This window comes from Bradyrhizobium viridifuturi, from assembly GCF_001238275.1.
GTDB lineage: Bacteria > Pseudomonadota > Alphaproteobacteria > Rhizobiales > Xanthobacteraceae > Bradyrhizobium > Bradyrhizobium viridifuturi.
In genome coordinates this window covers 1-57671 of the sequence record NZ_LGTB01000018.1, presented here as the reverse complement: position 1 = coordinate 57671, position 57671 = coordinate 1, and the positions used below count along the sequence as shown (strand labels likewise).

General features: G+C 65.9%; 45 protein-coding genes, 1 other RNA gene and 7 pseudogenes (1 of these 53 running past the window's edge). 14 read left to right on the top strand and 39 right to left on the bottom strand.

All coding sequences use genetic code 11. The annotated features are described in order from the left end of the window. Window positions 1–111: the beginning of a hypothetical protein gene (locus tag ALC15_RS17840; protein WP_050628371.1), read on the bottom strand. It extends 603 nt beyond the left edge of the window; only the first 111 of its 714 coding nucleotides appear in the window; the start codon lies at window positions 109–111; its stop codon lies off the left edge, out of view. A gap of 169 nt (window positions 112–280) precedes the next feature. On the opposite strand from ALC15_RS17840, the gene ALC15_RS17835 reads away from it, so the two are divergent. Then, complete coding sequence (locus tag ALC15_RS17835) at window positions 281–1888, top strand: phytoene desaturase family protein (RefSeq protein ID WP_050628370.1); 1608 nt, start codon at window positions 281–283, stop codon at window positions 1886–1888. A 278-nt stretch (window positions 1889–2166) separates the two neighbouring features. Here ALC15_RS17835 and ALC15_RS17830 read toward each other — a convergent pair whose 3' ends face one another. Beyond that, the gene (locus ALC15_RS17830) at window positions 2167–2331 is read right to left on the bottom strand and encodes a Flp family type IVb pilin (protein ID WP_050628369.1); all 165 of its coding nucleotides are present in this window, start codon (window positions 2329–2331) and stop codon (window positions 2167–2169) included. 171 nt (window positions 2332–2502) lie between these two features. On the opposite strand from ALC15_RS17830, the gene ALC15_RS17825 reads away from it, so the two are divergent. Continuing rightward, window positions 2503–3387 carry a 50S ribosomal protein L11 methyltransferase gene (locus tag ALC15_RS17825; protein ID WP_050628368.1) on the top strand — a complete coding sequence of 295 codons (885 nt, stop codon included), beginning with the start codon at window positions 2503–2505 and terminating at the stop codon, window positions 3385–3387. After that, window positions 3384–3890 carry a hypothetical protein gene (locus tag ALC15_RS17820; protein ID WP_050628367.1) on the top strand — a complete coding sequence of 169 codons (507 nt, stop codon included), beginning with the start codon at window positions 3384–3386 and terminating at the stop codon, window positions 3888–3890. The genes ALC15_RS17825 and ALC15_RS17820 overlap by 4 nt, the downstream gene beginning before the upstream one ends. A gap of 18 nt (window positions 3891–3908) precedes the next feature. On the opposite strand, the gene ALC15_RS17815 is transcribed toward ALC15_RS17820, so the two are convergent. Continuing rightward, complete coding sequence (locus ALC15_RS17815) at window positions 3909–4094, bottom strand: hypothetical protein (protein WP_050628366.1); 186 nt, start codon at window positions 4092–4094, stop codon at window positions 3909–3911. A gap of 190 nt (window positions 4095–4284) precedes the next feature. Between ALC15_RS17815 and ALC15_RS17810 the strand changes: the two are divergent. Further along, window positions 4285–6113, top strand: a pseudogene (locus tag ALC15_RS17810) (aminopeptidase P family protein). 276 nt (window positions 6114–6389) lie between these two features. Then, the gene (locus tag ALC15_RS17805; protein ID WP_050628365.1) at window positions 6390–7682 is read left to right on the top strand and encodes a multidrug effflux MFS transporter; all 1293 of its coding nucleotides are present in this window, start codon (window positions 6390–6392) and stop codon (window positions 7680–7682) included. Window positions 7683–7698: 16 nt separating this feature from the next. Here ALC15_RS17805 and ligA read toward each other — a convergent pair whose 3' ends face one another. The 21 genes and pseudogenes from ligA to rsmH form a co-directional block, all read right to left on the bottom strand. Then, a complete protein-coding gene (gene ligA / locus ALC15_RS17800) occupies window positions 7699–9846 on the bottom strand; it encodes an NAD-dependent DNA ligase LigA (protein ID WP_050628364.1) in 2148 nt (715 codons plus the stop codon). A gap of 7 nt (window positions 9847–9853) precedes the next feature. Beyond that, complete coding sequence (recN, locus tag ALC15_RS17795) at window positions 9854–11524, bottom strand: DNA repair protein RecN (protein WP_050628363.1); 1671 nt, start codon at window positions 11522–11524, stop codon at window positions 9854–9856. Between the two features lie 13 nt (window positions 11525–11537). Further along, on the bottom strand, window positions 11538–12446 hold the full coding sequence (locus ALC15_RS17790) for an outer membrane protein assembly factor BamD (protein ID WP_050628362.1): 909 nt from the start codon (window positions 12444–12446) through the stop codon (window positions 11538–11540). 245 nt (window positions 12447–12691) lie between these two features. Further along, on the bottom strand, window positions 12692–13654 hold the full coding sequence (gene lpxC / locus ALC15_RS17785; protein ID WP_050628361.1) for a UDP-3-O-acyl-N-acetylglucosamine deacetylase: 963 nt from the start codon (window positions 13652–13654) through the stop codon (window positions 12692–12694). A gap of 349 nt (window positions 13655–14003) precedes the next feature. Beyond that, window positions 14004–15794, bottom strand: a complete 1791-nt coding sequence (gene ftsZ / locus ALC15_RS17780) for a cell division protein FtsZ (protein WP_050628360.1) — start codon at window positions 15792–15794, stop codon at window positions 14004–14006. Window positions 15795–15882: 88 nt separating this feature from the next. After that, window positions 15883–17198 (bottom strand): annotated as a pseudogene (gene ftsA / locus ALC15_RS17775) (cell division protein FtsA). Next, window positions 17195–18202, bottom strand: a complete 1008-nt coding sequence (locus tag ALC15_RS17770; protein ID WP_050628359.1) for a cell division protein FtsQ/DivIB — start codon at window positions 18200–18202, stop codon at window positions 17195–17197. The pseudogene ftsA and the gene ALC15_RS17770 overlap by 4 nt, the downstream one beginning before the upstream one ends. Then, window positions 18142–18463: pseudogene (locus ALC15_RS46275) on the bottom strand (D-alanine--D-alanine ligase); the annotation flags it as partial. The gene ALC15_RS17770 and the pseudogene ALC15_RS46275, both read right to left, overlap by 61 nt. A gap of 71 nt (window positions 18464–18534) precedes the next feature. After that, window positions 18535–19521 (bottom strand): D-alanine--D-alanine ligase family protein, encoded by a 987-nt coding sequence (locus tag ALC15_RS17765; protein ID WP_050628358.1) that lies wholly within the window; start codon window positions 19519–19521, stop codon window positions 18535–18537. Next, a complete protein-coding gene (gene murB / locus ALC15_RS17760; protein ID WP_050628453.1) occupies window positions 19521–20438 on the bottom strand; it encodes a UDP-N-acetylmuramate dehydrogenase in 918 nt (305 codons plus the stop codon). The genes ALC15_RS17765 and murB overlap by 1 nt, the downstream gene beginning before the upstream one ends. Window positions 20439–20440: 2 nt before the next feature. Next, a complete protein-coding gene (gene murC / locus ALC15_RS17755; protein WP_050628357.1) occupies window positions 20441–21844 on the bottom strand; it encodes a UDP-N-acetylmuramate--L-alanine ligase in 1404 nt (467 codons plus the stop codon). A gap of 229 nt (window positions 21845–22073) precedes the next feature. Further along, the gene (locus ALC15_RS17750) at window positions 22074–22913 is read right to left on the bottom strand and encodes a class I SAM-dependent methyltransferase (protein ID WP_050628452.1); all 840 of its coding nucleotides are present in this window, start codon (window positions 22911–22913) and stop codon (window positions 22074–22076) included. Between the two features lie 37 nt (window positions 22914–22950). Continuing rightward, entirely contained in the window at window positions 22951–24051 is a 1101-nt protein-coding gene (gene murG / locus ALC15_RS17745; RefSeq protein ID WP_050628356.1) for an undecaprenyldiphospho-muramoylpentapeptide beta-N-acetylglucosaminyltransferase, read from the bottom strand. A gap of 35 nt (window positions 24052–24086) precedes the next feature. Further along, window positions 24087–25238, bottom strand: a complete 1152-nt coding sequence (ftsW, locus tag ALC15_RS17740) for a putative lipid II flippase FtsW (protein WP_050628355.1) — start codon at window positions 25236–25238, stop codon at window positions 24087–24089. A gap of 466 nt (window positions 25239–25704) precedes the next feature. Beyond that, window positions 25705–27105, bottom strand: a complete 1401-nt coding sequence (gene murD / locus ALC15_RS17735; RefSeq protein WP_050628354.1) for a UDP-N-acetylmuramoyl-L-alanine--D-glutamate ligase — start codon at window positions 27103–27105, stop codon at window positions 25705–25707. 8 nt (window positions 27106–27113) lie between these two features. Further along, entirely contained in the window at window positions 27114–28220 is a 1107-nt protein-coding gene (mraY, locus tag ALC15_RS17730; protein ID WP_021077241.1) for a phospho-N-acetylmuramoyl-pentapeptide-transferase, read from the bottom strand. Between the two features lie 10 nt (window positions 28221–28230). Then, window positions 28231–29663 (bottom strand): annotated as a pseudogene (locus ALC15_RS17725) (UDP-N-acetylmuramoylalanyl-D-glutamyl-2,6-diaminopimelate--D-alanyl-D-alanine ligase). Beyond that, window positions 29660–31129: a UDP-N-acetylmuramoyl-L-alanyl-D-glutamate--2,6-diaminopimelate ligase gene (locus ALC15_RS17720; protein ID WP_050628353.1), complete on the bottom strand. Its 1470-nt coding sequence runs from the start codon at window positions 31127–31129 to the stop codon at window positions 29660–29662. Before ALC15_RS17720 ends, ALC15_RS17725 begins: the two are co-directional and overlap by 4 nt. 102 nt (window positions 31130–31231) lie before the next feature. Next, window positions 31232–32987, bottom strand: a pseudogene (locus ALC15_RS17715) (peptidoglycan D,D-transpeptidase FtsI family protein). Between the two features lie 11 nt (window positions 32988–32998). Beyond that, window positions 32999–33448: a cell division protein FtsL gene (gene ftsL / locus ALC15_RS17710; protein ID WP_050628352.1), complete on the bottom strand. Its 450-nt coding sequence runs from the start codon at window positions 33446–33448 to the stop codon at window positions 32999–33001. A 2-nt stretch (window positions 33449–33450) separates the two neighbouring features. Beyond that, on the bottom strand, window positions 33451–34446 hold the full coding sequence (gene rsmH / locus ALC15_RS17705) for a 16S rRNA (cytosine(1402)-N(4))-methyltransferase RsmH (protein WP_050628351.1): 996 nt from the start codon (window positions 34444–34446) through the stop codon (window positions 33451–33453). Between the two features lie 495 nt (window positions 34447–34941). Between rsmH and ALC15_RS17700 the strand changes: the two genes are divergently transcribed. Then, window positions 34942–35814: an N-acetylmuramoyl-L-alanine amidase gene (locus tag ALC15_RS17700; protein ID WP_050628350.1), complete on the top strand. Its 873-nt coding sequence runs from the start codon at window positions 34942–34944 to the stop codon at window positions 35812–35814. A 91-nt stretch (window positions 35815–35905) separates the two neighbouring features. Continuing rightward, window positions 35906–36124 carry a hypothetical protein gene (locus ALC15_RS17695; protein ID WP_050628349.1) on the top strand — a complete coding sequence of 73 codons (219 nt, stop codon included), beginning with the start codon at window positions 35906–35908 and terminating at the stop codon, window positions 36122–36124. Window positions 36125–36163: 39 nt separating this feature from the next. On the opposite strand, the gene ALC15_RS17690 is transcribed toward ALC15_RS17695, so the two are convergent. Next, window positions 36164–37399, bottom strand: a complete 1236-nt coding sequence (locus tag ALC15_RS17690; protein WP_050628348.1) for an RNA polymerase sigma factor — start codon at window positions 37397–37399, stop codon at window positions 36164–36166. Window positions 37400–37468: 69 nt separating this feature from the next. Continuing rightward, on the bottom strand, window positions 37469–37828 hold the full coding sequence (locus ALC15_RS17685) for a YciI family protein (protein ID WP_050628347.1): 360 nt from the start codon (window positions 37826–37828) through the stop codon (window positions 37469–37471). Window positions 37829–37978: 150 nt separating this feature from the next. Here ALC15_RS17685 and rnpB point away from each other — a divergent pair. From rnpB to ALC15_RS17675, 3 genes are all read left to right on the top strand, one after another. Beyond that, window positions 37979–38390, top strand: an RNA gene (rnpB, locus tag ALC15_RS18305) — RNase P RNA component class A. A 103-nt stretch (window positions 38391–38493) separates the two neighbouring features. Continuing rightward, window positions 38494–38673, top strand: coding sequence for a hypothetical protein (locus tag ALC15_RS17680; protein WP_095735866.1), 180 nt, complete (start codon window positions 38494–38496; stop codon window positions 38671–38673). A 67-nt stretch (window positions 38674–38740) separates the two neighbouring features. Then, the gene (locus ALC15_RS17675) at window positions 38741–39286 is read left to right on the top strand and encodes a hypothetical protein (protein WP_347336294.1); all 546 of its coding nucleotides are present in this window, start codon (window positions 38741–38743) and stop codon (window positions 39284–39286) included. Window positions 39287–39330: 44 nt separating this feature from the next. On the opposite strand, the gene ALC15_RS17670 is transcribed toward ALC15_RS17675, so the two are convergent. Beyond that, window positions 39331–40047 (bottom strand): alpha/beta fold hydrolase, encoded by a 717-nt coding sequence (locus ALC15_RS17670; RefSeq protein ID WP_050628345.1) that lies wholly within the window; start codon window positions 40045–40047, stop codon window positions 39331–39333. 106 nt (window positions 40048–40153) lie between these two features. Here ALC15_RS17670 and ALC15_RS17665 point away from each other — a divergent pair, with 106 nt between their 5' ends. Then, on the top strand, window positions 40154–40897 hold the full coding sequence (locus tag ALC15_RS17665) for a sulfite exporter TauE/SafE family protein (RefSeq protein WP_050628344.1): 744 nt from the start codon (window positions 40154–40156) through the stop codon (window positions 40895–40897). A gap of 24 nt (window positions 40898–40921) precedes the next feature. Here ALC15_RS17665 and ALC15_RS17660 read toward each other — a convergent pair whose 3' ends face one another. The 4 genes from ALC15_RS17660 to ALC15_RS17645 all read right to left on the bottom strand — a co-directional run bounded on the left by ALC15_RS17660 (window position 40922) and on the right by ALC15_RS17645 (window position 47495). Further along, complete coding sequence (locus ALC15_RS17660; RefSeq protein ID WP_050628343.1) at window positions 40922–42307, bottom strand: MATE family efflux transporter; 1386 nt, start codon at window positions 42305–42307, stop codon at window positions 40922–40924. An 83-nt stretch (window positions 42308–42390) separates the two neighbouring features. Then, complete coding sequence (locus ALC15_RS17655; RefSeq protein ID WP_050628451.1) at window positions 42391–44193, bottom strand: ABC transporter ATP-binding protein; 1803 nt, start codon at window positions 44191–44193, stop codon at window positions 42391–42393. A 350-nt stretch (window positions 44194–44543) separates the two neighbouring features. Continuing rightward, window positions 44544–46133 carry a DHA2 family efflux MFS transporter permease subunit gene (locus ALC15_RS17650; RefSeq protein ID WP_050628342.1) on the bottom strand — a complete coding sequence of 530 codons (1590 nt, stop codon included), beginning with the start codon at window positions 46131–46133 and terminating at the stop codon, window positions 44544–44546. Between the two features lie 48 nt (window positions 46134–46181). Then, on the bottom strand, window positions 46182–47495 hold the full coding sequence (locus ALC15_RS17645; protein WP_050628341.1) for an HlyD family secretion protein: 1314 nt from the start codon (window positions 47493–47495) through the stop codon (window positions 46182–46184). A gap of 191 nt (window positions 47496–47686) precedes the next feature. Here ALC15_RS17645 and ALC15_RS17640 point away from each other — a divergent pair, with 191 nt between their 5' ends. Together ALC15_RS17640 and ALC15_RS17635 are read left to right on the top strand one after the other, a co-directional pair. After that, window positions 47687–48331, top strand: a complete 645-nt coding sequence (locus ALC15_RS17640) for a TetR/AcrR family transcriptional regulator (protein WP_050628340.1) — start codon at window positions 47687–47689, stop codon at window positions 48329–48331. 197 nt (window positions 48332–48528) lie between these two features. Then, window positions 48529–49354, top strand: a pseudogene (locus ALC15_RS17635) (GNAT family N-acetyltransferase). Between the two features lie 36 nt (window positions 49355–49390). On the opposite strand, the gene ALC15_RS17630 reads toward ALC15_RS17635, so the two are convergent. The 8 genes from ALC15_RS17630 to ALC15_RS47210 form a co-directional block, all read right to left on the bottom strand. Then, a complete protein-coding gene (locus tag ALC15_RS17630; RefSeq protein ID WP_050628339.1) occupies window positions 49391–52063 on the bottom strand; it encodes a flavin-containing monooxygenase in 2673 nt (890 codons plus the stop codon). Window positions 52064–52422: 359 nt separating this feature from the next. Next, complete coding sequence (locus ALC15_RS17625; RefSeq protein ID WP_050628338.1) at window positions 52423–53127, bottom strand: SDR family oxidoreductase; 705 nt, start codon at window positions 53125–53127, stop codon at window positions 52423–52425. Between the two features lie 91 nt (window positions 53128–53218). Further along, window positions 53219–53413: a hypothetical protein gene (locus ALC15_RS17620; RefSeq protein WP_050628337.1), complete on the bottom strand. Its 195-nt coding sequence runs from the start codon at window positions 53411–53413 to the stop codon at window positions 53219–53221. Between the two features lie 140 nt (window positions 53414–53553). Further along, the gene (locus ALC15_RS17615; protein WP_050628336.1) at window positions 53554–53937 is read right to left on the bottom strand and encodes a response regulator; all 384 of its coding nucleotides are present in this window, start codon (window positions 53935–53937) and stop codon (window positions 53554–53556) included. A 115-nt stretch (window positions 53938–54052) separates the two neighbouring features. Then, on the bottom strand, window positions 54053–55264 hold the full coding sequence (locus tag ALC15_RS17610; RefSeq protein WP_050628335.1) for an extensin-like domain-containing protein: 1212 nt from the start codon (window positions 55262–55264) through the stop codon (window positions 54053–54055). A 718-nt stretch (window positions 55265–55982) separates the two neighbouring features. Further along, complete coding sequence (locus tag ALC15_RS17605) at window positions 55983–56324, bottom strand: hypothetical protein (protein ID WP_128089532.1); 342 nt, start codon at window positions 56322–56324, stop codon at window positions 55983–55985. A 101-nt stretch (window positions 56325–56425) separates the two neighbouring features. After that, a complete protein-coding gene (locus ALC15_RS17600) occupies window positions 56426–57262 on the bottom strand; it encodes a DUF2147 domain-containing protein (RefSeq protein ID WP_050628333.1) in 837 nt (278 codons plus the stop codon). Between the two features lie 42 nt (window positions 57263–57304). Continuing rightward, a complete protein-coding gene (locus ALC15_RS47210; RefSeq protein WP_283806276.1) occupies window positions 57305–57430 on the bottom strand; it encodes a hypothetical protein in 126 nt (41 codons plus the stop codon). A gap of 28 nt (window positions 57431–57458) precedes the next feature. Between ALC15_RS47210 and ALC15_RS17595 the strand changes: the two are divergent. Then, window positions 57459–57671: pseudogene (locus tag ALC15_RS17595) on the top strand (DUF2147 domain-containing protein); the annotation flags it as partial.

Genomic DNA, 57671 nt, shown 5'->3' with positions numbered 1-57671 from the left:
TCCGCCATATTCCGGCGCCGGCAGGTAGACGAACTGGTCGGCGCGCGGCGGCGGCGGATCGGATTCGTCGTCGGGCCACTCAATTTCAGCTTGATCAAAGACAAACGGCATTGGCACTCCACTGCTCGGCGCACTCAGTGAACGAGACGCTGTGCTCGTCCTGCTGGCGGCCCACGGCCGGCACAATCGCAGCCGGACTATCGTATCCGGATCGGTACGGTTTTGTGACCCGCGGCGGCCGGCAGTGGTGAGATGCGGGCATTCGGCCTATAGAGGCGCCATGTCCAATCATGAAGTTGATGCCGTCATCATCGGTGCGGGGCACAACGGCCTCACTTGCGCGGCCTATCTCGCGATGGCCGGGCTCAATGTCAGGGTCGTCGAGCGCCGCAAGGTGGTCGGCGGCGCCGCCGTCACCGAGGAGTTTTGTCCGGGCTTCCGCAATTCGGTCGCCGCCTACACGGTGAGCCTGCTCAACCCGCAGATCATCGCGGACCTGAAGCTTGCCGATCACGGCCTCAGGATCGTCGAGCGCCGCGCGCAGAACTTCCTTCCCGCGCCCGACCGCAGCTACCTGTTGACCGGCGAAGGCCGCACCCGGCAGTCGGTCGAAAAGCTCAGCCCGCAGGACGCGGCCACCATCGGCGCGTTCTCGGGGGAACTCGAAGCGATCGCCGACGTGCTGCGGCAATTCGTGCTGCGCGCGCCGCCGAACCTCGTCGAGGGCTTTGGCATCGGCGCAATGAGCGAGGCCTTCAACGCGCTCGGCACCGCCAACATCCTGCGGCGGCTGTCGCTCGAGCAACAGCGCAATCTGCTCGATCTGTTCACGCGCTCGGCCGGCGAGATGCTCGACGAGCGCTTCGAGAACGACCTCGTCAAGGCGCTGTTCGGCTTCGATGCCATCGTCGGCAATTATGCGAGCCCCTACGCGGCCGGCTCGGCCTATGTGATGCTGCATCATGCGTTCGGCGAGGTGAACGGCAAGAAGGGTGTCTGGGGCCACGCGATCGGCGGCATGGGCGCGATCACCCAGGCGATGGCGCGTGCCGCGCGCAGCCATGGCGTCGAGATCGAGACCGATGCGTCCGTCCGCGAGGTGATCGTCGAGAAGGATCGCGCCACGGGCGTCATCCTCGACAATGGCGAGACGGTCCGCGGCAAATACGTCGTCTCCAACGTCAACCCGAAGCTACTCTACACGCGCCTGGTGCCGGAGGGCGCATTGGCAGGCGAATTCCGCACGCGCATCTCGCGATGGCAGAACGGGTCCGGCACATTCAGGATGAACGTGGCACTGAGCGCCCTGCCCTCGTTCACCGCGCTCCCCGGCCCCGGCGATCACCTCACCGCGGGCATCATCATCGCGCCCAGCCTCGGTTACATGGATCGCGCCTGGCACGATGCGCGCGAGTTCGGCTGGAGCCGCGTGCCGGTCGTCGAGCTGCTGATCCCCTCGACACTCGACGACAGCCTGAGCCCACCGGGACAGCATGTCGCGAGCCTGTTCTGCCAGCACGTCGCGCCGGAACTGCCCGGCGGCAAATCGTGGGACGACCATCGCGACGAGGTCGCCGACCTGATGATCGCAACCGTCGACCGGTACGCGCCCGGCTTTGCCGGCTCCGTGATCGGCCGCCAGATCCTGTCGCCGCTCGATCTCGAACGGCAGTTCGGCCTTCTCGGCGGCGACATCTTCCACGGCGCGCTGACGCTGAACCAGTTGTTCTCGGCGCGCCCCATGCTCGGCCATGCCGACTACCGCGGACCGCTCCGCGGTCTCTACCATTGCGGTTCCGGGGCCCATCCCGGCGGCGGCGTCACCGGCGCGCCCGGCCACAACGCCGCGCGGGCCATCCTCGCCGACCATCGCGCGTTGTTCGCCTGACGCGGAGCGCGCATCAGACGTCACGGCCAGAGCGCGGCAAGCTGTGGAAAGGTCTGTTGAGAAACTGTGGGTCGACCGTGGTCAGACCTGGTGTCCCGTCACGGGAAAAGCCGGTGAACATCCCGGTGGACTGCCTGTGGAACCGAGGCCGACAACCGAGGGGACAACGCGCTTGATCGCTGGTGGACAAGGTGCGCGGAACTCTGTGGACATCCGGTCAAAAAGAAAAACACCGGGCGTCGTTGCCCGGTGCTTGCCTGAGAACACAGTCGGCGAAATTACTTGAGGGAGCCGGCGATCGTGCTGAACGTCCCGCTCAGGTTGGTGCCGACGCCGTTCACCGCAGCGATGATGGCGATGGCGATGCCGGTCGCGATCAGTCCGTATTCGATGGCGGTTGCGCCGGATTCATTGCGCAAGAACCTAACAAAAATAGCCTTCATTGCAGCCCTGCCCTTGGTTGTGATGCCTTGGAACGAGGGGAGTTCCCGAGTTCCGCCACCGTAATAGTACGGCGACATCTAAGGTTGTCTGAATCGGGAACCTCTCAATTCTCGCGATATTCGATTGAATCTGGGTTGGAATTTTAACAAAAACCGCGCTAACGGCCTCCGATGACCCCGTCCACGCACCGCGCCAGCGTCACCCTCCCAGACGAAACGACCGCAAAGCGCGTGGTCGACGCGCTTTCCGAGCTGTTCTTCGAGGATCAGGCGGCTTTTGCGGCCTTTGAGCGGCCGGACGGCCGCTGGGACGTCACCGTCCATTTTGCCGAGCCGCCCGACCAGGCCTTGCTGCGCGAGCTGGTCGGACAGGTGGTGCGGCAGGATGTCGCATCGACTTTGGTATTTGACACCATCGAGGCCAAGGACTGGGTCAAGGCCAGCCTGGAGGACCTGGTCCCGGTGGCGGCCGGCCGCTTTGTCGTCCACGGCCAGCATGACCGGCACAAGATACCGCCCAACAAGCTCGGCATCGAGATCGAGGCGGCGCTCGCCTTCGGCACCGGCCATCACGGCACCACGCGCGGCTGCCTCTTGCTCCTCGACCACGTCCTGAAGGCGTATCAGCCCCGCCGGGTGCTCGATCTCGGCACCGGGACCGGCGTGCTCGGGATTGCCGCCGCCAAGGCACTGCATGGCAAGGTGCTGGCGAGCGACATCGACCTCCCCTCGGTGCGGGTCGCTGAGGAGAACGCCTGGCTGAACGGCGCAGGACATCTGGTGGACGTGATCCGTGCCACGGGCTTTGCCGCGCCGCGCTTTGCCGCGGACGGGCCGTTCGATCTGGTGCTCGCCAACATCCTCGCCAATCCGCTGCGCCAGCTGGCGGGCCCGATGGCACGGCACCTGGCATCATCCGCGCAGGTCATTCTTTCGGGCCTGCTGACCCACCAGGCGCCAGCGGTGATCGCTGCCTATCGCGCCCGCGGGCTGGTGCCGCTGCGGCATCTGAAGATCGAGGGCTGGAGCAGCCTGCTGCTGCGCTCCGTGAAGTGACCGCGACCGGCAGACAGTGCGGCGACTGCTCGCTCTGCTGCAAGGTGATGGCGATCGAGGAACTGGCAAAGCCCGCCAACGCATGGTGTCCGCACTGCGCGCCCCGGCGCGGCTGCCGGATCTATCCGGGCCGGCCGGCGGAATGCAGCGCGTTCAGCTGCGTCTGGCTGGTCAACGAGCTGCTGGAGGAGCACTGGAAGCCCTCGCGATCGAAGCTTGTGCTCACGACATCCGAGGACGGCCTCGAGGTCCGCTGCGATCCGGGCTTCCCCGATGCCTGGCGCAAGGAGCCGTTTCGCAGCGAGCTCCGGAAATGGGCGATATCCGGCGAGACCCTCGACATGTCCGTCGTCGTCATCGTCGGCCAGCGCATGACGCTGCTGACGCCGGAGTGCGAATTCGATCTCGGTGTTGTCGAGCCCGACGAGCGGATCGTGCGCGAACTCGACGGCACGAGGGTCGTCAACGCGACCGTGGTCAAGGCGTCCGATCTCGAACAGTAAACGCGATCTGCGGGTTGGTTATTTCGGCGCTGTGGAATCGCGGCCGTCGGTCTCGACCTTGTCCTGACCGGCTGCGCGCCGCGCACGTGCCTCGACAAAGCGGTCGAGCATCTGGACGATGACGCCACGTTGCTTCTGCTCGATCGGCGCGATCGGGCCACGGCGGACCGGCGGCGAGATCTTCTCAAACGTGAATGCAGGCATCGTGCATCTCCTCACCGTTGAGTTGAGACACTCCTGGACACCCCCCGTACGCTTGACCATCGACGTGCAGTGGACATCGTCCGGTCAGTTCTACTATGCCATGATTCAAGCATAAGTTATGCCAAAATATGGTCAGCTTGACTGCGCTTGCGCGAAGCTCATGCTGCATCCGACAGAGAGTGCGACAGCGATGCTCGAAGCCCATTTCCAGACGTTCGAAGAACCCGAAGGCGGCGTGGCGCTGACTGCACGGCTGAGCGCGCTGCGCGAGGAACTGGCGCGGCGCAAGCTGACCGGGTTTGTGGTCCCGCGCGCCGACCAGCAGCAGAATGAATATGTTGCGGCGTCCGAGGAGCGGCTTGCCTGGCTGACCGGCTTCACCGGATCGGCCGGGCTGGCGATCGTGCTCGCCAAGGAAGCCGCCCTGTTCGTCGACGGGCGCTACACGTTGCAGGCCGGCAAGCAGGTCGACGCCAAGGCCTGGCAGGTCGAGCCGCTGGTCGAGCCGCCGCCGGAGCACTGGCTGACCCGGCACCTGGCAGCCGGCGACCGCCTAGGATTTGACCCATGGCTGCACACTTTTGCGGCAGCCGAACGGCTGGCCGCGGCCTGCACCAAGGCCGGCGCCGAACTGGTCGCAGTCGACGGCAACCCGATCGATACGATCTGGCACGAGCGGCCGACACCGCCGCTCGGTCCGGTCGCCATCCATGGCACGCAATTCTCCGGCGAGATCGAGGCCGAGAAGCTGAAGCGCGTCCGGCTCGAGATCAACAAGCTCGGCGTCGATGCGCTGGTGCTCTCCGACAGCCACGCGGTGGCCTGGACCTTCAACATCCGCGGCGCCGACGTCTCGCATACGCCGCTGCCGCTGTCCTACGCGCTGGTGCCGAAGGAAGGCCGGCCGCTGGTGTTCATCGATCACCGCAAGCTGTCCAACTCTGCGCGCGACCATCTCGAGCAATCCGCCGATGTCGAGGAACCGGCGGCGCTGACCGCCAAGCTCACCGAGCTCGCCAAGCGCGGCGCCTCGATTGCGCTGGATAGTGCGACCGCGGCGGACGCCCTCAGCCGCCTGATCGCCGGCGCCGGCGGCAAGCCGGTGCGCGGCAACGATCCGGTCAGCCTGCTCAAGGCGGTCAAGAACCTCACCGAGATCGAGGGCACCCGCACCGCGCATCAGCGCGACGCGGTGGCGCTGACGCGCTTCCTCGCCTGGATCGACCGCGAGGCGCCCTCCGGCCACCTCACCGAGATCGACACCGTCGAAGCGCTGGAGACGTTCCGCCGCCAGACCGGCGCGCTGAAGGACGTTTCGTTCCCGACCATCGCCGGCACCGGGCCGAACGGCGCCATCGTGCATTACCGCGTGACACGCAAGAGCAACCGCCGGATCGCGCCCGGCGACCTCCTGTTGATCGATTCCGGCGCGCAATATGAAGACGGCACCACCGACGTCACCCGCACCATCGCGATCGGCAAGCCGACCGACGAGATGCGCGACCGCTTCACCCGCGTACTGCGCGGCCATATCGCGATCGCCCGCGCGATCTTCCCCGACGGCACCACCGGCGCGCAGCTCGACAGCTTCGCGCGGCAATATCTCTGGCAGGCCGGGATCGATTTCGAGCACGGCACCGGCCACGGCGTCGGCAGCTATCTCAGCGTCCATGAAGGGCCGGCGCGCATTTCCAAGCTCGGCACCACACCACTGAAGCGCGGCATGATCCTGTCCAACGAGCCCGGCTACTACAAGACCGACGCTACGGCATCCGGATCGAGAACCTCGAGCTCGTGATCGGCACCGACATTGCCGGCGCCGAGAAGCCGGTCAACGCGTTCGAGACGCTGACCCTGGCGCCGATCGATCGCCGCCTGATCGACGTGAGCATGCTGAGCGAGGCCGAACTGACCTGGCTCAACGACTACCATGCCCGCGTCGCGCGCACGGTGCGCCCGCACCTCGACGACAATGCCACCAAGCTGTGGCTCGACGAGGCCACGGCGGCGCTGAAGTAGCGGCACGCTGTATCCACACACTCGACGTCGTCCCGGCGAAGGCCGGGACCCATGGCCACCACGGTCTGCTGTTGCATGACGCTGGGCCACAGCGCGCTTCAACGATGCGCGCCTGTGGTTATGGTCCCGGCTTTCGCCGGGACGACGGTGAGGTTATTGCGCGAGGCGAAACATAACCGCCGCCTCTTCCCGAACCGCATGGGCGTATGCCGAAACTCCCGTATTCCACGCGAGGGAGCGCGCTACAGTCTTTACACAATGCTGGATCGGACCTGAATGCACGGCGTGATGGGCAAGCCGCCCGGCGCGGCCCAAGACAACACCAAAGACAACAACATCGCGACATCGAGGATCATGCTGCTGATGCTCGTCGTGATGACGGGCGTTGCGCCGATCTCGCTCTACATGCTGGTCCCGGCGCTGCCGGTGCTGGCGACCGATTTCGGCCGCGACATCTCGATCGCGCAGATGACCGTGTCGCTCTACATGGTCGGCATCGCGCTGTCGCAGCTCATCATGGGACCGCTGTCCGACAAGTTCGGCCGCCGCCCGGTGCTGCTCGCGGGCCTCGGCCTGATGGTCGTTGCAGGCATCGGCTCTGACTTCGCCGAGACCCTGCCGCAGCTGATCGCCGCGCGCTTCTTCCAGGCGCTCGGCGGCGCCAGCGGCATGGTGATCAGCCGCGCCATCATCCGCGACCTCTATCCGCGCGAGCGGGTCGGCGCCATGATCAGCCTGGTCGTGGCCGCGCTGATGATCGCGCAGATGGTGAGCCCGCTGACCGGCGGCCTGCTGGAGACCACGTTCGGCTGGCGCGCGATCCTCTATTTCATCACCGCGGCGTCGCTGATCACCACGATCTTCATCGCGCTGGCGCTGCCCGAAACCCGCCGCGACCGCACCGACAGCTCCAGCTTCCGCGGCGACCTCGGCAAGTTGATGCGAAGCCGCGCCTTCGTCGGCTATCTCTTGTGCCAGGTGCTGGCCTCCCAGATCATCTTCGCCTTCGCCGGCGGCGGCCCCTATATCGTGGTGACCCAGATGGGCCGCAGCAGCGCCGAGTATGGCGCGTGGTTCGCGATGACGGGGTTCGGCTACTTCATCGGCAATCTGCTGTGCGTGCGCTTCGCGCCGCGGCATTCCCTCGAAAAGCTGATCTGGTTCGGCCTCGCGCTGCAGCTCGGCGGCAGCCTGCTCAACCTGATCTGGAGTTTCGCCGGGCTGAACCAGGCCCCGCTCTGGCTGTTCGGCACCCAGATGATCGTGATGGTCGCCAATGCCTTTGTCATGGCGAACTCCGCCGCCGGCGCCATCAGCATTCGCCCCGAGGCCGCCGGCACTGCTTCAGGCGCGATGGGCTTCCTGCAACAGGGTATCGGCTCACTGATCTCGCAATTCGGCGCCTATCTCGGCGGCCACTCCACCACCACGCTGCCGCTGACCTCGGCAATCTTCGCAATCTCGATCGCCTGCGCCTGCACCATGATCTTCATCGTGCCGAGGCGGAATGTGGTCGTGAGCGAACAGTTGATCGCGCAGGCGGAGGAGGATGAGCAGGGCATGATGTGAGGCGCGGCGCCGCGCCTTACTCTCCGATCAGCTTCAGCCACTCGTCTTCGGTCAGCACGGTGACGCCGTGCTTCTGGGCTTCGGCAAGCTTCGAGCCGGCGCCCGGTCCCGCGACGACATAGTCGGTCTTCTTCGACACCGAACCGGTCGCCTTCGCGCCAAGCCGCTCGGCCGTCGCCTTGGCCTCATCGCGCGTCATCTTTTCCAGCGAGCCGGTGAACACCACGGTCTTGCCCGCCACCGCCGAATTGCTCTTCGGCTTCTCGGCGTCGATGATCTCGTCGAGTTCCCCGGTCAGCCGTTCGACGATGCCGCGATTGTGGCTCTCACCGAAATAATCCGCGATGCTCTTGATCACGGTGTCGCCGATCTGGTCGAGCGCGTCCATCTCGGCGATCGCTTCCTCGTCGCCCTTGGCGACCTTCAGGCAGGCCTCGTGGAATGCGTCCCACGAGCCGTAGCCGCGCGCCAGCGCCAGCGCGGTGGTCTCGCCGACATGACGCATGCCGAGCGCATAGACGAAGCGCTCCAGCCCGATTCGGCGGCGGCTGTCGATCGCGGCGAACAGATTGCGCACCGAGGTCTCGCCATAGCCTTCGATGTCCTCGAGCTTCAGCTTGGCGTTGCGCTTCGGCAGCGTGAAGATGTCGGCGGGCTCCTTGACCCAGCCTTCGTCGAAGAAATATTGCAGCTGCTTCACTCCCAGGCCGTCGATGTCGAAGGCGCGGCGCGACACGAACAGAATGAGGTGCTCGACCTTCTGGAACGGACAGGCGAACTCGCCGCTGCAGCGCAGCCGCGAGCCCTCCTCGCCGGTCGCGGTCTCCTCGCGCACCACGTCGGTGTGCAGCGGGCACGGGCACTTCTTCGGGAAGTGGAATTCCTTGGCGCTCTTCGGCCGCTTGTCGATCACGACGTCAACGACCTGCGGGATCACGTCGCCGGCCCGCTGGATCACCACGGTATCGCCGATCCGGATGTCGCGCCCCTCGCGCAGCACCTCGCCCTTGTTGCCGATGCCCTTGATGTAATCCTCGTTGTGCAGCGTTACGTTCTGCACGATCACGCCGCCGACCCCGACCGGCTCGAGCTTGCCGACCGGCGTGAACGAGCCGGTGCGCCCGACCTGAATCTCGATATCGCGCAAGACGGTCATGGCGCGCTCGGCCGGGAATTTGTGCGCGATCGCCCAGCGCGGCGTGCGTGACACGAAGCCGAGCCGCTCCTGCCAGTCGATGCGATCGACCTTGTAGACGACGCCGTCGATGTCGTAGTCGAGCTCGGCGCGCTGCTCCTCGATCTTGCGATGGAATGCGATCAGTTGCTCGACCGAGTGGCACAGTTTGGTCAGCGGATTCGTCTTGAAGCCACACCGCTCGAACCACTGGATCATGCCGGTCTGGGTATCCTCCGGCATCGCGCTCATCTCGCCCCAGGCATAGGCGAAGAACCCGAGCGGACGCGAGGCGGTGATGGTTGGATCCTTCTGTCGCAACGAGCCGGCCGCCGAATTGCGCGGATTGGCGAAGATAGTGTCGCCGGCGGCTTTCTGCCGCTCGTTGAGCGCCAGGAACGCCTTCTTGGTCATGTAGACTTCGCCACGCACCTCGCAGATCTCGGGCACATTGCGGCCCTTGAGCTTCTGCGGCACGTCCTCGAGCGTACGAATGTTGGCGGTAACGTCCTCGCCCTCGGCGCCGTCGCCGCGGGTGGCCGCGGTGATGAGCTCGCCGCCCTCGTAGCGCAGCGACATCGAGAGGCCGTCGATCTTCGGCTCGGCGGAGAAATCGATCTTGTCGTCCGGCAGCTTCAGGAAACGCGTAATGCGTCCAACGAAGTCGACCACGTCGGCTTCCGCAAACGCGTTGTCGAGCGACAGCATCGGGACGGAATGGCGGACCTTTTTGAAGCGCCCCGATGGCGCGGCGCCGACCTTCTGCGACGGCGATTCCGCGGTGACGAATTCAGGAAAGCGCTTCTCGATCGCGTTGTAACGCTGCCGCAGCGCGTCGTACTCGGCATCGGTGACGCTGGGCGCGTCGTCCTGGTAATAGCGCTTGTCGTGGCCTTCGAGCTCGAGCGCAAGCCGCATCAACTCGACCTTGGCCTGGGCCTTGGTGAGCTTCTCGACGTTGACCGGCGCCTTCTTCGCTTTGGTGGCCATCGGCGAACTAACTCGCCGCCCGGAGCAGCCGTTCCGCGGCGGCCCTTGCCTCGGCGGTGATCTCGGCGCCGGCCAGCATGCGCGCGATCTCCTCGCGGCGATGGTCGGCGGCGAGCGCGTTGACGCGGGTGGCGACCCGCTTGCCCTTGTCGAGCGCGTCCTTGGAGATCAACAGATGCTGGCTGGCGCGGGCCGCGACCTGCGGCGCATGGGTCACCGCCATCACCTGCACCTTGCCGGCGAGGCGCGCCAGCCGCGAGCCGATCGCGTCCGCGACCGCGCCGCCGACGCCGGTGTCGATTTCGTCGAACACCAGGGTCGGGGCCGAGCCGCGATCGGCCAGCACGACCTTCAGCGCCAGCAGGAAGCGCGACAACTCGCCGCCGGAGGCGACCTTCATCATCGGCCCCGGCTTGGTGCCCGGATTGGTCTGGACCCAGAACTCGACGCGGTCGATACCCTCGGGCCCAGGCGCGGCGGCATTGGCCTCGACCTGGGTCATGAATTTCGCGCGCTCAAGCTTGAGCGGCGCGAGCTCGGCATTGACCGCCTTGTTGAGCTTCTCGGCGGCCTTGCTGCGCGCCGCCGACAGTTTTGCGGCCGCAGCAGCATAGCGCTTGTCGGCTTCGGCGGCGGCCGCCTCCAGCTTCTTCAGCTGGTCGGCGCCGGCATCGATCAGCGCAACGTCGCCGGCGTATTGCGCCGCCAACGCGGCCAGCAAATCCACCGGCGTCGAGTATTTGCGCGAAGCGGCGCGCAGCGCGAACAGCCGCTCCTCGATCCGCTCGAGCTCGGCGGGATCGAAATCGGTCGCCGCCAGTGCTGCATGCAGATGCTGATCGGCTTCCTCCAGCGCATTGATCGCGATGTCGATTGCTTTCACGGCCGGCTCGATCAGTCCGGGCGCATTGGCGGCGCGCCGCTCCAGCCGGCGCACCGCGGCCGACAGCGCCGACACCGGCGAATGCGGGCCGCCGATCGCCTCCTGCGCCTCGCGCAGATCGGTCGCGACCTTCTCGCCCTGCATCATGGTGGTGCGGCGGTTGGCGAGCTCGGTCTCCTCGCCCTCCTTCGGCGCCAACGCCTTCAGTTCCTGGGAGGCGTGACGCAGATAATCGGCCTCGCGCGCGGCGCGCTCCATGCCGGCGCGGTGCTCGTCGAGCGCGGTGCCGGCGGTCCGCCTGATTTCCCACAGCGCTCCCAGCGCCACGACGTCCTTCTCGTGGCCGGCGAAGGCGTCGAGCAGCTGGCGATGGGTGGAGGCATCGACCAGCGCGCGCTCGTCGTGCTGGCCATGGATCTCGACCAGGACCGCGCCGACCGCCTTCAGGGTCTGCACGCTGATCGCCTGATCGTTGATGAAGGCGCGGGTTCGCCCGTCGGCGAGTTGCACCCGGCGCAGGATCATCTCTCCGGTGTCGTCGAGGCCGTTCTCGGCGAGGATCCTCGCCGCCGGATGCCCCTTCGGGACATCGAACATCGCGGTGACCTGCCCCTGCTCGGCGCCATGGCGCACGAGGCCAGCATCGCCGCGGCCGCCGAGCGCCAGCGCAAAGGCATCGAGCAGGATCGATTTGCCGGCGCCGGTTTCGCCGGTCAGCACCGCAAGGCCACGGGAAAATTCGATATCAAGCCGTTCGATCAGGACGATGTCACGGATCGACAGACGGGCCAGCATGCGAGGACAATTCCTAGCCGAGACCTATCTTCTTGAAGGTCCTGCTGATCCAGGATCCCTGATTCTCGCTCGGCTCGAGACCGCCGGACTTTACTAGATTATACGCGTCCTTGTACCAGCGGCTGTCCGGAAAATTGTGGCCGAGCACCGCGGCTGCGGTCTGCGCCTCGCCGACGATGCCGATCGCCATATAGGCCTCGGTGAGCCGGTAGAGCGCCTCTTCGACGTGGCGGGTGGTCTGGTACTGCGTGACCACGGTCTTGAAGCGATTGATCGCGGCGGTGAAGTCGCGCTTCTCGATGTAGTAGCGACCGACCGCCATTTCCTTGCCGGCGAGCTGGTCGCGCGCCGCCTGGATCTTGTTCTTGGCCTGAGTGGCGTATTCCGAGGTCGGATATTTCCGCACCACCTCTTCGAGCGCCGCGATCGCCTTCTCGGTCCGACCCTGGTCGCGCGAGATGTCCGGGATCTGGTCGAAATGCGATGCCGCGATCAGGTACTGGGCGTAGGCAGCGTCCGGGCTGCCGGGATGCAGCGTGACGTAGCGGGTGGCGGAGCCGATGCAGCTGTCGTAGTCGCCGGCTTGATAATACGAATAGGCCGACATCAGCAGCGACTTGCGCGCCCAGTCCGAATAGGGGTGCTGACGGTCGACTTCCTCGAACTTCTTCGAGGCGGCCTTCAGGTCCTTCTTCTCGTTCATCATATACAAGCCCTCATTGTAGAGCTTGTCCGCGGGCTCATCGACGAACGTATCGTCCTTGGACATGAACTTGTCCCACAGCGCGCCGGTGCCGCAGCCTGAGAGCGGCAGTGCGAGCACGATCAGGCCCGCCGCAAAACGCAGCGTGCGCGCGGCCTTGGTCAGGCCGGAGACGTCAGAAGAGGAGCGTGGTTCGAGCGCCATACGCATTGCCGACATGAATTGTAAAACCTGACGCCTTTGATGCGGTTAACGGAGACCCCACTCCACCCATGAACCGCGATCATGGATGCAATATCTCTCGTGCCGTTGGCGCCGGATCAAGGCAACCGCGGGCCTGTTTAACCGAAAAATGACCGTGGACCAACCGAATACGGAGCCAATCCGCCGGGAATAAGGCGACCCGGCGAAGCGCACAGCCTGCTGTGGTTATTACGGAAATTGGGGCTGACCGCCTGCGGCGATCAGGACACGTCCGGACCGTAGGCCGGGGCGACGAGGCCACCCACGGTGCCCGCACCGGCTTCGACATGACCGCGGACCGGCCGCCGGGCCGTCTCCGATTCGACCACGCGCCAGGCGCTACGGTCGGCGAGCAGCGCCTTCAGCACCGCGTTGTTGAGCTTGTGGCCGCCGCGCACCGAGCGGTAGCTACCGAGCAGCGGCAGGCCGGCCAGCGCGAGATCACCGATCACGTCGAGCACCTTGTGGCGGGCGCACTCGTTGGCGTAGCGCAGGCCTTCGACGTTGAGCAGGCGGGCTTCGTCGAACACCACGGTGTTGTCGAAGCTGGCGCCGAGCGCGAAGCCAGCGCCCCACAGCCGCGCCACGTCATTCATGCAGCCGAAGGTCCGGGCGCGCGCGACGTCGCGGCGGAAGCCTTCCGGCGAAAGGTCGAAGGAGAAGGTCTGGTGGCCGATCACCTGGTTGGCGAAGTCGATCTCGACCTCGGCGCGGAACCCGCCGGCGAACGGACGAAGCTCGCCCATCGCATCGCCGATCTTGACCTGCACCGGCTTCAGCACCTGGATGAAACGGCGGACGGCGGGCTGGGTCACAATGCCGGCCTGGTCGATGGCTGCGACGAACGCCGCAGCGCTGCCGTCCATGATCGGCACTTCCGATCCGTCAATTTCGATCGTGGCGTTGTCGACGCCCATCCCGCGCAGCGCGGCGAGAACATGTTCCGCGGTCGAAACCAGCGGCCCTTCGCGGTCACCGAGCACCGTCGCGAATTCGGTTGCGATCACGGCATCAGCGGTGGCGGTGACTTCGCGGTCAGCACCATCGAGACCGGTGCGGACAAAAATAAAACCCGCATCAACAGGTGCAGGTCCCAGCGTGAGACTAACAGGAAGACCGGAATGAACGCCTACGCCAGTCACGGTGGCTTGCGACCGAAGCGTTGTTTGACGGCTGAACTTCATTCGATAATGCCCACTACCCGACTTCGCTCAATTCAAGTGGCCAAACTTCCCCAAGGCCGACTCGCTTGAGCTCCCCAAGTCACGGCAGACCATAGTGATTTCCTAATCCGCGCCAACTCACGCTTCTTTACCGATTGTTACCCCATCTCTGCCGCATTCACGCCCAAGGTTAACCAAATTGCGGCAGCGAAAACGGCCAACGGCGAGTGGCCATCTGACCACCGAAAGAATAATTAATCATTTAAAATCAGTTGCTTGTTCACCGAGCAGAATTCCATGCCCGTCTAAGGCAGAAGGCCCCGGCGGTTCCCCGCCGAGGCCTTCTTCATCGCCAAGGTTGTAACAAACTTCAGTTTGCCTGCCGGCGCAGGAAGGCCGGGATATCAAGATGGTCGTCGCCCTGTGGCGCCGGGGCAACAGGCGCCTGACGGCCATGGGCGTCCAAGCCCTGCGGCGCCGGGCGCTTCGCATATTCCGATACCGGCTGCTCATTCGCCGAGATCTGCTGGGCGACGCTACGGGCCGGCTTGCGCTCGGGCAGCGGGGGCATCGTCGGCATCGCCGGACCGGAGGCACGGGCCGCGATCGGCGGCTCGGTCTCTTCGTCGCGGCGTCCGAGGCCGACATTGGCAAGCCGCTGCAGCAGCGACAGCCGGGTCTTCTGCGGATGTTCCGCCTCACCGTCGCCGCTGGCCTGGCGAATCTCGGCCTGCGCCGGCATCGGCAGATCCTCGAACTTCGGCATCCGCGGGGCACGGACCGGCGACCGCTCCGCCGCCTGCGGGATGAAGGTCTCGGGCGGCATCGGCTCGTGCTGCTCGGCCCGGGCCGCTTCGTGGTCCGGGAACAATGTCGGCTTCTGGGCGATCGGCCGCACGGTGACGTCACCGTAGGAAGCCGGCTGCATCGGCGCCTGAGCGGCCGGCATGCTGTCCGGGGCAACCGCGGCGGCAATCGCCGCGAGTGCGGCGCGCTCGACCGCCGGACGCTGCTGCGGCGCCGCGGCCTGCGGCGCAATCGGCGCAACCGTCACGCCGGTCGACGGCTCCAGCTTCTGGGCACGCTCGGCCATGCGCTGATTGTCGGCACGCAGGCGGGCGGTCAGGTCGGCCAGCCGGCTCTCCGGCGAACCACCCTGCTGCTGCGCGGGCGCCTGGGCACGCGAAGCGATCGCGGCCTGCTCGATCCCGGTCGCGACCACCGAGACGCGGATGATGCCGTCGAGCGATTCGTCGAAGGTGGCGCCGACGATGATGTTGGCGTCGGCGTCGACCTCTTCGCGGATGCGGGTTGCGGCTTCGTCGACCTCAAACAGGGTCAGGTCCTTACCGCCCGTGATCGAGATCAGCAGGCCGCGGGCGCCCTTCATCGACGAGTCGTCGATCAGCGGGTTGGCGATCGCAGCTTCGGCGGCGGTCAGCGCGCGCTTCTCGCCGGTCGCCTCGCCGGTGCCCATCATCGCCTTGCCCATCTCGCGCATCACGGCGCGGACGTCGGCGAAGTCGAGGTTGATCAGGCCTTCCTTGACCATCAGGTCGGTGATGCAGGCGACGCCCGAGTACAGCACCTGGTCGGCCATCGCGAACGCGTCGGCGAAGGTGGTCTTCTCGTTGGCGACCCGGAACAGGTTCTGGTTCGGGATGATCAGCAGCGTATCGACCACCTTGTGGAGCTCGGAGATGCCGTGCTCGGCGGTGCGCATGCGGCGCTGACCTTCGAAGTGGAACGGCTTCGTCACCACGCCGACGGTGAGGATTCCCATTTCACGCGCGGCCTTGGCGATCACGGGCGCAGCGCCCGTGCCGGTGCCGCCGCCCATGCCTGCGGTGACGAACACCATGTTGGCACCGGTGAGATGGTCGCGAAGCTCGTCCATGACTTCCTGCGCGGCCGCAGCACCGACATCGGGCTGCGAACCGGCGCCGAGGCCCTGGGTGACCTGGGTGCCCATCTGGATGATGCGCTGCGCCTTCGACATCGTCAGCGCCTGTGCGTCGGTGTTGGCGACGACGAAGTCGACGCCCTGCAACCCGGCGGTGATCATGTTGTTGACGGCATTACCACCCGCGCCGCCGACGCCAAAGACGGTGATCCGCGGTTTCAGCTCGCTGATGTCAGGGGGTGTCAGATTGAGTGCCATGGTTGCCTCTCTCGATTATGCGCGCGTTGGTTCGTCCCGGCGCTGGCCGCGGGAGCTGGTGAAAATGCAATGAGCCGGGGTGCGGTCATCAGAAGCCCTCGCGAAGCCATCGTCCGACCTTTCCGAAGTAACCGTCTGTCCCTGTCCTGAGCTGCCGCGTGCGCCGCGGTTCGACATGTTCAAGGTGAGCGTATTGCGGATAGACGAGCAGGCCCGTCGGCACCGAGAACGAGGCGCCCTTCGCCTCGTTCGGCAGCCGGCCGAAGCCGAGCGGTCGGCCGATGCGGACCTGGCGGTTCAGGATGCGGGTGGCAAGCTCGACGGTCCCAGTCAGCTGCGACGCGCCGCCGCTGAGCACGACGCGCGCCCTCGGCTCTGCCGCAAAGGGGGAATCCGCGAGCCGGTCACGGACCATTTCGAAAATCTCCTCGGCGCGATGCCGGACAATGTTCGCAATCGTGGCGCGAGATACGATTTGCGGGGTCTCCCGATCATCGCCTGCAGTGGGAACGGACATCAGCTCGCGCGAGTCCGAACCGCCGGTCAGCACCGTGCCGTATAAAGTCTTGATTCGCTCGGCATCCGCAATGCACGCGCCGATGCCGCGCGCAAGATCCATCGTGATGTGTTGCCCGCCGAGCGCAAATCCGGATGCGTGCACGAGGCGGCCGCCGGAATAGGTCGCGATCGTGGTCGAGCCCGCGCCCATCTCGACGACGGCAGCGCCGAGGTCGGCTTCGTCATCGGTCAGCACCGACAGGCCCGCGACATAGGGGCTCGACGCCATGGCTTCGACGTTGAGATGGCAGCGCTCGACCACCAACATCAGGTTCTTGGCGACGGTCGCGTCCGACGTCACCACGTTCATGTCGACGCCGAACTGGCGCGCCACCATGCCCTTGGGATCGCGGATACCCTTGACGCCGTCGAGCGCGTAACCGACCGGGAGCGCGTGCAGCACGGTGCGGCCGGCGCCGGCGGCATGACGCATGCCGGCGGAGGTGACGCGGCTGATGTCGTCCGCGGTCACCGAGCCGCCGCGGATATCCGCCGCGGCCTCGACCAGCTGGCCATGCTGCCTGCCGCCGGAGACCGACAGCAGGACGGATTCGACACGGACCTTGGCCATGCGCTCGGCCAGCGCCACGGCATGGCGCACCGCCTTCTCGCATTCGGCGAGATCGACGACGGAGCCGGCCTTGACGCCGCGCGACTGGATCTGGCTGTAGCCGATCAGTTCGACCGCATGGGTGCGGCCGCGCAGCGCCTCGTTCGGCGGCGACGGCTTAAGCCGCGCGATCATGCAGGCGATCTTGCTGGAGCCCACGTCGAGCGAAGCCACCATGCGGTGCGCTTCTGCATCGGGCGGGTCTTCGGGGTCAAATTGCGATCGAGGCCGGTCATGCGGAGTCACCGGCCTTCTTCTTGGACTTCTTGTCCTTGAACAGCTCGTCGCGCGCCTTGCCGGCTTCCTCCGACAATTGCACGATCAGCCGATCGGGCAGCCGCATGTCGACGGCAACGATGTCGCGCGAGAACAGCTTCTCGTCCTTGTCGAGCTTGGAGAGCGCGGCCAGCGCATTGCCGACATCGTTCTCCGGCAGGCGGACATCGAGGCCGTCCTTGAGCCGCAGGTTCCAGCGCCGCTCACCGACGAAGATCGCAGCCTTGGTCACCGAGCGCACTTGCGGATAACGGTCGAGCAGCGCCAGGAAGTCCTGAGCGCGTGTGTCGGCCCCCTTGCCCACCACCAGCGGCAGATTGAGGAAGCGGCGCGTGACGTAAGGCTCGAGCACCGCGCCGTCGGAGGCGATCACCGACAGGCGGCCGTTCTGTTGCCACAGCGCGAAGGCGGTGCGCTCGACGATGTCGATCTGCAGCCGGCCCGGATAGAGTTTCAGGATCGTGGCATCCGCGATCCAGGGATTGGCCTTCAACTTGGCGCGCACGGTATCGGCATCGAGGAACAGCAGCGAGGAGCGGCCATTGACGCCGCCGATCGCGAGCACCTCGTCCTGGCTCAGCTGCTTGCGGCCGTTGATGCCGACGGTGGTGATGCGGAAGCCTGCGGAATTGGCGAGCGCGTTGCGGGTGTCGCTGAGCGCGGTGGTGAACTCCTCGACATGGCCGCCCCGGACGATGCCGAAGCCGAGGCTGCCGAACAGGATCGCGAGCGTCGCGACCAGCCCGATGCGGCGCGGCAGATAGCGCTCGACCATCTGGATGTAGCGGTTCGGCGGCTCGCGATCGATCACCTGCGGCCGCTTCGCGGGACGCTGCCGGCGGCGAGCGAGATGGGTGGCGACATACTCGCGCAGCAGCACCGCCGCTCCAATAGCGGCTGCTCTCAGGTCAGCTTGAGGCCCCAGCGATCGCACCGATCGAGTGAGGCGTCCTGCACCATCCATTGCACGAGCTCGTCACATGTTGTGCCCGCAAACCCCGCGGGTCCCGGCACAAATCACGTCTCGGCTAGACCGGTGGGATTAGAGTGGCCCCCTGTTCCCTGGTTGCGATCCTCGAAGCGGTAATCCGCGACAGCTCACGCCCCGGCAGCCAAGCGCTACATGCGCCGCCAGCGTTAACCTTCGGGCTTCCTGGTAAACAAACGGTAAATGAGTTCGGCCTGGAGTGTATTTTGATCAACGCTTTGAGTACTTTGCCGCGAACCCATTAGCATTTTAGCAACAGCGCCGGGTTCCATCCGGTCGAGTCGTGCGGGTTCCCTACCTGGACGGCCTTAACGCTTGGCGCGGCGGCGGCCCAGCTCGATCTGGTCCTGCAGGAAGTCGGCAAAGGCGATGCCCTGTGCTTTCAAGGCCTTAGGGTAAAGTGATGCCGCGGTCAGCCCGGGCAACGTGTTGGTTTCGAGGTAGACCGGGCCATTGGCCGACACGATGAAATCGCTGCGCGAGTAGCCGGTGCAGGACAATGCGCGGTGCGCCCGCAATGCATGATCCATGATCGCGGCGCTGATTTCGGGCGCGAAACGGCCGGGGCAAATCTCCTGGGTCGATTTCAGGAGGTATTTGGCTGTGTAGTCGAAGCCGCCCTCCGCCGGCACGATCTCGATCGGCGGCAGCGCGAACACTGAGCCGTCGGATTGCTCCAGCACGCCGCAGGTCGCCTCGACACCCGAGACGAACGGCTCGATCAGATAGTCTTCATGCTTGGCCGCATTGCGGACCGCGTCGAGATCCTGCCTGGCGTTGACGAAGATCAGCCCGTAACTCGATCCGTCCTTGGCGGGCTTTGCGATCAGCTTGCCGTATTTCGCGAATGCCTCGTCGATCTGTTCGACGGCGATCCCCTGCGGCGCGTTGATGCCTGCGATCGCAGCAAAGCGCTTCGCCGACGGCTTGTCGAACGCCAGGTGCGACGATGCCGAGCCGGAGCCGGTGAACGCGACGCCGCGCATCTCGCACATCGCCTGCAATTCGCCATTCTCGGCGCGGCCGCCGTGCAGGCCGAGCACCAGCACGCGCTGCTCGGCGCTTGCTTTGTCGAGCGCCTGGTCGAGCGCGATGCCATGACCGGGCGGCTTGAAATCAACCTCGAACGGCCGCGCGTGGCCGAGCAACTGTTCGGATGTCACCGCATGCACGGTGTCGTCGACGTCCCAGAACCAGAGCTCCGCGCCCGGCAGCGCACGGTGCAGCGCCTGCGCGCTCGCCACCGAAACCAGCCGCTCCTTGTTGGTGCCGCCGAACAGAATGGTCACCTGCATCAGCTGTTTCCGATCCGCTTGATTTCCCAGTGCAGCTCGATTCCGCTGCTCTGCTTGACCCGTTCACGCACCGTCTCGCCGAGCGTCTCGATATCGTGCCCGGTGGCGTTGCCGGTGTTGATCAGGAAATTGCAGTGCATCTCCGACACCTGCGCGCCACCGACCTTGAGGCCGCGGCAGCCCGCGGCATCGATCAGCTTCCAGGCGCTGTTGCCGGGCGGATTCTTGAAGGTCGAGCCGCCGGTCTTTTCGCGGATCGGCTGCGCGGTCTCGCGATGGGTCTGCACCTCGTTCATGCGAGCGCGGATCGCATCCGCATCGGTGATCCGGCCGCGGAAGCGCGCCGAGGTGAAGATAACGGACGGATCGACGCCGCTGTTGCGATAGACGAACTTCATGTCGGCATTGCCGAACGTGTGCTTGGTGCCGTCGCGACTGACGCCGGTCGCCTCCACCAGCACATCCTTGGTCTCGCCGCCATTAGCGCCGGCATTCATACGCAGCGCGCCGCCGACCGTACCGGGGATGCCGAAGAAGAATTCCATGCCGCCGATACCGGCCGCAGCCGCCGTCTCCGCGACGCGCTTGTCGAGTGCGGCGGCGCCGGCGGTGACGACATCACCGTCAGCACTGGTCTCGCCGAACGCACGCGGCGCCAGCCGGATCACCACACCCGGCATGCCGCCGTCGCGCACGATCAGATTGGAGCCGACGCCGACGACATAGACCGGCAGCTCCTGCGGCAGGCGTTTCAGGAAGTAAGCGAGATCGTCTTCATCGGCCGGCGTGAACAGCACCTGCGCCGGGCCGCCGACACGAAACCAGGTCAGCTCGGCCAGCGACTGGTTGGCGAGGAGGCGCCCGCGCAGCTCCGGCATCGCGGCTTTCAGGTCGGGCGTGATGTCAGGGAAGCTCACGATCACCCCAACGCCTTCAATTCGCCGGGCAGCGCGTAGGCCCATTGCGTGATGTTGCCGGCACCGAGGCAGACCACGAGGTCGCCGGACTTGGCAAGGCCGTGAACGATCTTGGCGAGCTCATCCGCGTTCGGCAGCGGGACCACGTTGCGATGGCCATGCGCGCGCAGGCCGGCGGCAAAATGATCGCGGTCGATGCCGGCAATCGGCGCCTCGCCGGCCGGATAGACCTCGGCGACCACCACCGCATCGGCGTCGTTGAAGCAGGTGCAGAATTCCTCGAACAGCGATTGCAGGCGGGTGTAGCGATGCGGCTGCACCACCGCGACGATCTTGCCGTTGGTGGACTCGCGCGCCGCCTTCAGCACGGCTGCGATTTCGACCGGATGATGACCGTAGTCGTCGATCACGGTGATGCCATTGGTCTCGCCGGTCTTGGTGAAGCGCCGCTTGACGCCACCGAAGCCGGCCATCGCCTGGCGGATCACGTCGTCGGACACGCCGAGCTGATGCGCGACCGCGATCGCCGCCGTCGCGTTGGACGCGTTGTGGCGTCCCGGCATCGGCAGCATGATGTCCTTGATCTCATGCGTCGCGCCGGTCTTGCGATCGCGGATCGCCACCTTGAATTTCGAGCCGCCGCCCGTCGGCGTCAGGTCCAGCAGCTGCGCATCGGCCTGCGGGTTCTGCCCATAAGTGATGATGCGGCGATCCTCGATCTTGCCGACCAGGCTCTGCACCACCGGATGATCGGTGCACATCACGGCAAAGCCGTAGAACGGAACGTTCTCGACGAAATTGCGGAACGCATCCTGGATCGCCTCGAAGGTCTTGAAGTGATCGAGATGCTCGGGGTCGATGTTGGTGATGATGACGACGTCGGACGGCAGCTTCAGGAAGGTGCCGTCGCTCTCGTCGGCCTCGACCACCATCCAGTCGCCGGCCCCGAGCCGCGCGTTGGAGCCGTAGGCATTGATGATGCCGCCATTGATCACGGTCGGATCGAGCCCGCCGGCATCGAGCAATGTCGCCACCATCGTGGTCGTGGTGGTCTTGCCATGGGTGCCGGCGATCGCGACGCAGCTCTTCAGCCGCATCAATTCCGCCAGCATCTCGGCGCGCCGCACCACCGGAATGCGCCGCTCACGCGCCGCCATCAGCTCGGGATTGTCGCGCTTGATCGCAGTCGAAACCACGACGACGTCGGCGCCGTCGACATTCTCGGCGGCGTGGCCGACCGAGATCTTTGCGCCCTTCTTGCGCAGGCGATCGAGGTTGTAATTATCCGAGGCGTCGGAGCCCTGCACGGTGTAACCGAGATTGATCAGCACCTCGGCGATGCCGCTCATGCCGATGCCGCCGATCCCGACGAAGTGAATGGGTCCGATCTCGCGCGGCAGTCTCATGATCCGGTTCCTGATATCGTCATCCGCCCTGTGCGAACTGCGCTGCAGGGCGGCTGATTTAGCTTCGCTGTACGCCTCGCATGGCCGGCGCAGACCACTGGATGCCCCGCTTTTCCCCCGCGTGACAAGGGCTTTTTCCGCCCCGCGGCCGTGGAAATGTCGCTGTTGTCAGCTACCGGCCGGTGCTGGTGCCCTGAGGTCGCGGATCTCTCCATGTCGGCCCCGGCGGCTACGCCGCTCCCGATCGCGCAGCGCGCGCGGCAATTTCATCCTGGATGTCGATCACGCGAAGATAATTGCGCAGGCGGTTGGTCTCGAGCGCGCGCAGCAGCTTGTTCTGGTGATAGGGCAGTACGAGCTCGGCGAGCCGGGCGCTCCAGGCGGCGTTCATGTCGAACAGCACGCCAAGGCCGAACACGGCCGGGATCTCGGCGAAGCCGAACTCCCTGCCCTGCGCCAGCTCCTCCGCCAGGAAGTCGTCAATCGCGGTCATGACGCCGTTGCGCGCGCCGCCGGCCTGAGTTGCAAACGCGAACTGCCCCATGCCGCGAAATCCTCGACCCTGCACCAGACTTTCGCGATCCAGCGTGGCGCCCGCGTCGTAACTGTGCGGATGGCGATGCTCGGCGGGAATTTGCTCGGGCGCGTAGTATGCGTCGCGTCGCCCGCAGGGCCAGCCGACATCGTGGAGGAAGACGAGCACGGGCTTGCCGGCGCGGCGGCTGATGGCCTCGATCTGCCGGAGCTCGTGATAGACCGTGTACCAATTGTGGTCGCCGTCGACGATCCAGGCATCGGCGGCATCGAGTTCGCCGAACGCATCGAGGCTCGGCTTTGCCACATGGCGCACGTCCTGATTGCCAGCCACCCAATCAAGGAATTCGCGCTTCGGCGCGGGATCGACGCTGGTGAGCTGGCCGCCGCGGGCCCGGCAGTGATCGGCAAGCAGCGCCGACATGCCGCCATACTCCGCGCCGACCTCGACGATATTTTGCGCATCCGCCAGGCGCAGTGCTTCGAGGATCAGGTCCGAGAATTCCGAGACGGAGTGAATCAAAAGACCCGTCATGCTCAAGTCTCCCCCGGCCTGCTGCCGGATTGGCACATCAAATCCCTGCCACCTTGGCAACCAGATCGGCCAGCCGTTCGGCGGCATCGAGCCGCCCGACGCTGCGCGCGGCGTCCGCCATCGCGGTCAATTTTTGGGGTTCGGCGGCGAAGGCCGAGATTTCGGCCGCGAGCCGCTCCGGCGTGAAGTCGCTTTGCGTAATGCGCAGCGCGCCGCCCGCCTGCGACAGCACGCCGGCATTGGCGAACTGGTCCTGATCGATCGCGCCTGGCAACGGCACCAGGATCGAGGGCCGGCCGATCGCGGCGAGCTCGGCCACGGTGCCGGCGCCGGAACGCGAGATCACGAGCTGGCTCGAGGCCAGGCGCGCCGGCAGGTCGGCGAAGAACGGCGCCAGCTCGGCATTGATCTTGAGCCGATCGTACACCGCGCGCACCCGCGCCATGTCCTCTTCACGCACCTGCTGGGTGATGATCAGACGGCTCCACAGCGCAGGCGCAAGCTTCTCGATCGCCGGCGGCACGATGTCGCTCATCACCCGCGCGCCCTGGCTGCCGCCGACGACCAGCAGGCGCAGCGGCCCGTTCACCTCGGGCGGCGTGTATTTCACCGCGGCTGCTGCAAGGATGGCTGGGCGCATCGGCGTGCCGACGGTGGTGGCCTTGCCGGCGAGCGCGGGATCGCGATCGAGCACGCCGGGCAGCGAGGTCGCGATCGCGTTGACGCGGTTGGAGAGGAAACGGTTGGCGCGGCCAAGCACCGCATTGGCATCGTGAATGATGCCGGGAACGCCGAGCATCCGCGCCGCCACCAGCGGCGGCAAGGTCGGGTAACCGCCGAAGCCGACCACGGCCGCAGGCTTCAGCCGGCGCACCACATTGGCGGCGACCAGCGTGCCGTAGCCGAGCATCAGCACGGTCCGCGCCAGCGAGATCGGGTTGCGGCTGCGCACGGTCGCGCTCGGCACCAGCTCGATGCTCTCTTTGCCGAACAGGCCGGAGTAGCGCAGCGCGCGGCCGTCGGTTGCAAGCCGCACCCGCAGGCCACGCCTGATCAATTCCACGGCGAGCGCTTCGGCCGGGAACAGATGGCCGCCGGTGCCGCCGGCCGCCAGCAGAATCAGGGGCGGGTTGTCCATGGTTTCCAGATAACCGACGCCGCAGTCACAGTCACCTACGCGTAGGCGCGCTGCGCGCTGGCGCCCTCCATCGATTCGATCTCGGTCCGCGGCCGCTGCCGGGTCAGCGCCAGCATCATGCCGACGCCATAGGCGAGCGAGACGAACGAGGAACCGCCATAGGAGATGAACGGCAGCGTCATGCCCTTGGCCGGGATCAGTTGCAGATTGACCGCCATGTTGATCGTCGCCTGCACGCCGAACAGGATCGCGAGCCCGGAGGCCGCAAAGCGCGAGAACATGTCCTCGGTGGCATAGGCGCGGGTCAGCGTGCGGATCACGATGAAGCCGAACAGTGCGACCAGCATCAAACAGAGGATGATGCCGAACTCCTCCGCCGCCACCGCGAACACGAAGTCGGTGTGGCTGTCCGGCAGGCTGCGCTTGGCGATGCCCTCGCCCGGACCGAGCCCGAACCAGCCGCCGTTCCAGAACGCCTCCATCGCGGTGTCGACCTGGAAGGTGTCGCCGGAGGCCGGATTCATGAAGCGCTTGATGCGCCCGGCGACGTGCGGCACCAGCAGATAGGCGCCGAACAGGCCCGCTCCGGCCGCGCCGGCCAGTCCGAACACCCAGATCATCCGCATGCCCGCGATGAAGAACAGCGCGCCCCACACGGTGAGGATCAGCATGGTCTGGCCGAAGTCGGGCTCCATCACCAAGAGCGTAACCAGCATCAGCAGTAGCACCAGCGCCATCGAGGTCGCCGGCATCTCCGGCCGCTTGGTGGATTCCGCAAACAGCCAGGCTGCGACGATCACGAAGGCGGGCTTGGCGGCCTCTGAGGCCTGGATGTTGACGCCGAGCAGCGTGATCCAGCGCCGCGAGCCCTTGACCTCCGGTCCGACCAAGAGCGTCAGCACGATCAGCGCGATCGAGACCACGAACACGATCAGCGCGGTGCGCCGGATCTGGCGCGGCGTCATGAACGACACCCCGATCAGCACGATCAGCGACGGCGCCAGGAACATGACGTGGCGGTTGAAGAAATGGAACGGATCGAGCCCGATCCGGGTCGCGACCGGCGGGCTCGCCGCCAGCGACAGGATGACGCCGGCCAGCATCAACGCGGCGATCGCGACAAGCAGCAACTTGTCGACGGTCCACCACCAGTCCGAGAACGGGGTGCGTTGGTCACGGGCGAGCATGGGCGTCCCCAGATGGCAGAGATAACGTCCATTCGTGGCGCAGGATGGTTTCCAAGGGGTTAACAGGTCGGGTAACTTTTGAGGGAGGTGGATTTGTCGTCCCAAGCACACTGTCGTCCCTGCGAAAGCCGGGACCCATAACCACCGAATTTGGTTGTGAACGAGATCCTGCCCCAGCGTCGCGCAACAATTCTCATTCGGGGTAACGGGTCCCGGCTTTCGCCGGGACGACGGTGGGGATGGTTCGCGATTCAAGACGTCAAGCGACCGGTGCCATCACCCGCGAAAGCGGGTGGTCCAGTATTCCAGAGACGGTCGTGCTTGAGCCGAAGGCCCGCGGCGTACTGGATCGCCCGGTCGAGCCGGGCGATGACAGATTGGGATGCGGCCCAATGGATTCCGGGCTCGCGCTTCGCGCGACCTCAGATGCGCATTTGCGCGTCGGGGAATGACGGCGAAATAGTGCTCACACCACCGGCTTGACGCCGGGCAGCGCCTGGACGATGTCGCGGAAGGCGGTGCCGCGGATTTCGAAATTGCGGTACTGGTCGAACGAGGCGCAGGCCGGCGACAGCAGCACGACGGCTTCACTCAACCCAGACGCCTCGGCATCGCGCGCGGCGCTCGATACCGCGACGTCGAGCGTGCCGGACATCTCGTGCGGGACGCGCTCGCCGAGCGTGCCGGAGAATTCGGCCGCCGCCTCGCCGATCAGATAGGCCTTGCGGATGCGCGGGAAATACTCGGTCAGGCCCGTGATGCCGCCGGCCTTCGGCTTGCCGCCGGCGATCCAGTAGATGTCGGCGAAGGACGATAGCGCATGCGCCGCCGCATCCGCGTTGGTGCCCTTGGAGTCGTTGACGAACAGCACGTTGCCGCGGCGGCCGACCTGCTCCATGCGGTGCGCCAAGCCCGGGAAGCTGCGCAGGCCGTCCTGCAAGACGTCGGTGGCGACGCCGATCGCCAGCGCGCAGGCCGAGGCGCAGGCGGCGTTCTGCGCATTGTGCAGGCCGCGCAGCGAGCCGATGCCCCCGAGCCGCGCGATCTCGCTGCGTGCGGCACCCGACGCACGCACGATGGTCTCGTGCTCGACATAGAGGCCGTCGGGCAGCGGGTTCTTGACCGAGATGCGCACCACCTGCTTGCCGGCGCGATCGAGCCGGTCGGCGATGTTGCGGCACCAGATGTCGTCGACGCCGGTGATCGCGGTGCCGCCCTGCTGCACGCCGGCAACCAGCCGCTCCTTGACCGCGGCGTAGTGCTCCAGCGTGCCGTGGCGATCGATGTGGTCCTCGCTGATGTTGATCAGGATGCCGACCGAGGGATCGAGCGACGGTGCGAGATCGATCTGGTAGGACGACATCTCGATGACATGGACACGGCCCATCCGCGGCGGCTCCAGCGACAGGATCGCGGTGCCGATATTGCCACCCATCTGGGTGTCGTAGCCGGCGACCTTCATCAGATGCGCGATCAGCGCCGTCGTGGTCGATTTGCCGTTGGTGCCGGTGATGGCGACGAACGGCGCGTTCGGCGCGTGACGGCGCCGCTCGCGGCAGAACAATTCGACGTCGCCGATCACCTCGACACCCGCCTCGCGCGCCTTCAGCACGCTCCAGTGCGGCGCCGGATGGGTCAGCGGCGCGCCGGGGGTCAGGATCAGCGCGGCGAAATTCGCCCACGACACCGCGCGCAGGTCAGCGGTGGTGAAGCCGGCCTGCGCCGCCCTCGCGACATTGTCGGCATTGTCGTCGGCCGCGATCACCTCCGCACCACCGGCCTTCAGCGCGTGGCAGCTCGCAAGGCCCGAGCCGCCGAGCCCGAACACCGCGACCGTCTTGCCTGCGAAGGAGGTGACCGGGATCATGGCGGGGCTCAGCGCAGCTTGAGGGTGGAGAGGCCGGCCAGCGCCAGCATCACCGAGATGATCCAGAACCGGATCACGATCTGCGGCTCGGTCCAGCCCTTCTGCTCGAAATGATGGTGCAGCGGCGCCATCCGGAACACGCGCTTGCCGGTCAGCTTGAACGAGGTGACCTGGACGATGACCGAAACCGCCTCCAGCACGAACAGGCCACCGATCACCGCAAGCACGATCTCGTGCTTCACCGCAACCGCGGTGGCCCCCAGCATGCCGCCGAGCGCGAGCGAGCCGGTGTCACCCATGAAGATCGAGGCCGGCGGCGCGTTGAACCAGAGGAAGCCCAGGCCCGCGCCGAGCACCGCGCCGCATAACACCGCCAGTTCGCCGGTGCCGGCGACATAATTGATCTGCAGATACTCCGAGAACACCGCGTTGCCGGTAAGATACGAGATCATGCCGAAGCTCGCCGCCGCGATCATGACCGGCACGATGGCGAGACCGTCGAGGCCGTCGGTCAGGTTCACCGCATTGCCGGCGCCGACCATGACGAAGGCGCCGAAGATGACGAAGAACCAGCCGAAGTTGATCACGAGATCCTTGAAGAACGGAATCACGAGCGAGGTCGACGACACGTCGCGGCCGAGCCGGACCAGCGCATAGGTGGCGGCGAGCCCGATCACCGCCTCGATCAGCAGGCGGAGCTTGCCGGCGAAGCCGCTGTGTGACTGCTTTGTGACCTTCAGATAATCGTCATAGAAACCGACGAAGCCGAAGCCGAGCGTCACCGCCAGCACGATCCAGACATACGGGTTGAGCGGGTTGGCCCAGAGCAGCGTCGACACCACGAGCCCGGACAGGATCATCAGCCCGCCCATCGTGGGCGTGCCCTTCTTGGAGATCAGATGCGACTGCGGACCGTCGGTGCGGATCGGCTGGCCCTTGCCCTGCCGCAGCCTCAAATGATCGATGATCCAGGGCCCGAACAGGAACACGAACAGCGCGCCGGTCACCATCGCACCGCCGGTGCGGAAAGTGATGTAGCGGAACACGTTCAGGGCGCTACGGAATGCGCCAAACCCCGGAACGGTGTTGGACAGCTCGATCAACCAGTAGAACATTCAAAGGGTCCTATACCGCTTCTTCGTGCGCGGCCTTGTCGGGGAAGCGCTTTTCCAGCGCGCTGACAATGCGCTTCATCTTCGATCCCAGCGAGCCCTTCACCATGATCACGTCACCGGCACGGACCGCGGCGACAGCCTGCGCCTCGAGCGCCGCCGAACTCTCGGCATAGCCTCCCCGCTTGCCGGTGGAAAGGGCATCCCACAAATTCCGCATCAGCGGACCACAACAATATACGAGGTCGATGCGGTTGGCGGTCACGGCCTCGTTGAGGCCGCGGTGCAGTTCGGGCCCGGTCGGCCCGAGTTCGAGCATGTCGCCGAGCACGGCGATGCGCCGGCCATGCGCCCCTGTCGGAGCCTGGCCGAGCACGTTGAGCGCGGCGCCCATCGAAGCCGGATTGGCGTTGTAGCTCTCGTCGATCAGCGTCGCCTCGCCATGGCCGACCTCGAGCGTGCGGCGAAGGCCGCGGCCGGTCGGCGCCTCGAGCTGCGACAGCGACAGCGCCGCGCGCGCGATATCGGCGCCGAGCAGCGAGGCCCCCGCGAGCACCGCGAGCGAGTTCATCGCCATGTGGCGTCCGGGCATGCCGATCTTGTAGGTGATGTCGTGATCCAGAATATCGGCGTGCACCGCCGAGCAGGTCGCATGCAGCGAGAGGTCGATCAGCCGCGCCTCGGCGCGCTTGTCGGCGCCGAACGAGACGATGCGCGAGATGCCGGCCTTCTTCGCCTGCTTCTGCAGCCGCGCGAATTGTCCATTGTCGCGGTTGAGCACGACGGCGCCATCCGGCTCGAGTCCGGAAAAGATCTCCGCCTTGGCGTCGGCGATCGCCTCGATACCGGAGAAGAATTCCAGATGTACCGGCTCGATCGTGGTGATGATGGCGACGTGCGGCCGCACCATCTTCACCAGCGGCGTGATCTCGCCGGCATGGTTCATGCCGATCTCGAACACCGCAAAGCGCGTGCTCGCCGGGCAGCGCGCCAGCGACAGCGGCACGCCCCAGTGATTGTTGAAGGAGGCGACCGAGGCATGGGTCTCGCCCTGCACCGACAGCACGCGGCGCAGCGCCTCCTTGGTCGAGGTCTTGCCGACCGAACCGGTCACCGCGATGATCTTCGCATTGAGCCGCGCACGCGAGGCGTGCGCGAGCTCGACGAGGCCGGCGAGCACGTCGTCGACCACCAGCAGCGGCGCATCGGTGGGAAACTTGTCGCGTTGCGCGGCCTCGACCACGGCGAGTCCGGCGCCGGCCTTCAGCGCAGCTCGACAAAGGCATGGCCGTCATGGACGTCGCCCTTGATCGCGAAATACGCCTCGCCCGGCGCGACGGTGCGGCTGTCGATCGAGAGGCCGGTGACGCCGTCCGGCAGCGCGCCCTGCGTGGCGGCGCGCATCGCCGACGCCATCGCATCCGAGGTCCACAACATCGTGCTCATTTGCCCTCCGCTGCTAACGCGGCAGCGACCGCTTCATGATCGCTGAACGGCAGCGTCGTGCCGCCGACGATCTGCCCGACCTCGTGGCCCTTGCCGGCCACGACCAGCGCATCGCCCGGCTCGAGGCCGGCGATCCCGGCTCGGATCGCTTCGGCGCGGTCGCCGATCTCGCGCGCGCCTTTTGCGGTCGCCATGATCGCGGCACGGATCGCCTCGGGCTTCTCGCTGCGTGGATTGTCGTCGGTGACGATGATTTGATCGGCATTCTCGGCCGCGATCGCGCCCATGATCGGACGCTTGCCGGCGTCGCGGTCGCCGCCGGCGCCGAAGATCACGACCAGCCTGCGCTTCGCATAGGGCCGCAGCGCCTGCAGTGCCTTGGCGAGCGCATCCGGCTTGTGGGCGTAGTCGACGAAGATCGGCGCCCCATTGCGCTCGCCGACGAACTCCAGCCGGCCCTTGGCGCCTTCGAGATGTTCGAGGGAGCCGAACACATCATCGGCAGCGCTGCCGGTGCCGATCGCGAGACCCGCCGCGACCAGCGCATTTTCGATCTGGAATTCGCCGACCAGCGGCAGCCGGATCGCGTAGTTGCGCCCGCGATGCGCGATGACGAGCTTCTGGGCGAAGCCTTCGATCGCAGCATCGGTGAGCTTGATGCCCTCGTCCGCGTCGCCCTTGCGGCCGACCGTGATGATGCGCAGGCCGCGCACGCGCGCGGCATCGATCACTTCGGCCGAGCAGTCGTGATCGACGGAGATCACCGCAGCACCGCTATCGGCGACGAGATCGCGGAACAGTCGGAGTTTTGCGTTCAGGTAATGCGCGACGTCGGGATGATAATCCATGTGGTCGCGCGACAGGTTGGTGAAGCCGCCGGCCGCGATGCGCACGCCATCGAGACGATACTGGTCGAGCCCATGCGAGGAAGCTTCGAACGCCAGATGCGTGACGCCGTCTCGTGTGATCTCGTCGAGCTGGCGATGCAGCGCGATCGGATCGGGTGTCGTCAGCGAGCCGTAGACGGTGCGCTTATCGGAGACGAGACCGATGGTGCCGATGCTCGCGGAGGAGTGATCGAGCCGCTGCCAGATCTGACGCGTGAAGGCGGCGACCGAGGTCTTGCCGCTGGTGCCGGTCACCGCCGCGATCGTCGCCGGCTGGCGTGGGTAGAATCTGGCGGCGGCAAGCGCCAGCGCACGGCGCGGATTGGGCGTTGCGACAAACGGAACACCAAGCGGCACCTGCGGCGGATGGTCGCCGGCAATCGCGACCGCGCCTGCGGCGATCGCAGCATCGATGAAGCGCGCGCCGTCGGTCTTGCTGCCGGCCAACGCGAAGAACAGGTCGCCCGGCTTCACCGCGCGGCTGTCGACCGCAAGCCCGCCGACGACTGTGGCATCGACACTTGGATCGATTTCTGGATCGATCGTCGCATCGGCGCTGAAGAGGTCGCGAAGTCTCATGATCTTCCAGTCTGGCCAGCGCCGTTCTGGCGCCGCTATTTGAGCATGATCTGCCCGGAGAACCGCTGCGCACTTCTCCGGATCATGCTGTGAATATACGCCTTACTGGGTTGCTCTCGATGCCGCAAGAATAAGGCGGTCGGACGGCGGCAGGTCGAAGCGCGGCTCGACGCCCAAAAGCGGCGCAATTCGGGCGATCACATTGCCACCGGTCGGCACCGCGTTCCAGCCCGACGTGATGAAACCATAGGTCTCCTTCAGCGGCTGCGGCTCGTCGAGCATGATCAGCAGCTGGTATTTCGGATTGTCGGCGGGCAGGATCGCGGTGAAGGCGTTGAGCACACGCTTCTTGGCATAGCGGCCGTTGATCACCTTTTCCGCGGTGCCGGTCTTGCCGCCGATATAGTAGCCCTTGACGTCGGCCTTCTTCGCGGTGCCCACCTCGGCGTTGAGCCGCATCAGATAGCGCATCTTGTCCGAGGTCTCGGGCTTGATGACCCGCTTGGCCATCGCCATCGCCTCCTGCTCGGTGCGCCTCAGGAAGGTCGGCGGGATCAGATAGCCGCCATTGACCAACGCGTCGATGCCCATCACCGCCTGCAGCGGCGCCACCGCGATGCCGTGACCGAACGAGATGGTGACGGTGTTCAATTCGCCCCACTTCTTCGGCACGATCGGCGAGGCGCTCTCCGGCAATTCGGTGCGCAGCCGCTCGAGTTGCCCCATCTTGCGCAGGAAGGCCTTGTGGGCGTCGACGCCCATCGCCAGCGCAATGCGCCCGGCGCCGATGTTGGAGGAATAGTAGAACACCTCCTTCATGTTGATCATGCGGCCCAGGTTGTGATCGTCATGGATCGCGAACTTGCCGTAATGCAGCGGGCCGCGCGCGTCCCACATCGAGTTGAGGTCGAACCGGCCGCTATCCAGCGCCATCGCCAGCGTGAACGCCTTGAAGGTCGAGCCCATCTCGTAGACGCCGGTGGTCAGGCGGTTGATGCGGTCGGGATCGTGCGCCTCCTTCGGATTGTTCGGATCGAAATCCGGCAGCGATACCATCGCGACGATCTCGCCGGTGCGCACGTTGGAGACGAGACCCGAGGCCGCCTTGGCCTTGAACTTCTCCTTGGCCTTGATCAGCTCGTCGCGCAGCGCGTGCTCGACGCGCAGGTCGATCGACAATTCCACCGGCTTCTGCAGCCGGTCGGTGGCGAAGCCGCGCGATGCAGATCGGCCAGACCGTTATTGTCCAGCCACTTCTCCATGCCGGCGATGCCTGGTTGTCGATATTGACCAGGCCGATCAGGTGGGCGACCTCGTTGCCGGTCGGATAGACACGCTTGTTCTCACGCAGGAAGCCGACGCCGGGAAGGCCGAGGCGATGGATATCGAGCTGCTGCTTCGGCGTGATCTCGCGCTTCAGCCAGACGAAGCCCTTGCGCGACGACAGGCGGTCGCGCACCTCGCTGGTGTCGAGATCGGGCAAGGCCCCGGTCAAGAGCTCGATTGCCTCGTCCTTGTCGATCAGGCGGCGCGGCTCGGCGAACAGGCTCGGCGCCTTGACGTCGGTCGCGAGAATTTCGCCGTTGCGATCGGTGATGTCGGGCCTGGCGGTTGCGATCGCGTCCTGCGAGGCGGTGCGCCGCGCGCCGTGGCTGTCGGCGCCGACGGCGAACAGCACGAGCCGGCCGGCCAGCACGCAATAGACCGCGGCGAACGCGAGGATCGCAAGACCGACACGCGCGCGTGCCTTGGCGGCACGGTCGACATTGCTTCCGTACAACAGCGAGCGGATCAGCCGCTGGCGCAGCGGCTCGGTGGATTTCGCTGCCGGCTTGTTGGCGGGCGCCGGATCGGTCATGGCTGGTCCCGTCATTGCTGGTCTCCCCCGCCTTGCCCGGAATCGTCGGACGCGGGCTGGTCGGCGGCCGGCTGGTCGGTCGCCGCCTTGTCGATCGATCCGGTCGTGCTGTCGGGCGCGGCTGCGGCCTCGATGGTGTCGATCATCGCGCCGATCGGATCGCGCGAACCGGGCCGCGTGAAGCTCGGCGGCCGCTCCGGCAGGTTCTTCAGGGAATCATACTGATTGGCGTTGAGCGGCTTCAGCGGCAGGTGGCGTTCGGCAAGCCCCTGCAGTCGCAGCGGCGCATCGAGCTTGGCCCATTCGGCGCGCAGGGTGGCGATCGCGTTGCGCTGCTCGCGGATCTCGGCATTGAGCTGCAGCACGCGCTCGACCCGCGCGGTCGATTCCATCTTGATGCGGTAGACATAGGACGCCGCGAAGATCAGCATGCCGATGACGAGGAGATGGAGAAGGCGCATCGTCAGCCTCCCCGCTTCAGGTCGGCGAGACGCGGCCAGGACGGCAAATCGTCCTCCGCATGCGCGGGCGCTGCGGTGCGTTCGGCGGCGCGCAGCTTGGCCGAGCGGGCGCGCGGATTGGCCGATATCTCGGCCTCTCCGGGCACAACCGGGCGCTTGGTCAGGATTTGAAAGCTCGGCGCGGCCTGCGCGACCTCGGGCAGATGCCGCGACCCGGCCGCGACCTTGCCGCGTTCGCCGAGGAAAATCTTCACGATGCGGTCTTCCAGCGAATGGAACGAGACCACGGCGAGCCGGCCGCCCGGCTTCAGCACGCGCTCGGCCGCCGCGAGCGCCAAATAGAGCTCGTCGAGCTCTTCATTGACGAAGATGCGCAGCGCCTGAAAGGTCCGCGTCGCCGGATGGATCTCGTTCGGCTTGGCGCGCACGACTTTCGCAACGATGTCGGCAAGCGCATCCGTCGTCGTGATCGGCGCATCCTTGCGCGCGGCGACGATGGCACGCGCAACGCCGCGCGAATGGCGCTCCTCGCCGAAGATGTAGATGATGTCGGCGAGCTGCTTTTCGGTCGCGGTCGCGACCACCTCGGCCGCGGTCGGGCCGCTCTGGCCCATCCGCATGTCGAGCGGTCCGCCCAGACGAAACGAAAAGCCGCGCTCGGCCTGATCGAGCTGCATCGAAGAGACGCCGACATCCATCACGACGCCGTCGACCCTATCCACGCCCTGCGCGGCACAGACCTCGGCGAGTTCGGAGAAGCGGTCCTCGACCAGCGTCAGCCGGCCGCCGGCACCGTCGACCAGATCGAAGCCGCCCGCAATCGCCGTACGGTCGCGGTCGATGCCGATCACGCGCGCCTCAGCGACATCGAGAATCATGCGGCTGTAGCCGCCGGCGCCGAAAGTCGCGTCGACATAGATGCCGCCGGCGCGGGGCGCGAGATACGCGACCGCCTCGCGGCCCAGCACCGAAATATGACGCGGCGCGCGCTCGCTCATGCGCGGTCCCCGGGCAGGGCCGCGTAACTGGCATGCAAGCTGGCTGCGCGCCGATCCATTGCGTCTCGAATCCTCGCTGGAGCCCGTGCCGTTCCGGCGAAAATGCCGCCGCGTGATGACAGCGCCAACTCCCCTCCTCGGCCGCAAATCCTGATATCCGACCGGAATTTGGAGGGTTTCCATGGGATTTCGCGCAAACAGCGGGGCTCAGCGTCCTGTGGCCGTCCCCCGAAACCGGTTCGGCACTTCACCTCTCAGTAACGGCACTTAACGTTAAGAAAACGTTGACGATCGGTTAGCAGAATCGCGCGACTTTGATCCGCTTTCGAGTGGTAGCCTCGGCTTTTGCTTCGGGCATCATCGCACGGGCATCTTGCAGCCGATGGAACCCGAGAGGCCGATTGCGCGGCCCCGCACGGTAAAGGAATAGTAAACGCCTATTTGTTTATCCATATGTCAAAATGCTTTCTCCAGGTTTGGGTTTGAGTGATTCGTATGGCTTCTGGTTCGTCCTCGTCCGGCAACGCTGATCCGAAGCGTCAGCGCGTCCTTCCTGTTCCGAAGGGCGTGGCCGACGTGAAGACGTTCACACCGGATTCCTCTGTTGCCTCCGACGTGATCCCGTCGGTCAATTTCGGCGACCGCGCGGGCGACCGGCAGCCCGACATGATCTTGCTGCATTACACCGGCATGCCCGATGTGGAGGGCGCGATCGCCCAGCTCTGCACCGCCGGCACCGAGGTCTCGGCGCACTACATCGTGCTCGAGGACGGCCGCATCGTGCAGTGCGTACCGGAGAGCAAGCGCGCCTGGCACGCCGGCGTCTCGGCCTGGGCCGGCGAGGAGGACATCAATTCCTGCTCGATCGGCGTCGAGATCGTCAATCGTGGCCACGATTGGGGTTATCCCGACTTCCCGCTGCGCCAGATCGCGGCCGTCATCGCGCTGTGCCGCGGCATCATGCTTCGTCGCAATGTGGTCTCGCATCGCGTGCTCGGCCATTCCGACGTGGCGCCGGGGCGCAAGAAGGATCCCGGCGAGAAATTCCCGTGGCACTCGCTGGCCAATTCCGGCGTCGGGCACTGGGTGCAGCCGGCGCCGATCGTGCGCGGCGACGCGCTGCAACTCGGTGCGATCAGCGATGCCGTCTCCAACATGCAGGCCGCGTTCCGCCGTTACGGCTACAACATCCCGACCAACGGCAAGTTCGACGGCCCGACCATGGAGGTCGTCACCGCCTTCCAGCGCCACTTCCGCCCCGAGCGCGTCGACGGGATCGCCGACCGTTCCACCATGGCGACGTTGTACGCGCTGCTCGAGTCCCTGCCGCCGGACGCAGCGAAGGCTGCCGCGGCCGCATCGAAATAGCGCCGATTTTTCCCTGATTGCAGCGCGCAAACAGGAACTTTTCGCCACGTGCGGTTTTCTTCGTTGGGGCGCTCTGAGTGGAGATTCGTCCATGTTCAAAGCACTCATCGCGGGAGCTGTCGCCGTTGGCCTGATCGCCGCGCCGGCAGCCGCTATGACGACCCAAGGCAAGTCCACGTCGTCCATGCACAAGACCCACAAGGTCCATCACGCACAGAAGAAGATGGCACCCGGCACCACGACCGGCATGTCGAGTGGAACGACGACCGGGCAATCGACCGGTGGCGCCAAGGCCAAGACCGGGTACTGAGCACGTTCCTTTACAAGCAGCGCACGAGATGAGGTGACGTCACCCCATCTCGGCGATGCGGCGCGCATAGAGCCGCCGCAGCGGCTCCAGTTGTGTCGCGGCGGTGGCCGCAAGATACGCCTGCCGCGCTTCGTCGTTGCGGCCGAGGCGGCGTAGCAGGTCGGCGCGCACCGCGGGCAGCTGGTCGTATCCCTTCAGGGTTCCGCGCGCGTCGAGCGCATCGATCAGATCGAGCGCGCGCGCCGGGCCGTCGACCATCGACACCGCAGCGGCGTGATTGAGCTCGATCACCGGCGACGGGCTGATGCGCAGCAGCACCTCATAGAGACCGGCGATCTGCGGCCAATCGGTATCCTCATAGCTCGGCGCACGTGCATGCAGCGCGGCGATCGCCGCCTGCACCGCATAGGATTGCGGCCGGCCCGGCATTTGCAGCGCCTCCTCGACCAGCCTGACACCGTCGGCGATCTGCCTTACATCCCACAGCGAACGGTTCTGCTCCTCGAGCAGCACGATGTCGCCGCCGGCGGTCTGCCGGCCGGCGCGGCGCGCATCGTGCAGCAGCATCAGCGCCAACAGGCCCTTGATCTCGCCGCGCGCCGGAATCAGCCCATCGAGCAGCCGCGCCAGCCGGATCGCCTCGCGCGCAAGATCGGGCCGCATCAGATCCTCGCCGGCGGTCGCGGCATAGCCTTCGGTGAAGACGAGATAGATCACCGCGAGCACGCCGGTGAGGCGCGGCTCTAGTGCCTCGCGCTCCGGCACCTCATAGGGAATGCCGGCGAGCTTGATCTTCTGCTTGGCGCGCAACAGGCGCTGCGCCATGGCATCCTCGCTCACCAGGAAGGCGCGCGCGACCTCAGCCGTCGTCAGCCCGCACACCGTGCGCAGGGTCAGCGCAACCTGCACCTCGGCGGCAAAGGACGGATGGCAGCAGGTGAAGATCAGCCGCAGCATGTCGTCGTCGAGCGTCGCATCGGCCGGCTCGGGCGATGCCTCCGCATCCAGCAACAATTGATGCGTAAGCTCCTGCTGCTTGCCGCGAAACGTCACCGCGCGGCGGACGCGGTCGATCGCCTTGTTGCGCCCGACATTGACCAGCCAGGCGCGCGGATTGGCTGGGAAATCACCGATCGGCCAGCGCTGCAACGCGACTGCGAAGGCATCCTGAAGCGCATCCTCGGCCAGATCGAAATCGCCGACGAGGCGGATCAGCGTGGCGAGCGCCCGGCCCGCCTCGTCGCGAAACACTCTTTCGATCTGGCTCGGGGTCATGACCATCGATCGTTGCGCAGCGGCCGCGCCGGGCGACAGCGGCCGCTGTGTCCATCGGAGATGACGGCGCTATCGCGGGTTATCGTAGATCATGACAGGCCTGACTTCGATCGAGCCGGTCTTGGCGCCGGGAATCCGTGCCGCGAGGCCGAGCGCAGTGTCGAGATCCTTGGCCTCGACCAGATAGTAGCCGCCGAGCTGTTCGCGGGTTTCGGCGAACGGCCCGTCGGTCGTCAGCGTCTTGCCGTCACGGACCCGCACCGTGGTCGCGGTCGACACCGGCTGCAGCCCGTCGCCGGCCTTGAAGTGCCCGCTCTGGATGATGGACTGGGTGTAGGCGCCGTACTCCGCCGTCACCGCCTTGCGGTCGTCGGCATTCAGGCGGCCATATTCCGCGTCGCTCCGGTAGATCAGCAAAAGGTACTGCATCTCATCTCTCCTCTTGATCGGCTGGATCGCCGACACCCAGTCGAACGGGCGGCAGGCGGGACGACATCTTCAGGATAAATTATTTTGGCGGGCTTGGCGGGGGGCTAATCCGGCTTGACGGGACCGCCCGAAACGCCCATGCCATGGACGTCAGTCGGCCGGACGGCCGCTCCCGCTGGTGCCGAAAGGCCGCGGGGGAGGAAAGTCCGGGCTCCATCGACATGCGGTGCCGGATAACGTCCGGCGGGGGCGACCCCAGGGAAAGTGCCACAGAGAACGAACCGCCCGCTTCGGCGAGGTAAGGGTGAAAAGGTGCGGTAAGAGCGCACCGCGTTTCCGGCAACGGAGACGGCATGGCAAACCACACCGGGAGCAAAACCGAATAGGGACGGCAACGCGGTTAGTTCGCGCATGCGCGATAACACCGCAGGGCGATGTCAGGCCCGCTGTCCGGGTAGGTTGCTCGAGGCAAGGTGCAAACCTTGTCCCAGAGGAATGGCCGTCGCGTACCATTCGAAAGAATGGTGCCCTACAGAACCCGGCTTACAGGCCGGCTGATATTTTGGAGTATGAGGGGCTCGGCGCAGCACGCCGGGCCCCTCGCCATATCCGGCACCACAATCGCGCCTCATCTGCTAGACTGGCTGCTTCGTGGAGGATCGCAGATGGATCTTCAGAAGATCATGGCGAAGGCCCGAGACGTCGCCAAGAGCAGCGGCACGATCACGACCGAACAACTCAACGGGATGTGTCCCAACAATATGGAGCCCGAAGATATCGCGGCTCTCTTTGCGGCTTTGCGGACTGAGGGGATTCGCCTCAAGGACGACGAAGCAGGAAAGTAGGGCCGCTCGCTGGAACCGGACGTGTGCTTCTGCCCAGGATTCAAGAAAATCAAAGGGAGGAATGGTAATGTCGGTCGCCTGCAAGTTCGAGCGCAGCATTCTCAACCACGAAGAATATGAAGCAATCCGCCTGACGCATCATCCCGCCATCTATGACGTCGAGGTGGCTGAGCTCGAGGCGATGCGGCCCCGCTTGCGCAAGATGCGTGACAAGGAGCGAACGGTCGGCCGGCACAAGCAGCGCGAGAGCCGCGGCAAGGCCGACGCGCGCGGGACGAGCTTTCCGGGAACCGCCGCGCATGCGTCCGAGCGAAAGCAGGTCTTCGCGGCTGCGCTGAAGCGGGTAAACACGGAGCTCAGGCGTCAGCACAATCTGGCGGCCCGGACCGCGCATGTCGAAGCGGCCCGAAAAGCCTCGCGCTGCACCGGGCCGCGAACTTCACGACCCATCCACCGGCCGGAGCCACCGCGAGCGAAGGCATGGCGCCGAAGCCGAGCGAACGCCGTAGAAAAATCATTGCAGGCGCGAAAATCGGGCGGGTGTCGCAGTCGACGAAGGTCGCTCAGGCCGTGCGCGACGCGCGGGGGGCATGACCTGAACAAGCGGACCTGATTGATTCCGGGACGATGTTTCGCATGTCCCGGAATGGCGGCTCGTCAGGAAACGATCTCTTGCAGCAACGCCATCAGCGCCTCGGGCGCGGTGACGTTCGGCGAGTGGCTGGCATCGATCTCAAAGTAGCGCCAGCCGGCCTCATGCTTCGTGCGTTCAGCAAACTGGCCGAACGTATCCGCCGGTGGGATGCGGGTGGCGTAGATGTAGCTGCGCGGCAGATTGGTCTCGCCGCGATTCAACAGCAATTTCTGCTCGAAGCATTTGATCGGCATCGCGACGCGGCGCGCGCTGAGCCACTCGACGTCCGCGGGGGACGTATCCGGTGGCGTCTGCATCGGTGGAATGCGCCAGCCATCGCCAGTGCGCGCAGCCTCGCGCATGCTCGCGATAGCGACTTCGTTGAGATCGAACAGCGACTGGCCGTCGCGCGGCACGAAGGCGTCGATGTAGATCATCTGCGCGACGCGCTCGCGCACCCGGTCGGCGACGCCGGTCGCGACCATGCCGCCATAGGAATGGCCGACCAGCACGATGTCGCGCAGGTCTTCGTATGAAATGACGTTGAGCATGTCGTTGATATGGGCATCCAGGTCGAGCCCTTGATGCGCGAGGTGCGCGCGATCGCCGAGCCCGGTGTAGCTCGGCGTGACGAGCCGATGCCCGGCGGCCTGCATCAAGGGATGCATCTTCTTCCACGCCCACCCTGCCGACCAGGCGCCGTGACAGACCAGAAAGGTTTTTCGCGAATTCGCAGTCATGGCCACGCTTCCATTCCGATTATCGTTGATGAGCCGCGATTTTGAAGTGTACCCACAGCCATCGTCGTGTAAACGTCCCGGCAACGATCATAAGAACGAGATGAGGATGACCCCGGCGAGCTACGCCATCCTGTTCTTCGGCGCGCTTGCGGGCGGTTTCGTCTCCGGTCTCGCCGGCTTCGGCACCGCGCTGATGGCGCTCGGCATCTGGCTCTATGTGCTGCCGCCGACGCTTGCGGTGCCGCTGGTGCTGGTGTGCTCGGTCATCGCGCAGATTTCCACGCTGCCGTCGATCTGGAAGACGATCGATTTCCGCCTGGTCTGGCCGTTCGTCATCTGCGGTCTCGCCGGCGTACCGATCGGCATCCTGCTGATCGCCCGCGCCGACCCCGACGTGTTCAAGCTGACGATCGGCGTCTTCCTGCTGGTGTTTCCGACCCTGCTGTTCCTGCAACGCAAGCCGATGTCAATTTCGTTCGGCGGCAAATGGGCCGACGGCGCGATCGGATTTGCCGGCGGCATCCTCGGCGGCCTCGCCGGACTGTCCGGCCCGCTGCCGATCCTGTGGGCGAGCGTACGCGGCTGGGGCAAGCAGCAGCGCCGCGGCGTGTTCCAGATCTTCAATTTCACCATTCTGGCCGCCGCGCTGCTGGTCCAGATCGCAAGCGGGTTGGTGACAACAGAGCTGATCTGGCTCGTCGCCTGCGCCTTTCCGGGAACGCTGCTCGGCGCCTGGCTCGGCTCCCGGCTCTATCACGCGCTCAGCGACCGCAATTTCTCCGACGTCGTGCTGCTGCTGCTGTTCCTGTCCGGCGTGGCGCTGGTGTGGAATGGGCTGGCGCCGCGATGATCAACCGCCGTCGCACAGAGCCGGTCATCCGACCGGCTCAAGACCAACGCGCTCCGGAGTGGCTTCCCGCGCCGGCGGCGCGAGCCGCCTGCTGAATTCGCGACGCAGCAACCACAAGCTCAGACCAGCCTGCAGCCACGTCGACACGATCGACAGATACCACACGTGCTCGATCCGGAAGCCGGGCCGCGTCGAGAGCCAGATCACCGGCACCGCATAGGCGAAGAGGCGCACGAACGAGCTCAGCAGCACTGGCCGGGTGTTGCCGAGGCCCTGGAACATGCTGTTGCAAGTAAAGACCAGGCCCTGCGCTACCAGATTCATGGAGACGAAGTGCAGGAACTGGGCAGCGACCGCCATGGTCTCGCGATCGTTCGAGAAGCCGTCGAGCAACAGCCCCGGCTTCCACTGCGCGAGGATCGTGATCGCGATCATGACGACGGTGCCAATCGACACCGCCTTGATGAAGGTCTCCCGCACGCGCCCAGCATTGCCGGCGCCGAAATTCTGACCGGCGATCGGGCCGGCGGCGAGCGCGACCGCCAATGCCGGCATCTGGATCAGGCCGAGCACGCGCGTCCCGATGCCGAAGCCGGCCTGGGCCGCCGGGCCGAAATCGCGCAGCACGTAGTAGATCACGCCCATCCAGGCAAAGATCAGTGCGAACTCGCCGCCGGCGGGCAGGCCGACATTGAAGATGCGCGTCCACTGGCGGAGTCGCGGGCGCCACTGCGCGGGATCGAACCCGACATAGCGCTCCAGCTTGCGGAAATACGCGAACAACATCAGCACGCCGATGAGGACGGCGATCGAACTTGCCAGACCCGCGCCGGCAACGCCGAACGCATGACCGGTGCCCCAGCCCGCGATCAGCACCGGCGCCAGCGCGATGTTGATGATGACCGCGACCGCCTGCACCAGCATGCTGGGCCGCACGATCCCGGTCGCCCGCAGCGCTGACGCCATCACCTGAATGAGGAATTGCAGCGCCAGCGCCGGCATGAACCACAACAGATAAGTGGTGCCCGCATCGACAGTGGCCTGGTCGGCCGCGATCGAACGCATATAGGGGCGCGACAGCACAGCGCCGGCGCCGAGCGTCAACAGCCCGCACAGCACCGAGAGCACGATCGACTGATTGAACACCAGGTTGGCGTCGGCGCGGTCCTTGCGGCCGACGGCATGCGCGATCAGCGCGACGGTGCCGACGCCCAGCACCTGCATCAGCGCGTTGACGAGAAAGCCCGCATTGCCCGCTGCCGCCACGCCCGCAACGGCGGCATCGCCAAGACCCGCCACGAAGTAGAGGTCGACCAATTGGCAGATCATGATCGTGATCATGCCGACCACGATCGGGGGCGCCATGGTCAATATGTGGCCCACGACGGAGCCGCGCGTAAGGTCCTTCATATCAATTCCATTCTCAAAATCGATTGTCGTATCGATTCCGGCGCGTGGCTGGCAGACACCTCCATCAGCCACGCGCCATCGCTCTACTCCGCCGCCGCGACCTCGCCGAACTCGGTCGCCTGCCGCTCGAACAGGCCGCGGTAGATGCCGCCCGGACGCGCCGCCAGCACCTCATGCGTGCCCTGCTCGACGATCTCGCCGCGATCGAACACCAGGATGCGATCCATGCTGCGCACGGTCGACAGCCGGTGCGCGATCACGATCGAGGTGCGGCCCTTCATCAGCCGCTCCATCGCCTGCTGGATCAGCGCCTCGGATTCCGAATCCAGGCTCGAGGTCGCCTCGTCCAGGATCAGGATCGGCGCATCCGCCAGGAAGGCGCGCGCCAGCGCCACGCGCTGCCGCTCGCCGCCCGACAGCTTGACGCCGCGCTCGCCCACCAGCGTGCCGTAGCCTTTCGGCAGCCGCATGATGAAGTCGTGCGCATTGGCGAGCCGCGCTGCCTGCTCGATCGCCTCCATGCCGGCACCGGGCCGGCCATAGGCGATGTTCTCCGCCAGCGTACGGTGAAACAGGATCGGCTCCTGCTGCACGATCGCGATCTGGCTGCGCAGCGACTGCTGCGTCGCCTTGGCGATATCCTGACCGTCGATCAGGATCTTGCCACCGGAGACATCGTAAAGCCGCTGCACCAGCTTGACGAAGGTCGTCTTCCCGGAGCCGGAGCGCCCGACCAGGCCGACGCGTTCGCCGGCGTCGATGTCGATCGACAGTCCGTCATAGAGCGGCCGGCGATGGCCGCCATAGTGGAACGTGACGTCGTCGAACACGATGCGGCCGCCCTGGATATCGATCGTCCTGGCATCACCGGCATCGATGATGCCGAGCGGCTCGCCATGGATCTGCACCAGCTCCTCCATGTCGTTCACCGAACGCTGCAGGTTGTTGATGTGCATCCCGACATCCCGCAAATAGGCGTGGATGATGTAGTAGCTGGTCAGCACATAGGTGACGTCGCCCGGCGTGGCGGCACCCTGCGCCCACAGCAGGATCGCACCGCCGACCACCGAGGCGCGGAAGCACAACAGCACCAGCAGCTGCGCCGTCGAGGTGCGGTTGTAGCGGAACCAGGTGCGCTGCACCCGCCGGCCCCAGCGGCTGATTACGCCGTCCAGCCGCGTGTCCTCGCGCGATTCAGCACCGAACGACTTCACCACCGCATTGCAGGTCAAGGCGTCGGCCAGCGTGCCGCCGACCTTGGTGTCCCACGCATTGGAGACACGCGCGGCCGGCGCGACGTAGCGCACCTGGAACACCATGGTCATCGCGACATAGATCACTGAACCGATGGCAATCACCGCACCGAGCTGCGGCCAGTGCAGCCCCAGCAGGATCATCGAGCCGACCAGCACGACGAGCGACGGCAACAGCGCCATCAGGATGGTGTCGTTCAACAGGTCGAGCGCCCACATGCCGCGCGTGATCTTGCGCACGGTGGAGCCGGCGAACGAATTGGCGTGCCAGTCGGTCGAGAAGCGCTGCACGCGCATGAAGGCCTGCTGCCCGATATCGGACATCATCTTCAACGTGAACGGCACGATGGTCTCGATGCCGATCAGCCGCAGCAGCACCGATAGCGCACCGAGGCCGACGATGGCGCCGAACGCCAGCATCGCCGCATGGCGTGCGACGGCGTCGGTGGCGCCCGCGGTCAGCGCGTCGACCAGATGGCCTGAAAATACCGGCATGAACAGGTCGGCCGCGGTGGCGCCGAGGAAGCCCGCCGTCACGATCGACGCGCGGAACGGCTGTTCCAGCCAATGGCGAAACACGAAGGGAAGCACGATCCGGATCGCGGCCGGTCGCTTGGTCGTTAGAGAGCTCATGGCACATCCCGGCCACGCATACGCTGCGCCGGCCGGCTCCATCTGGGGCAACGCGCGGACGGAATCCGGCCGCAGACGTCGCTGAAAACAATCGGTAACGTGTTGGGAAGTTGGATGATCGGGCATTCAGCCCGATCAGCGCTGGGACCTAATGCGCGAGGGCGCCCAGCAGAATCGACGCGGGCGCACGGTCTGCGAAACAAACGACATCATGTGCATCTCCCCGGTTCGTGAAAGGATGGCGCTGCTTATAAATGCATCACGCGCGATTGGCAAGATGACAAGCGCGTGAGTGCGGCAATGTGTCGGCGATGCAACGCTCTGCACGCGAACCGGCGAAGCAGATGGGCTCAATGCGCGTCGCCGCCGCCTGCGGTCATCGACGGCGGCTTGTTGACGAACAGCACCAGCAGGCTGAGCCCGACATAGAACAGCGACAGCATGAAGAAGGCGTCGCCATAGCTCATCACCTGCGCCTGGCGGTGCACGAGCTGCGACAGCTGCTTCATTGCCATGGTGGTGGCATCGCCCATGCCCTGCAGGCGCTGGGCGAAATTGTTGAGGGTTTCGACCGCGGTCGCATTGCCCCAGGTGACACGATCCTGCAGCCGCGAGATGTGCAGGTCGGTGCGGTTGTTGAGCGCTTCGTTGATCACGGCGAGCCCGACCGCGCCGCCGAGATTGCGCATCAGGTTGAACAGCCCGGAGGCGTTCTTGACGCGGTCCTGCGGCAGCGTCGCGAGTGCGATGTTGTTGGTCGGCACCATCGCGCACATCATGCCGATGCCGCGCAGGATCTGCGGCACCAGTAGTTCGTAGAAATCGTACTCGCGGGTGATCCAGGTCATCTGCCAGGAGCCGAGCGCGAAGGTGACGAGGCCGAAGGCGATGATGTAGCGCAGATCGACCTTCTGCATCAGCCGGCCGACCACCGGCGCCATGAAGAACATCGTCATGCCGGAGATGAACATGGTCTCGCCGATCATCAGCGCGCTGTAGCCGCGGATCTCGGCGAGATAGCGCGGATAGACGTAGGTCAGGCCATATAACCCGATGCCGATGCAGAACTGCAGCACGCAGCCGACCGCGAAGTTGCGGTTGGAGAAGGCATAGAGGTCGACGATCGGCTCCTCCGCGGTCAGCACCCGCCAGAAGAAGGCGACCGCCGAGACGAAGCCGATCGCGGCGCAGACCGCCACCGACGTGTCCTGCAGCCATTCATATTGCGGGCCTTCCTCCAGCACATATTCGAGCGAGCCGAGGAAGCCGCCCATGAAGATCAGGCCCCACCAGTCGAAGCGATCGAGCAGCGCGAAGTTCGGCTGGTCGAAATCGACCAATATCAGCACACCGGTCGTGATGATGACGCCGGGCACGATGTTGATGAAGAACAGCCAGTGCCACGACATCAGATCGGTGATGTAGCCGCCGACGGTCGGGCCCACGGTCGGCGCCAGCGTCGCGACCAGCCCGATGATCGGCGCCACGATGTAGAACTTGGAGCGCGGGAAGATGGTGTAGGCCGAGGCGAACACGGTCGGGATCATGCCGGCGCCGAGGAAGCCCTGCAGCGCGCGCCACAGGATCATCTGCTCGATCGAGGAGGCAAAGCCGCACAGCAGGCTCGACACGGTAAAACCGAACGCAGAGATCGCAAACAACAGCCTTGTGCCGAGCGCGCGCGACAGGAAGCCGGACAGCGGGATCGCGATCACCTCGGCGATCAGATAGGCGGTCTGCACCCACGACACTTCGGTCGACGACGCCGACAGGCCGGCCTGGATCTCGGTGAGCGAGGCCGAGACGATCTGGATGTCCAGGATCGACATGAACATCCCGAACACCATGATGATGAAGGCGACCACCCGCTTGGGCTGGAGCCGCTCGGTCTCCGAAGCGCCGGTCATCATCGAAGGCGAAGCAGTGGTCGCGTCGGCCATGGGCTCATCAGGCTCCGAGCCTTGGACAGCGTCCGAGGCTGCAAGACATCACTGCGGATGGATCATCATCGGCGAGTCGAGGTCGGTATCGGCGTCGGCATCGGCCGCACCTTCGCGGGTGTCGACCGTGGTGTAGACCGACATGCCGGCGCGCAGCAGGCCCTGCCTGGCGACGCTGTTCGGCACGCGGATGCGGACCGGCAGGCGCTGCACGATCTTGGTGAAGTTGCCGGTCGCGTTGTCGGGCGGCAGCAGCGTGAACACCGAGCCTGCCGCCGGCGAAATGCTGTCGACGATGCCGGTGAACTTGCGGAAACCGTAGGCGTCGACCTTGATCGTCACCCGCTGCCCGGTGCGAATGCGCTTGAGCTGGGTCTCTTTATAGTTGGCGTCGATGAAGACACCATCGAGCGGCACCACGTTGCCGAGCCGCTGACCGACATTGATGTAATCGCCGGTGTTGACCAGGCGGTTGGAGAAGGTGCCGTCGACCGGCGCGCGCACCTGGGTGAAATCGAGGTCGCGCTCGGCCTTGGCGAGCTGGGTCTGCAATTCGGCGAGCTGGGCGCGGGCCTCGGCCTGCTGCGCCTTGGTCACCTCGACATTGTCCTTGGCGGCGTCATAGGCCGCCTGCGCCGAGCGCACCGCTGCCGCGCCCTGGTCACGGCCAGCTTCGGACACTTCGAAGGTGGCACGCGAGGCAAAGCCCTTGGTGCTGAGCGCCTGCTGACGATCGTAATCGAGATCGGCGCGCTTCAGGCCGGCCTGGGCGGAGACGAGCTGCGCCTGCGCCTGCTCAACCGAGCTGACCGCGGCCGCAACCTGGCGGCCGATGCGCTCGATGGTCGCCTGCTGCGTCCCGATCCGGGTGCGGGCGGCATCGACCGCGATGCGATAGTCGCCGTCATCGATCCGGAAGATCACATCGCCGGCGCGCACCAGCGCATTGTCGCCTGGCAGGATCGCCGCGATGTGGCCCGCGACGCGCGCGCCGAGCATGGTGTTGTTGGCGCGCACATAGGCGTCGTCGGTCGAGATGTAGAAGCGACCGACCATCAGGTAATAGGCGGCATAGCTTGCGGCCGCGATCGCGAGCAGGCCGACAATGCCCATCAACACGAATCTGCGCTTGCCGGATTTCGGCGCAGCGGTGGTGGGCGAGGCCGCCGGCTGCTCGGGTGCAGACGCGGGCGGCGTTTCAGCGGGACGTTTGTCGGCGGGACCTTTGGCTTCAAGCCCTTTGGCTTCGTCGCCCCTCGCCTGCTCGCCGGGATCGGCCAATGCGTCGCGCGCCATCGCGTCCCCGGCGACCTCAGGCCCGGAACGAACAATGCGTGCAGCCTGATCCCGTGCTGCGGCCATAGCCGAGGCTCCCCACAATTAATGTTGATGCCCGCAATGGCTGAAAGAGAGCCGTGCGGCGCATCGTCACTCCCTCCAATACCATTGACCGAACGGTTCGGTCAATCTATATTCCCACCCGGCGGATTATAATGGTTCGATTCTCCCGTTGGTTCATTCCGGGTTGAGTTCTTTCGCGAGAAGCTAAATCAATGGTTGCAGCCCCCCGAACCTCGCTCCAGGCCGTCGGCGAGGAAGAATCGTCGAAACGCCGCCAGATCCTGGACGGCGCCCGTAAGGTATTCCTGGAGCTCGGCTTCGATGGCGCCAGCATGGGCGAGATCGCCCGCGCCGCCGCCGTCTCCAAGGGCACGCTCTACGTGTACTTCCCCGACAAGGCCGGACTGTTCGCGGCGATCGTCGAGGAGGAGAAGCTCGAGCAGGGCAAGGTCGCCTTCAACTTCGATCCGGCGCGCGACGTCGACACCACCCTCCCCGAATTCGGCCGCGCCTATGTTGCCTTGCTATGCCGGCCGGGCGGCGGCTCGGCGATCCGCACCGTGATGGCGATCGCCGAGCGGATGCCCGAGCTCGGCAGCCGGTTCTACACTCACGTGATCGCCCACACCGTCGACCGCTTCGCCGCCTATCTGGAGGCGCGCGCCGCGCTCGGTGAACTCGTCATGGAGGACACCCAGCTTGCGGCCTGGCAGTTCATGCAGATGTGCCAGGCGACGCTGTTCCAGGCATTCATCTTCCAGGCCAATCCGTCGCCCTCGCCGGAGCGGATCGCGACCGTCGTCGACAGCGCAACGCGCGTGTTCTTTGCAGCGTATCGGCCGAAGGTTGATCGGTAACGCAGAAGACGCGGCCATCCCTACCGTCGTCATTGCGAGCCAACGGGTCGCGCGAACGCGCGCCCGATGACAGGCTCCGCGAAGCAATCCATACGCGCAGAGATGGATGCTTCGTCGCTATCGCTCATCGCAATGACGGGGACGCATTGGCGCGCTACCATGGCGAGTGCGACGCCAATTCGAGGTGATCATCCGCCATGAACGACCTCACCATCCGACAGATGCGGCCGGACGAGATTCCGCTTGCGATCGACTGGGCAGCAGCGGAGGGGTGGAATCCCGGACTTGCCGATGCGCCCAGCTTCGCCGCCGAGGATCGGCGAGCTCGAGGGGCGGCCCGCAGCGGTGATCTCCTGCGTCAATTACGGCGCGCAATTTTCCTTCCTCGGCTTCTACATCGTGCGTCCGGATCTGCGCGGTCGTGGCCATGGCCTGAAGATCTGGAATGCGGCCATCGCGCATGCGCGCCCGCGCGTGATCGGGCTCGATGGCGTGGTGGCGCAGCAGGCGAACTACCAAAAGTCCGGCTTCGCGCTCGCTTACGCCAATGTGCGCTACGGCGGCACGGTCGCAGCGCCCCCACCACCAAGCGGGCGTGTCGTCGCGCTGACCGACGTGCCGATGGCGCTGGTCGAGGCCGATGACGCCACCGTGTTTCCGGCGTCGCGTCCGGCGTTCCTGCGCGCCTGGATCAGCACACCAGGACATGTCGGACGCGCGCTGCTGCGCGACGGCAGGCTGGCCGGCTGGGGCGTGGTCCGTCCGTGCCGCACCGGCCGCAAGATCGGTCCGCTCATTGCCGACGACCGCGCGGATGCCGAGGCCATTGTGGCAGCTTTGCTCGCGAGCGCAGGCGGCGGCGACATCTTCCTCGATGTCCCGGCGGTCAATCGCGACGCCGTCGCGCTGGCGCAAGGCCTCGGGCTCTCACCCGTGTTCGAGACAGCACGGATGTACACTGGCGCGATCGCGCCGTTGCGGATCGATCGCGTGTTCGGCGTTACGACGTTCGAACTCGGCTAGCGCTGCGGTTCTGAACGAACCGCAGCGCTTCCAAGTCTAGTTCGCCGCCGCGTTGACCTTCGGCGCAGTGACGTTGTCCTGCTCCAGCTCCTCGGACAGTCCGGCGAACCGGCGCAGCGCCTTCGCCATCTTCACGCGGCCGGCGACGCCGGTGATGATGACATCGACCATCACGAACGACGAGTGGAAGTGGCCGTTGCCCTTGAGCTGCTCGACCTTGACGCCGGCTTTGGCGAGCGCGTCGCCATAGGCATTCCCCTCATCACGCAGCGGATCGAACTCCGCGGTCGCGATGAACGCCGGCGGCAGGCCTTCGAGCTTGCCGCGCAGCGGCGCGACGCGCGGATCGGTGCGGTCGGCCGGAGAGCAGTACAGGTCCCAGAACCAGAACATCAGGCCGCGGGTCAGGAAGTAGCCGGCCGCGTTGTCGACATAGGACTGCCGGTCGAACGAGGAGTCGGTGACCGGGCAGATCAGGAGCTGGCCTGCGATCTCCGGCCCGCCGCGATCGCGCGCCAGCTGGCAGGTGACGGCCGCGATGTTGCCGCCAGCGCTCCAGCCCGCGACCAGCACCGGCCCTGCCCTGCCGCCGAGCTCGGCGGTATGAGCGGCGATCCAGCGCGTCGCCGCATAGCCGTCCTCGGCTGCAGCCGGGAAGCGATGCTCGGGCGCGTGGCGATAGCCGACGCTGACGATGATCATGCCGGTGCGCCGGCACAGATCGCGGCAGAACGGATCGTCCGACAGCTCGTCGCCGAGCACCCAGCCGCCGCCGTGGAAATACACCACGATCGGATGCGGCCCCGGCGTCGCCGGCCGGTACAGCTTGTAAGGCAGCGGGCCGTCTGCGCCCTGCAGCAGGCCGGTGCCGACCTCGCCGACCGGCCGCCCCGCCGGACGGCCCTTGTTGAACTCGGTGAGGAAGTCGCGCGCGCCCTGCGCGCCCATCGTCTCGATCGGCGGCAGGTTCATCTCGGCCAGCATGCCGAGCACCAGCCGCACGTCGGGCTGCAGGCGCACCACCTCGCCGTCATTGCACTGCTCGGCGACGCCGGGACCGGAGAGCCTGAAGCCAAGCATGCCGCGGCCGACCACCTCGTTGCAGATGCTGCGATACGGCCCGACGCCGCCGGTATAGGGCATCACGCCCTGCGGCTTGCCGGGCACGTTGGCGCCCGTGTACCAGGTGTTGGCGAGCCGATGCAGCGTCAGCGTCGCGCAATCGGCCATGTGGCGTTCCCAGCCGGCCTGCGCGGTGTCGGTGGCCTCCATCGTGGTGAAGCCGGCGTCGCGCAGCGCGGCGATGCGCTCGACCACCCAGTCGACATGCTGCTCGATCGAGACCGCCATGTTCGACAGCACCGACGGGCTGCCGGGACCGGTGATCATGAACAGATTGGGGAAGCCCGCGACGGTAACGCCGAGATAGGTCTGCGGTCCGTGCGCCCAGACATCCGACAGCGACTTGCCGCCGCGGCCGGTGATCGGATGCACCGCCATGATCGCGCCGGTCATCGCGTCGAAGCCGGTGGCGAACACGATGACGTCGACATCGAAGCTGCGCTTGTCGGTCGCGATGCCGCTGGCGGTGATCGCCTTGATCGGCTCCTGCCGCAGATTCACCAGCGTCACGTTGGGACGGTTGTAGGTCGCATAGTAATTGGTATCGAGGCAGGGCCGCTTGGCGCCGAACGGATGATCGTGCGGGGCCAGCGCCGCGGCGGTCTCCGGATCCTTGACCACGGCGCCGATCTTCTCGCGGATCAGGTCGGCGACCAGCCTGTTGCCGTCGACATCGACTGCCTGGTCCGCCCACAACTGGGTCAGGATGTGGACGAGGTCACCCGCCGCCCACGCCTTCTCGAACCGCTCGCGGCGCTCGGCATCGCTCAATTGCCAGCTCACCACGGTCTGCTGCGGATACGGCACGCCGGCCATCGACCAGCGCGCCTGCTCGCGATAGGCGGCGCGGTCGGTTTCGAAATAGGTCTTGCGGTCTTCCGGCGCCGGACCGTTGCCGGCGGGCAACGCGAAGTTCGGCGTGCGCTGGAACACGGTGAGCTGCGCGGCCTGCTCGGCGATCAGCGGGATCGACTGGATGCCCGACGATCCCGTGCCGATCACGGCGACGCGCTTGCCCTTGAGGTTGACGCCCTGATGCGGCCAGCGGCCGGTGAAATAGATCTCGCCCTTGAAGTCCTTGACGCCGTCGATCTCCGGCGGCTTCGGCGACGACAGGCAGCCGGTCGCCATGATGTAGTAGCGGCAAGAGACGCTGGCGCCGTTGTTGGTCGTGATCTGCCAGCGCGCGGTGGCGTCGTCCCAGGTCGCCTGCGTGACCTTGGTGCCGAACCTGATATCGCGGCGCAGATCGTAGCGGTCGGCGACGAAGCCGAGATAGCGCAGGATTTCCGGCTGGGTGGCGTATTTCTCCGACCAGGTCCATGCCTGATCGAGCTCGGGATCGAACGTGTAGCTGTAGTCGATGGTCTGGATGTCGCAACGCGCGCCGGGATACCGGTTCCAGTACCAGGTGCCGCCGACATCGGCGCCCTCTTCGAGCGCAACCGCCGAGAAGCCCGCCTTGCGCAGCCGATGCAGCAAATAAAGACCGGCGAAACCGGCGCCGACGACCGCGACGTCGACTTGCTGCGTCGTTCCGCTGTGCTTGGAGTCCGAAGCGCGTGCTGCAACTGCTGCGTCTGGCATGCCATTCCTCCCGTATGTTTTGATTTTGCAGAAGGCTAGTCCTGTGCTTTCGGTTTGTCATCACGACAAACGCAATCTGAGGTCGCCGCAATTGTGACGCGCGCGGCCTGGAACGAGACGCGCAGCGCTTAGACACAAGTGGCTTGCCGCAAGGTTGCGGCGACGCTGCGACAACGGCGAAGGAAGCGAGTGCGCGAAGCCAGATCCGACATCCTGTGACGGCAGGAACGGCGCCGCACATCCCCGTGTCTCCCGGCCTAGTGCGCAATTGCGCACTAGGCCGGAACGACTTCGAATGTTTGGAGCCGCCAACGAATCATAGACTGGCTGCCCCGGGGATGACGGGTTTGCTGGTCGCCTCAGATCGACCGCATCAGACCGCCATCGACACGGATGTTCTGGCCGGTGATGTAGCCGGCGCCGTCGGAGACGAGGAAGGCGATGGTTGCCGCGATCTCCTCCGCCTTGCCGTAGCGCTTCATCGGCACGTTCTCGCGGCGCTCGTCGGTCGCCGGCAGGCTGTCGATCCAGCCCGGCAGCACATTGTTCATACGGACGTTGCTGGCGGCGTAACTGTCGGTGAACAGTTTTGTGAACGCGGCGAGCCCGGCGCGGAACACCGCTGACGTCGGAAACATCGCGCTCGGCTCGAAGGCCCAGGCGGTGGAGATGTTGACGATCGCGCCGGACTTCTGCGCTTGCATGTGAGGTGCGACCAGACGCGTCGGGCGGATCACGTTCATCAGATAGACGTCGAGACCGGTGTGCCACTGCTCATCGGTCAGTTCGAGCACGCCGGCGCGCGGGCCGTGACCGGCGCTGTTGACCAGCGCGTCGATGCGGCCCCAGCGCGCCATCACGCCGTCGACGGTGCGCTTCAGGTCGTCGTTGGAACGGTTCGAGCCGGTGAAGCCGAGGCCGCCGAGTTCGCTGGCCAGCGCCTCGCCCTTGCCCGACGACGACAGGATCGCCACTCGATAGCCATCTGCGGCCAACCGCCGCGCCGCTGCCGCGCCCATGCCGCTGCCGCCCGCGGTGACGAGTGCGACCTTCTCCAAAGCCATGACTGATATCCCTGTTGATGACGAAGCTGGTGCAAGGTCTATCATCAGGGATCGGACGGCGCGACACCCGACGCGCCCGAGCGATGACGCACTACTTCCTGAACACCTGCTTCGATCCGGCATCGAACCTGGCCACAGGGCGGTCCAACTGCCACAGCTCGATGTCGTGGCGGTCGACAAGACGGCCGGCCGATATGACGGCCTGATCGTCGTCGCTGCAATCCATGTTGACCACGCCGATGGATCGGCTGTGCAATCCGACGATATACGCGCGATAAGTCGTCATCTTCGCTCTCCGGCTGCTGCCGCGAAGATGAGCGTAAGGACGTATGAATTCGAGAAGAACCGCGAGGAGATCTTATAAAGACGGAATAAGTGCCTGCCGCGAACAGCCCACCGCGTGCGGCAAGCCGTTCGAAACAGCCGTCAGGCCGCCGCGCCGTTCTTCAGCAGTTTCGCGACGGCCGCAACGAGTTCATCCGGCGAGAACGGCTTGTTCAACAGCACGCTGTCCGGCACGCCCCGCGTCGGCCATTCGTCGCCGCCACCGCCGGTGATGTAGAGCACCGGAAACGACGGATCGATCTCGCGGGCGCCGCGCGCCACACGCCAGCCGTCGAGCCGGCCGAGCAGGCGGATGTCGGTGACCAGTGCACTGTATTTGGTGCGGAAGGCCTTCAGCAGCGTAAGGGCTTCCTCGCCCGAGCCTGCGATCGCCGGCTCGTAGCCGCCATCCCTCAGGGCGTCCTCCACCATCATCTGAAGATCACGATCGTCTTCGATGACGAGAATGATCGGAGCGTCTTGCAAAGCTATCCCCCAGAAATCAGCCGGGTGCGCTCCCGGCTCCGAAGCATATGCAGAATAAAAGTGGCCACCGTTTGCACGGTGTCACCCAGTAAAAATACGGGTATCAGACGCGTCCCTATTCGTCGGCGAATTCGTCTTCTTCGTTGACCCCCGCCTTACCCCGCGGAGCCGGCTTTCTGCCGCCAAGCGATCCTGTGACATAAGGTTCGCGCGTTGCATAGGGGTTACGGCCGCCGGCACGCGCCGCGACCTCTTCGCCGGACACGGCGGCGGGCTGGCAGATCAGGCGCCGGCTGGCCCGGCGCATCAGGTCCACATGGATGTGGTCGTAGTGATAGACGTTGGAACCCGGCGCCAGCACGGTGGTGAATTGCTGGCAGGCGGCGGCCTGGACATCGCGCAGGAAGCCCTGCTCCTCCGGCAGGCCCTTCCAGCCATCCTTCACCGAGATGCGGCGGCCGTCAGACAGCATGAAGGCCGCGATATCGAGCGCGTTGCCGAAGGCGTGCTCGGAAATATGCGCGTGCGAATTGCCGTTCATGCCGCGGCACGAATAGGCCGAGATCTGCTTGATCTCGACGACGCGCGCGCCGAACCAGCGCTGTGCCGCCGGCTGCACGGAATCGGCGAGCCAGCGTTCGAGCACCGAGACGATCGGGCACGCCAGCGTTGCCGCCGGCTTCACCGCGACCGGGCCGACCGTCATCACCTGATTGCCGTTCGACGGGCCGAGCCGCGGCGGCGCGTCCTGAGGCTGCTGGGAATAAGGCGCAGGTGAATAAGGTGCGGCGGCACCCTCGCGCTGCGGATTGCGCGGCAGACCCGGATAATATGGCCGCTCGCCGCTTGCATCGGGCGAGCCTTCCGGCGGCAGGTCGATCTCACCCTGTTGCGGCGGCACCCCGGGCGCCGACAAGGACACCGGTCCGTTCGGCTGGCTGCCATAGTGCGGCTGGCTGACGGCCTGATCGGAATACGGCGCCTGCGCAGGCGGCGGGCTGGGCTGCCGGTTGATCGGCCAACGCGGCTGGCCGCCGACCGATGCCGGCGGACGCAGGCTGTCGTCGGCAAATCCGTAAGCCGAGCTGGCTTCGCCGAGCGCGGCAACCTTGAGCGGGAACTCGGCGCCGCAGACACCGGGGCCGGAAATCGGATCGATGCGGACGATGTCAGGCCCTTCCTTGACCGCGCCTGATTTCAGGCAAGCGGCCTCGGCCTCGGCCCGCCACGGTTCGCGCTCGGCGGTCTGGAACAGACCGCGGCCGCAACCAGCAAGCGACACAAGGACAAGGGAGCCGACGAGATACAAACGAACTCCACGCGTCATGGCGCGGAGGTTCTGCGAATTTGATTAAAGACTCTTCAACGCATTTCGACGGAATGATTTCAGGCGCTCTTAACCATGCGTTGGAACCCGGCAACGCAACGCGCGCACCTTGCCACATAGTTCTTGTTGGGTCGGCAACTGACGAACGCGCCGCATCACGCCGCAGTGGCACGATGAGGTCGCGCTCATATCGTGAGGGCGAATGCATTGGCATTCGAAAATCGGTGCTGGGCTAGTCTCACCTTTAAATCGCAATTTTCAATACCACAACCGGCCGGGGACAGACTGACGGTACCCGGTACTGGTGGCACATACATCCTACGCAATGCCCTGGAATAAATTTGTGGCCGCTTCAACGCCTTGATTCGGCGTCTGTTTGAGCCTCCCACCGCGATGCGGCATCGCCGTGGGAACACCGGCCGGACAGCACCGCTGACTTTATCGGCGGGGAACCACTTGCTAGCTTTTGCGTTAATGCGGGCAGCGTTGTGAACCGAGGGAGCTTCCCAATGGATTTCGCGAGTCCTCTGCTGAGCAAGCTGAGCATTGTGGCCGCGTACATCGCGTTAGCCTTCGTCGGCGCCATCATTCTCGGCGTGTTCTAGAACATTCGACAGGCAATGAGTTCAGCGCCCGGCGGCCACCCCCCGCCGGGCGCTTTGCTGTTTGCCTCAGCTCCAACCACGTCATCGCGAGCAACGACCGTGACGAAGGCATCTCAAAAATTCGAGCAGCTCGATCCGGTGATGCCGCCGATCGTGAAATCGTGGCAGACGAGGCCGGGATTGTCGGGGTCCGGATAGCCGTCGTCGCGACGGCGCGGCTCTCGGATGGTATGGCTGAAGCGCCAGCCGCGGGCGCGCATGCAGCTCTTGTATTGCCGCGACGTCGGCGTGCCGTTCTGCGGCGCGCCGACCCCTGCATCGCAGACCGCGGCGTCGGCATGCAGCGCCTCGTCGCCGCGCTTCTGTTTCAACATGTTGGTGTAGATGTCGTTGTCGGCATGGGCGGCGGCGACGCTGCCGGCAAGCAGCAGCGCGGCCAGGCTCAGGCATTTCATGCTTGCCTCCATCGCTTGCGAAGACGGTGTTGACCTCTATCCGTCGCGCGCGCTCGGACAAAAGGTTCGAAGGCGTCCGGTTACAAATTGGACACGTCGATTCAGGAGCGCGGCTCACTCCGGAGCTGCCCTTGCGTCATCACCCGCGCCCGCGCATGCGAGACGCGGACCCAGTCGACGCCGGTGCAATAGAAGCGGCCGAGCATGCAGGATTCGACGCGCAGTCTGTCCGCGCCCGTCAACGCGATCGTGCCGTAACGGATGTTGCCGTTGTCCCGGCTGTAAACGCCGCCGGTCCAGCGCGCGTCCTGCTTCGGCTTCATGTTGATCAGCACCGCTTCGCCGAGATCGCGCGTGGTCCGGTCGAGCGCGTAGCCGCACAGCGCGTTGCCGCAGAGACGAACGCGCACCAGATTGTTGGCTTCGGTCTGCCAGTCGCCGACCGGGCCGTCATCCGGCTCGTCGGTCTCGCGCGAGACACGGATCATGGGCGACGCTGGACGCACAGGCGCTGCGGGCACGGCGGCCGGCGGCGGAGGCGGAGCTGCGACGACCGGCGGCGGCTGGGGTGTCATCACACGCGGCGGCGGTGGTGGTGGTGATGGCGCAGCAGCAGGCGGCGGCGCGGCCGGAGCGGGCTTGGACACGATGATCGGCGGCGGCGCGGGTGGTGCAGCAGTCGCGGGCGGCGGGCTTGCGGCCGGTGTGACGGGCGTCGCCGCCGGCGCAGCGGGTGCGGGCGCCGGCTTCAGTGTGCGGCCATTGTCTGCGCCGCCGTCGTGCTTCGATCGATCAGATACCGAGATGCAGGAGAGCGAGCGGCACCGCGTCGAATCGAGATGGACGCGATGACCGCCGATCGAAAACGAGATGCCCTCGCCGGCATGGGCAAAGGACGCGAACAGCATCAGCGCGACGAGCAGGCAGGTGCGCTTCATCGAAGCCTCCAGAACACCCGATTACGCTTAAGGATGCGGAGCTCACGGCGCAGTGATCTGCGTCACCGTGACGATCCTGCGTGACGCGCCCTCGGCCATGTCCGCCGGCGTGATGCGGATCACAGAAGCCGGCCGCGCGGCCGCGTAGCGTCCGGACCAATCGATCAACCCCCCGCCCAACGCCACGGAGACCCAGATGAAGAAGCTCGTTGCGATCGCCGCGCTGCTGATGGCCACCACGTCGGCGCATGCCGGTGGCACCGGCATCACCTTTGAGATCGACGGCCAGCGCATCCATGTCGATGCGCCGCGCAATTGCAGCGCGCTGTCCTGCATCCGCATCTCCGCGCCGGGCTATAGCGGCACATCGGCGGCATCAGCAAGAACTTCGGCTCGAAGTCCGACGATG

Coding starts and splice junctions, on each gene's coding strand:
- ALC15_RS17835 (WP_050628370.1), top strand. CDS start 281: ATGTCCAATCATGAAGTTGATGCCGTCATCATCGGTGCGGGGCACAAC.
- ALC15_RS17830 (WP_050628369.1), bottom strand. CDS start 2,331: ATGAAGGCTATTTTTGTTAGGTTCTTGCGCAATGAATCCGGCGCAACC.
- ALC15_RS17825 (WP_050628368.1), top strand. CDS start 2,503: ATGACCCCGTCCACGCACCGCGCCAGCGTCACCCTCCCAGACGAAACG.
- ALC15_RS17815 (WP_050628366.1), bottom strand. CDS start 4,094: ATGCCTGCATTCACGTTTGAGAAGATCTCGCCGCCGGTCCGCCGTGGC.
- ALC15_RS17805 (WP_050628365.1), top strand. CDS start 6,390: ATGCACGGCGTGATGGGCAAGCCGCCCGGCGCGGCCCAAGACAACACC.
- ligA (WP_050628364.1), bottom strand. CDS start 9,846: ATGGCCACCAAAGCGAAGAAGGCGCCGGTCAACGTCGAGAAGCTCACC.
- recN (WP_050628363.1), bottom strand. CDS start 11,524: ATGCTGGCCCGTCTGTCGATCCGTGACATCGTCCTGATCGAACGGCTT.
- ALC15_RS17790 (WP_050628362.1), bottom strand. CDS start 12,446: ATGTCGGCAATGCGTATGGCGCTCGAACCACGCTCCTCTTCTGACGTC.
- lpxC (WP_050628361.1), bottom strand. CDS start 13,654: ATGAAGTTCAGCCGTCAAACAACGCTTCGGTCGCAAGCCACCGTGACT.
- ftsZ (WP_050628360.1), bottom strand. CDS start 15,794: ATGGCACTCAATCTGACACCCCCTGACATCAGCGAGCTGAAACCGCGG.
- ALC15_RS17770 (WP_050628359.1), bottom strand. CDS start 18,202: ATGGATGGTGCAGGACGCCTCACTCGATCGGTGCGATCGCTGGGGCCT.
- ALC15_RS17765 (WP_050628358.1), bottom strand. CDS start 19,521: ATGCAGGTGACCATTCTGTTCGGCGGCACCAACAAGGAGCGGCTGGTT.
- murC (WP_050628357.1), bottom strand. CDS start 21,844: ATGAGACTGCCGCGCGAGATCGGACCCATTCACTTCGTCGGGATCGGC.
- ALC15_RS17750 (WP_050628452.1), bottom strand. CDS start 22,913: ATGACGGGTCTTTTGATTCACTCCGTCTCGGAATTCTCGGACCTGATC.
- murG (WP_050628356.1), bottom strand. CDS start 24,051: ATGGACAACCCGCCCCTGATTCTGCTGGCGGCCGGCGGCACCGGCGGC.
- ftsW (WP_050628355.1), bottom strand. CDS start 25,238: ATGCTCGCCCGTGACCAACGCACCCCGTTCTCGGACTGGTGGTGGACC.
- murD (WP_050628354.1), bottom strand. CDS start 27,105: ATGATCCCGGTCACCTCCTTCGCAGGCAAGACGGTCGCGGTGTTCGGG.
- mraY (WP_021077241.1), bottom strand. CDS start 28,220: ATGTTCTACTGGTTGATCGAGCTGTCCAACACCGTTCCGGGGTTTGGC.
- ALC15_RS17720 (WP_050628353.1), bottom strand. CDS start 31,129: ATGAGACTTCGCGACCTCTTCAGCGCCGATGCGACGATCGATCCAGAA.
- ftsL (WP_050628352.1), bottom strand. CDS start 33,448: ATGCGCCTTCTCCATCTCCTCGTCATCGGCATGCTGATCTTCGCGGCG.
- rsmH (WP_050628351.1), bottom strand. CDS start 34,446: ATGAGCGAGCGCGCGCCGCGTCATATTTCGGTGCTGGGCCGCGAGGCG.
- ALC15_RS17700 (WP_050628350.1), top strand. CDS start 34,942: ATGGCTTCTGGTTCGTCCTCGTCCGGCAACGCTGATCCGAAGCGTCAG.
- ALC15_RS17695 (WP_050628349.1), top strand. CDS start 35,906: ATGTTCAAAGCACTCATCGCGGGAGCTGTCGCCGTTGGCCTGATCGCC.
- ALC15_RS17690 (WP_050628348.1), bottom strand. CDS start 37,399: ATGACCCCGAGCCAGATCGAAAGAGTGTTTCGCGACGAGGCGGGCCGG.
- ALC15_RS17685 (WP_050628347.1), bottom strand. CDS start 37,828: ATGCAGTACCTTTTGCTGATCTACCGGAGCGACGCGGAATATGGCCGC.
- ALC15_RS17680 (WP_095735866.1), top strand. CDS start 38,494: ATGGATCTTCAGAAGATCATGGCGAAGGCCCGAGACGTCGCCAAGAGC.
- ALC15_RS17675 (WP_347336294.1), top strand. CDS start 38,741: ATGTCGGTCGCCTGCAAGTTCGAGCGCAGCATTCTCAACCACGAAGAA.
- ALC15_RS17670 (WP_050628345.1), bottom strand. CDS start 40,047: ATGACTGCGAATTCGCGAAAAACCTTTCTGGTCTGTCACGGCGCCTGG.
- ALC15_RS17665 (WP_050628344.1), top strand. CDS start 40,154: ATGACCCCGGCGAGCTACGCCATCCTGTTCTTCGGCGCGCTTGCGGGC.
- ALC15_RS17660 (WP_050628343.1), bottom strand. CDS start 42,307: ATGAAGGACCTTACGCGCGGCTCCGTCGTGGGCCACATATTGACCATG.
- ALC15_RS17655 (WP_050628451.1), bottom strand. CDS start 44,193: ATGAGCTCTCTAACGACCAAGCGACCGGCCGCGATCCGGATCGTGCTT.
- ALC15_RS17650 (WP_050628342.1), bottom strand. CDS start 46,133: ATGGCCGACGCGACCACTGCTTCGCCTTCGATGATGACCGGCGCTTCG.
- ALC15_RS17645 (WP_050628341.1), bottom strand. CDS start 47,495: ATGGCCGCAGCACGGGATCAGGCTGCACGCATTGTTCGTTCCGGGCCT.
- ALC15_RS17640 (WP_050628340.1), top strand. CDS start 47,687: ATGGTTGCAGCCCCCCGAACCTCGCTCCAGGCCGTCGGCGAGGAAGAA.
- ALC15_RS17630 (WP_050628339.1), bottom strand. CDS start 52,063: ATGCCAGACGCAGCAGTTGCAGCACGCGCTTCGGACTCCAAGCACAGC.
- ALC15_RS17625 (WP_050628338.1), bottom strand. CDS start 53,127: ATGGCTTTGGAGAAGGTCGCACTCGTCACCGCGGGCGGCAGCGGCATG.
- ALC15_RS17620 (WP_050628337.1), bottom strand. CDS start 53,413: ATGACGACTTATCGCGCGTATATCGTCGGATTGCACAGCCGATCCATC.
- ALC15_RS17610 (WP_050628335.1), bottom strand. CDS start 55,264: ATGACGCGTGGAGTTCGTTTGTATCTCGTCGGCTCCCTTGTCCTTGTG.
- ALC15_RS17605 (WP_128089532.1), bottom strand. CDS start 56,324: ATGAAATGCCTGAGCCTGGCCGCGCTGCTGCTTGCCGGCAGCGTCGCC.
- ALC15_RS17600 (WP_050628333.1), bottom strand. CDS start 57,262: ATGAAGCGCACCTGCCTGCTCGTCGCGCTGATGCTGTTCGCGTCCTTT.